We start from the raw sequence: 57,282 nt of genomic DNA on the forward strand, positions 1-57,282 counted from the left end.
CCCCCGCCTTCTTCCACAACTCCTGCGCCGACGCCAACCCCGGCGGAAGCCGCAACCCCTCCGTCCCACCGTTAAGCGAGGACAGCGACGACACCTGCTGGATGAAGTTCTGCGTGGACTTCGTGCCCAACATGATCCGCAACAACTCCATACCGCCCCGCGGGTTCTTCGCGTTCTTCGGCACGATGAACGGCTCACCACCCGAAGCCCAGATCGTCCCGTACGGCAGCTTGTCACCCGAATCCAACGACGACGGCGCACCCACACCCATGTCGAAGTTCTTCGGCGTGGTCTTCTTCGTCTCGTTCTCCACCCACGAACCGTTCGGGATGAACAACGCCTTCCCCTCGTTCCACGCCACCTGCGACTGAATATGATCCAGCCCCGGCGTGCCCTTGAGGACGTACCCCTTGGCCTGCAACTCGTGATACGCCTCGAACGCGGCCTTCACCGCGTCGTGCTTCCACGCGTTCGGCTCCAGGTTGTCGATGGCATCCAACGTCTCGCGGCCACCGATCTTCGCGATGAACGGATACAGACTGAACGGCAGGTAGTACGGGTACTTCCCCGGATACGTCCACCCCGCGATCCCCTGCTTCTTCGCCTCCTTACACAACGCCAACATCTCGTCCCAGGTCTGCGGATACTCCCAGCCGTGCTTGGCCAGCAACGACTTCGAATACCACACCCCGTAGATGGTGTAGGCGTAGTACAGGACCCAGACCTCATCCCCCTCGAACTGGCCCATCTCCAACACGCCAGGCCGCAGCGTGTCCCGCACCTTCTTGTTCGGATCATCCAACGACGGCGCGTCCAACAACTCCCGCAGATCCGTGAGCTGGTCCTTCGACACCAACGTGCCGAAATCCATCTGCTCCGCACCCGAGTTGTCGATCAGATCCGGCGGCGTACCACCGTTGAACCGCGGCGCCAACTTCGCCTGGATCTTCTGCGTCGCCGAATGCTTGATCTTCCCGTCCGTCTTCGGATACGCCCTCACGTACTCCGCCTGCGCGGCCTTCGCGTATTCGTCACCGAAGCCGCCGTCGAAGATGACGACGTCCAGCCCCGCGCTCTCGTTGACGGCCAGCGGATTCTTCGCCGACTTCTTGCCCTTTTCCACCTGCTTGGTGTCGTCGCCGCCACCGGTCGCGCACGCGCTCAACGCCGTCATGGTGGGAACGGAGATCAGCCCGATCGCCGCCGTCCGTTTGACCAGATCACGACGGCCGAATTCAGAGGTGAATCCCATCTCAAGTCCTCGCCTTCTACAGGACTCAGGCGGTGTCAGATCTCCCGTACCGCGTCCGCCTATGGCGAACGACCCGACACCGCGGGTCAGTTGGAGCTGATATGTGCTGCATATGCGCCGGGGCGTCGATGACGACAGCACGCCAGGTAGACGCGCCGCTTCACCATCGGGCCCACTGCCGTGAACTACGGCGACTCAGACGCGACAGGTATAGTCCACTCAACGCGCAGGGGGCAAGATCGAAAGCAGAAATTGTCAGCAGTCTTTCCCGAGTTGAGACCTCGCGACATACGGGCGCGAGCCATGGTCCAGGTGGGGCGCCAGCGCGCCCGAACGGCTTTTTGCGCGCTCGACACCCAGGCCCCAGAGGCATCCCGACGGGACCCGCTTTTCGCCTGGCCACACGGCGTATGAGCGCTGCCCGTTCGGGCAGCCCGCCGGCCTCACAGGCCGGCGGACAGGCCCGCGAACGGGTCCGGCCGACAGACACGGAAGCGGGCCGCATTCCCGGGGGAATGCGGCCCGCTTCTGCTTACCCGGGCCGGGCGGAACCGGCTCGCGCCCACGCGCGAACCGGTTCGACCCGGGCCCGAAAGTCAAAGCGGAAGGCCGGTTTCCACCGACCTTCCGCAGACTTAGTCCAGACCAATAGGCGCGCCGGAGCCGGAATTTCCGCTCCGGCGCGCCCGGCCGATTACTTACTTGCGGATCAGCGACCGCAGGACGTACTGCATGATGCCGCCGTTGCGGTAGTAGTCCGCCTCGCCGGGGGTGTCGATGCGCACGACCGCGTCGAACTCCACGCCGGTGTCGGTGGTGACCTTGACCGTGCGCGGCGTGCTGCCGTCGTTCAGCGCGGTCACGCCGGTGATGGAGAAGGTCTCCTCGCCGGTCAGGCCGAGGGTCTCGGCCGTCGCGCCCTCGGGGAACTGGAGCGGCAGGACGCCCATGCCGATCAGGTTCGAGCGGTGGATGCGCTCGTAGGACTCGGCGATGACGGCCTTGACGCCCAGCAGCGCGGTGCCCTTGGCGGCCCAGTCGCGGGAGGAGCCGGAACCGTACTCCTTGCCCGCGAGGACGACCAGCGGGATGCCCGCGGCCTGGTAGTTCTGCGACGCGTCGTAGATGAAGGAGACCGGGCCGTCCGCGACGGTGAAGTCGCGGGTGAAGCCGCCCTCGGTGCCGGGCGCGATCTGGTTGCGCAGCCGGATGTTGGCGAACGTGCCGCGGATCATGACCTCGTGGTTGCCACGGCGCGAGCCGTAGGAGTTGAAGTCGCGCCGCTCGACACCGTGCTCGGTCAGGTACTTGCCCGCCGGGGTGTCGGCCTTGATGGCGCCGGCCGGGGAGATGTGGTCGGTGGTGACCGAGTCGCCCAGCTTGGCCAGGACGCGCGCGCCGGCGATGTCCTGAACCGGCGACGGGTCCATCGCCATGCCCTCGAAGTAGGGGGGCTTGCGGACGTAGGTGGACTCCGGGTCCCACTCGAAGGTGTTGCCGGTGGGGATCGGCAGCGCCTGCCACTGGGCGTCGCCCGCGAAGACGTCGCTGTAGGACTTGGAGAACATGTCCTCGCCGATGGCGTTCGCCACCACGTCGTTGACCTCGGCCTCGGTGGGCCAGATGTCCGCGAGGTAGACCGGCTTGCCCTCGGTGTCGACGCCCAGGGCCTCCTTGGTGATGTCCACCTTCATGGAGCCGGCGATGGCGTACGCGACGACCAGCGGCGGGGAGGCCAGGTAGTTCATCTTGACGTCGGGGTTGATCCGGCCCTCGAAGTTGCGGTTGCCGGAGAGGACCGAGGTGACGGCGAGGTCGTTCTCGTTGACGGCCTTGGAGACCTCGTCCGGCAGCGGGCCCGAGTTGCCGATGCAGGTGGTGCAGCCGTAACCGACCAGGTTGAAGCCGACCTTGTCGAGGTAGGGGGTCAGGCCCGCCTTGTCGAAGTAGTCGGTGACGACCTTGGAGCCCGGGGCCAGGGTGGTCTTGACCCACGGCTTGCGGGTCAGGCCCTTCTCGACCGCCTTCTTGGCCACCAGGGCGGCGGCGACCATGACGTACGGGTTGGAGGTGTTGGTGCAGGAGGTGATGGCGGCGACGGTGACGGCGCCGTGGTCGATCTCGTACGTCGAGCCGTCGGGGGCGGTGACGGTGACGGGGTTCGACGGCACGCGCTCGCCGGTGCCGTCCGCGTGCTGCGGGGCGCCGGCGCCGTTGTCGTCGCTGCCGTAGGCCGGGGCGTCGCTAGCCGGGAACGACTCGGCGCTCGCCTCGTCCACCGGGGAGGCCACGCCGTGCGGCGCGGTCTGCTGCGGCACGCCCGGCTTGCGGTCGTCGCCGCCGGTGACGCCCGCCTCGACGTAGTTGAGGACGTCCTTGGCGAACTGCTGGGCGGCGCCCGCCAGGACGATGCGGTCCTGCGGGCGCTTGGGGCCGGCGATCGACGGGACGACCGAGGCCAGGTCCAGTTCGAGCTTCTCGGAGAAGTCCGGCTCGGCGGCCGGGTCCAGCCACAGGCCCTGCTCCTTGGCGTACGCCTCGACGAGCGCGAGCTGCTGCTCGGAGCGGCCGGTGAGCTTCAGGTACTTGATGGTCTCGGCGTCGATCGGGAAGATCGCGGCGGTGGAGCCGAACTCCGGCGACATGTTGCCGATGGTGGCGCGGTTGGCGAGCGAGGTGGCGGCCACGCCCTCGCCGTAGAACTCCACGAACTTGCCGACCACGCCGTGCTTGCGGAGCATCTCGGTGATGGTCAGCACCAGGTCGGTGGCGGTGGTGCCGGGCTTGAGCTCACCGGTCAGCTTGAAGCCGACGACGCGCGGGATGAGCATGGAGACCGGCTGGCCGAGCATCGCGGCCTCGGCCTCGATGCCGCCGACACCCCAGCCGAGCACGCCGAGGCCGTTGACCATCGTGGTGTGCGAGTCGGTGCCGACGAGGGTGTCGGGGTACGCCTGTCCGTTACGCACCATCACGGTGCGGGCCAGGTGCTCGATGTTGACCTGGTGCACGATGCCGGTGCCGGGCGGGACGACCTTGAACTCATCGAAGGCGGTCTGGCCCCAGCGCAGGAACTGGTAGCGCTCCCGGTTGCGGCCGTACTCCAGCTCGACGTTCTGCGCGAACGCCTCGTGGGTGCCGAACTTGTCGGCGATGACGGAGTGGTCGATGACCAGCTCGGCCGGCGCCAGCGGGTTGATCTTCGCGGGGTCGCCGCCCAGTTCCTTGACGGCCTCACGCATGGTGGCGAGGTCCACGACGCAGGGCACGCCGGTGAAGTCCTGCATGATCACGCGAGCCGGGGTGAACTGGATCTCCTGGTTCGGCTGCGCCTGCGAGTCCCAGCCGCCCACGGCACGGATGTGGTCGGCGGTGATGTTCGCGCCGTCCTCGGTACGGAGCAGGTTCTCCAGCAGCACCTTCAGGCTGTAGGGCAGGCGGGCGGAGCCCTCGACCTTGTCCAGCTTGAAGATCTCGTACGACTCGTCGCCCACGCGCAGCGTGCTGCGGGCGTCGAAGCTGTTCGCCGACACGACAGTCTCCTTCATGCATGAATTCGCGCGTACCACCGCATCCTGCCGCCCCGGGACCTTGCCGATCCGCTAAGGTACGCCTAACTTAGGCACGCCTAACTAGCGCGACAGCGGTACGCCTTCTCGGCAGATATCTCGATGTCGAGATAACTCTAGTACATCGCTGGCGCACGGTCATGCGCTGGTTGCCCGTGTCCCCCACGGCCCGCCGGGGATTCCGCCGCGTTCGCCACCCCTGTCACTACGAGGAACCGGCGCGCGCCGGTTCCTCTTGCCGTGGCCGGAACGCAACGCTCGTACGCCATGTGACGCATTGACCCCACAGCGCCATCACGGTTGCATGCCTGTGGTCCTCTGGCGAGGGATCAGGGGGGATTCTGCGCCTTGTACGTGGGGGGAATATGAGGAGAAACGCGAACCGAGGTACCACGCGACGTGTCAGAGCCGCCCTGGGCACGGTGGTCGCGCTCTGCGCGGTCACGGCGGTGTTACCCGGGGCCGCCTCGGCCGAGCCCACGGCCGGGGCGCGCGGCGCGGACGACCGCGAGACGAGCGTCCAGAGGATCAGCCTCGCGGCCGACGGGACCCCGGCGGACGGCGGCTCCGGCGACGCGTCGATCACGCCCGACGGCCGTCATGTCGTCTTCGCGTCGGCGGCGGACAACCTCACGCCCGACCGCCCGCAGGAGGGCGACGAGGTCTACCTCCGCGACCAGCGGACAGACGAGATCAGGCGGATCGGGTACTACGACCCGATCGAGCCGCCGGTCATCAGCGGTGACGGGGCCTACCTCGGCTATCCGGTGCCGTGGATGCGGGACGTGAAGATCTACCTGTGGCAGGTGCGGACGGGGGCCATCGGCGGCCTCGACTGCTGGCCCCACTGCGGCCAACTCGCGCTGAACGGGGACGGCCACCACGCCGTCTACGTCGTCGCTCCCAGACCGCCGGCGTCCCACCAGCGCGTCGAGTTCCAGGACGTGTTCACCGGCGCCAGGGAGACCATCGCCGAGTTCGACCACCGGCGCCCGCCCCGGCCGTCCCTCAGCGGCGACAGCCGCCGTGTCGCCTACCAGGACGGCGAGGCGGGCGACGTCTTCGTACGGGACCGGACCGACGGCGTCACCCACGGCCCGATCGAGGGCCCGTCCAAGGAGGCGACGCTCGTCCAGCTCAGCGAGGACAGCGGCAAGGTCGTCTACCGCTCGGGCCCCGACACCCACGTCCACGACGTGCGCTCGGGCACCGCCCAACGGGTGCCGAACGCCCGGGGCGTGGCCATCGACCCCACCGGCCGCTATCTGCTGTACGCCCCGAACGACCCGGCGGACCCCGACCAGCCGTCGCTGACGCTGCGCGACCTGAGCACGGGCACCGACGAGATCGTCTCCCGGCAGCCCGCCTCCGCCGGCGTCGACGCGGTCAGCGCCCACGGCCGGGGCGTGGTCTTCACGTCGGCGGCCGACGACATCGTGCCCGACGACACCAACGGCACCCCAGACGTCTTCGTCCGCCACTTCCACTGACCGCCCCGGCCACCGTGTCTCGGCTCCCCACCGCTCGCGCGCCCGCGCACGAGCGGTGGGGAGCCGTGACGGGGAAGCCACGGAGAGGCCGTCGCGGCATGCCCCGGTCCCCGCGACCGCGCGGGGGACCGGCCGTCACGAGCGCCAGACCTGGCCCTGCACGGCGCTCTCCACCGCCGTCACGTACGCCTCGGCCACCCGGGCGACGGGCGTGCCGCCCGCTCCGTCCCGTCCCAGGCCCTCCAGGGTCTCCCTGATCCAGCCCGGGCTGATGAGGTTGATCCGCAGTCCCCGGGGCAACTCCGCGGCCGTGTTGCGGACGAAGCCCTCCAGGCCCGTGTTGACCAGGGCCCCCAGCGACCCGCCGGCCAGCGGCGTGGCGAAGGTGCCCCCGGTCAGCGTGATGGAGCCGCCGTCCCGCAGGTGGCGCACCGCTCGCCGGGCCAGCGCCACCTGTCCCAGCAGCTTGCCCCGCACGCCGTCGGCGACGGCCTCGTCGGTCACGGTCCCCAGGTCCACCAGCGGACCGCTGGCGGCGCAGCACACCACCGCGTCGAGCCCGGAGACCTCGGCGAACAACGGGTCCAGCGACGCCGGGTCCTCCAGGTCCACCTTCACCGGCCCCCCGCGTGAGGCCCTGACCACCTCGTGGGAGGGCTCCAACGCCTCGACGACCGCGCTGCCGATCGTCCCTGTCGCACCGACCACGAGTACCTTCATACGCCGCAGGCTAGAAGCGATCACCACCGGTGGCGACCGAATTCCGCCGGCCGGCCAACCGGTGTGGTCACCGGGTGCCGCTGTCGGCCAGCACCTGGGTCAGGGCGTTCGTGGCCTGGCGGATCATGCCGGGGTTGGTGTCCCAGTAGTAGGGCAGCGCCGACACCGCCTGGTAGAGCGCCCAGCCGCGACCGCGCAGCCAGGCGGCGTCGTCGACGGCGAGTTCGGCCCGGAACCGCTCCCGGCTGGCCCCGGCGAAGACGTTCCACGCGGGCTGGAGGTCGCAGGCGGGGTCGCCGACGTTCAGGCAGCCGAAGTCGATGACGGCCGACAGCCGCCCGTCGGTCACCAGCAGGTTGCCCGGCAGCAGGTCGCCGTGGAGCCAGAGCTCGGGGCCGGACCACGCGGGGGCGTGCAGCGACTCCTCCCAGGAGGCGAGGGCGGCGGCGCCGTCGACACGGTCGCCGAGTTGGGCGATCGAGCGACGCACCTGCTCGTCCAACTCGGCCAACGGCGCGCCCCGGCTGCCGGTCGAACGCCGGTGGGCGCCGGTCGGGTCCGCGCGGCGCAGCGCGGTGATGAACGCGGCGAGGTCCACGGCCGCCCGTTCCAGGTCCGTCAGCGTGCCGTTGGCGTTCTCGCCGGGCAGCCACTCGTAGACCGACCAGTCGTACGGGTAACCCTCGGCGGGACGGCCCGTCGCCACCTGGACCGGGATCGCGAGCGGCAGCAGCGGCGCGAGCCTGGGCAGCCACCGCGCTTCGCGCACCGCCTGTCGGGTGGCCCCGCTGATGCGCGGCAGGCGGACGGACAGGTGGTCGCCGAGGCGGTAGACGGCGTGGTCGGTGCCGTAGGAGTCGACCGGGGTGACCGGCAGTTCGGCCCACTGCGGGAACTGCCCGCGCACCAGGCGGCGCACCAGGGCGGAGTCGGTCAGCACCTCGTCGGCGTGCATCCTGGTCGCTGGCATGGCCGCATCCTCGCAAAGCGCGCGGCCGACGGCAGGTCATTTTCGGCCCGCCGGGCGCCGCTCGACGCCGGCCCGGGTCGCCGGGCGTCCGGTTCGTTGGCGCGTCCGGTTCGTCGGCGCGTCCGGTGCGCCGGCGTGTCAGCGCCCACGTCGCGAAGGGCCCGCGCCGGCCTGGGTGGTCTTGCCGCGGCGCGGCGTGGCCGGCGAGGATCGGGCGATGACCCGGGTCCATGACGACACGCGCCTGGCCGACGCCTACCACAGCGGGAACGCGATGCCGGAGGCGTCGCTGAGGGCGTGGGCGGAGTTCGTCGGGTCGTTCGCGCCCCGCCCCGCGCCGGCCTGGCTCGACGTCGGCGCGGGCACGGGCATGTTCTGCGCGGCGCTCGACCGGTACCAGCGGGCGTCGCGCGTGGTGGGCGTCGAGCCCTCGCCGGCCATGCTCCGCGCGGCCCGCGAGGCGACGGCGGGTGGTCGGGCCCGCCTCGTCGCCGGCACCGCCGAACGGCTGCCGCTGGCCGACGGGGCGTTCGACATCGCGCTCCTCTCCCGCGTCGTCCACCACCTGCCCGACCGGCCGGCGGCGGCGCGCGAGTTGGCGCGCGTGCTGCGGCCGGCCGGCGTCGTGGTGCTCCGGACGACCTTCCGGGAGCGGCTGGACGCGCTGGTCTACGACTACTGGCCACGGCTGCGCGCCACCGACGGCGCGCGGTTCCCCGGCCAGGCGGAGGTGCTGGCCGACTTCGCGGAGGCGGGCTTCACCGCCCGTACGGTCACGTCCTTCGCGCAGCCCGTGGCCGCGAGCCTGGGTGAGTACGCGGCGCGGCTGCGCGACCGGCCGCAGTCGAAGTTCGGCCACCTGTCGCCGGCGGAGTTCGCGGCGGGCCTTGAGCGCATGCGGGCGGACGCCGTGGCGCGCGCGGACGAGCCGGCGCGCGCCGTGTGCGAGCGCTATGACGTCGCCGTGCTGGCGCGCGGCTGACCTCCGGCCGCTGTTCCGCTGTTCCGCGCGGGCGCGTTTCCGGGCGGGCGGGGTGGAGCGAGCGCGTCCGGGAGCGTGCCGGCGGGCCTCGTACGGGGCGTGGCGGGCTGGTGTTCGTCGCGCGCGCCGGGTCGTGCGGGCGGGCACGGTGGGACGTAGCGGCTACGGCTCCGGTACGGGGGCCGGCCGTGTCGGGTGCTGACGGTGTCGGCTTCCGGACCTGCCGAGTTCTGACCGTGCCGGGTTGCGACAGTGTCGGGTTCCGGCGCGGGCGGACGCGAGGGGGCTCGCGAGCGGGTGTCCGTCCGCGCCGGGCTTGGGCCGCGTGGGGGACGCGGGGCGGTGTCGCGGGGTGCGCCGCGTGGGTGGGGCGGCGCACGGGTCTCGGGGTTACTTGACGCCGAAGCCGCCCGAGAAGGAGCCGGCGTTCCACATGGACGAGCCGATCTGGTGGTAGGCGTCGAAGAACGCCACCGAGCCGGAGGGAAGGTTCTTGGGCACCTTGGCGGTGAAGACGACCTTCGAGTGGCCCTTGGGTGTCGGACACTTGAAGCCGGTGCCTATGCCGATCTTCTCCGGGTCGGTGAAGAACACGCACTTCTTGTTGGGCTTGGCGGTCAGGCCCGGGTGCGGGCCGTTGGCCCACTGCTTGCCCATGTCACCGACGTGCACGCGGTCCAGGTAGACCCAGATGTGGCCCGCCTCCGGCGAGTCCACCGTGACGGTGACCTTCGTCTTGCTGCCGGGCTTGACCGGCACCTCGTTCCGGGTCACCCGCACCTTGGAGATCTCGTCCGAGGCCGGGGCCGCGTGCCCGGCGCGCGGGCTGGCCGGGAACCGCACCGAAGACGAGGTCTCGGGCGAGCTCTTCTCATCGGCGGCGCCGGCGCTCGGCACCGCGAGCACGCCGAACAGCACGGCACCCGCGCCGATCGCCGCGCCGAGCGTCCGCCGCGGGCGGCGGGTGACGACGGATCGCGCACGATGGGCAAGGGAATTGCGCATGGTGAGACCTCTTTCAGGAAGTGCGGGCGACTTACGGGAGGTACGGCGACTCACGGAAGTGCGGACAGCGACTCGCCTGTGCGTGGCGTAGGCGTTCCAGCCACCAGCACCGTAAGAGGCACTCGACCGGCGCAACAATGACAGTGTTTTGGCAATTCATTGCGCGAAGTGCCGTCCGCGCGGCAACTCTGGACAGGGACGCACCGGCCGCGCCCCCGGCCCGCGCGGTGCTCGCCACGGCCGGAGGGGACCGGTCTCGGCAGCGCGGGCGCGGGCCGCAGGGCCGTGTCACAGTCGCCTCGGGGCTCTCGCCGCGCCGCCCGCTCATCGCGGGTCCCGCGCGGCACGCCGTGCACCACCGCAACATGAGCACATCTCATATCTGAGATAATATTGATCTCATGACAGACGCCTACCTCGCCCGCATCGGGAAGCTCATCCGCGACGCCCGCCAGCACCGTGGCTGGACGCAGACGGAGCTAGCGGAGGCACTCGGCACCAGCCAGAGCGCCGTCAACCGCATCGAACGCGGAAATCAGAACATCAGCCTTGAGATGATCGCCCGCATCGGCGAGGCCCTGGACAGCGAGATCGTGTCCCTCGGCTACGCGGGCCCGATGCACCTGCGGGTCGTCGGAGGCCGGCAGCTCTCCGGCGCGATCGACGTCAAGACCAGCAAGAACGCGTGCGTGGCGCTGCTGTGCGCCTCGCTGCTCAACGCGGGCCGCACCACGCTGCGTCGGGTCGCCCGGATCGAGGAGGTCTACCGCATCCTGGAGGTGCTCGGCAGCATCGGCGTACGCGCCCGCTGGATCAACGACGGCAACGACCTGGAGATCGTGCCGCCGGCCGAGCTGAACCTCGCCGCCATGGACACCGACGCCGCCCGGCGGACCCGCAGCGTCATCATGTTCCTCGGCCCGCTGCTGCACCGCCTCGACCGGTTCCGCATCCCGTACGCGGGCGGTTGCGACCTGGGCACCCGCACCGTCCAGCCGCACATGACGGCGCTGCGCCACTTCGGCCTCGAGGTCACCGCGACCGAGGGTACGTACCACGCCGAGGTCAACCGCGAGGTCTCCCCCGTCCGGCCCATCGTGCTGACCGAGCGCGGCGACACCGTGACCGAGAACGCCCTGCTGGCCGCCGCCCGGCACGACGGCGTCACCGTCATCCGCAACGCCAGCTCCAACTACATGGTCCAGGACCTGTGCTTCTTCCTTGAGCAGTTGGGCGTGCGGGTGGAGGGCGTGGGCACCACGACCCTGACCGTGCACGGCGTCGCGCACATCGACCGCGACGTGGACTACGCGCCGTCCGAGGACCCGGTCGAGGCGATGAGCCTGCTCGCGGCGGCCGTGGTGACCCAGTCGGAGCTGACGATCCGACGCGTCCCGGTGGAGTTCCTGGAGATCGAGCTCGCGGTCCTCGAGGAGATGGGCCTCGACCACGAGCGCAGCGCGGAGTACCCGGCGGACAACGGCCGCACCCGGCTGATCGACCTGACGGTCCGCCCGTCCAAGCTGAGCGCGCCGCTCGACAAGATCCACCCGATGCCGTTCCCCGGCATCAACATCGACAACGTGCCCTTCTTCGCGGCGATCGCGGCCAGCGCGCAGGGCTCGACGCTGATCCACGACTGGGTCTACGACAACCGCGCCATCTACCTCACCGACCTGACCCGGCTCGGTGCCAGCGTCAAGCTGCTCGACCCGCACCGGGTGCTGGTCGAGGGCCCCACCCGGTGGCGCTCCGCGGAGATGATGTGCCCGCCCGCGCTGCGGCCCGCCGTGGTGGTGCTGCTCGCGATGATGGCGGCCGAGGGCACCTCGGTACTGCGCAACGTCTACGTGATCAACCGCGGCTACGAGGACCTGGCCGAGCGGCTGAACTCGATCGGCGCCCAGATCGAGATCTTCCGGGACATCTAGCGGCCGGGCGTGCCGGCGGGACGACGCCGCCCCCCGCACCGTGCGTCGGCCCGCGGTCGCGAGGAGTGGGGGCGGTGTGCCGCGTCGGTGGCCTCTCCCCCACGCCCGCCGTCGCTCCTAGATCACTTCGCTTCTGGCCGCAACGCCCTTATCGGCCAAAGGAATTCTTGGTCGAGTCGGCCTTTTGGCGCCCTTCGGGCTCGCCGCGCGCCCGGGCCGCCCACTGCGGGGCAGGTAGGGGGCGATGTTCGTCGCGGTCTACGTAGGTTAGGCTCACCTAAAATCTTCGTCGGCTGCCTGCCGTCGCGCTCCCGCCCCAGGCCGAAACCTGACCCTGGGGCGGGCCGGCGGGAGGTGGTTCCGACGCCTGGTGCCTGAGAACGAGGATCTTCCGCGATGCCCATTCTGCTGACCTCCCTGCGCCGCCGGGCCGCCGTGGCCGCGGCCGGAGCCGTTTCGCTGACCCTGCTGGTCACGGGCTGTGGCTCGGACGACAAGGACGACGACGGCAAGAAGGACGCGGCGAACGCGGGCGCCCCGGCCGAGGCCGGGGCCTTCCCGGTCACCATCAAGAGCGCGCTCGGCAAGGCCGAGATCAAGGAGAAGCCCCAGCGCGTCGTGACCCTGGGCCAGGGCTCCGCGGAGACGGCCATCGCGCTCGGCAACGTACCGGTGGGCATCGAGAAGTACGAGTGGGGCAGCGACAAGACCGGCTACCTGCCGTGGATCCACGAGGCGGTCACCAAGTCAGGGAAGAAGCTGCCCAAGCAGTTCACCGGCGGTGAGGAACTCGACATCGAGGCCATCACGGAGCTGGAGCCCGACGTCATCCTCGCCCCGTGGTCCGGGATCACGCAGAAGCAGTACGACATCCTCAAGGACATCGCTCCCACCGTCGCCTACCCGGACAAGGCGTGGAGCACCGACTGGGACCAGCAGATCGACCTCATCGCCAAGGCGCTCGGCCAGCCGAAGAAGGCCAAGGAGCTGACGGCGAAGATCGACAAGCAGCTCGCCGACGCCGCCGCGAAGAAGCCGAACTACAAGAACGTCACGTTCTCCTACATCTACACCTCGGGCCCCGGCACCCTCGGCGTCTTCAAGCCGCAGGAGCAGCGCGTGGAGATGGTCTCCAAGCTGGGTCTGAAGGTCGACCCGGTCGTCAACACCTTCAAGGAGACCGAGGGCACCGACTCGGCGCTGATCGGCCTGGAGAACGCCGACAAGCTCAAGAAGAGCGACGTGGCCTTCACCTTCTACACCGACGACAAGACCCGCAAGGAGATCGAGGCGCAGCCGCTGTACGCCGCGATCCCCGCGGTGAAGAAGGGCGCGCTCGTCTCCAGCAAGGACCAGTCCTTCGTCACCGCCTCCTCGATGCTCAACCCGCTGACGGTGCCGTACAGCATCGAGCGGTACCTGCCCCTGATCGACGCGGCCGTCGCCAAGTCCGGCAAGTAGCCGCGGAGCTGCGAGCGTGACCACAGCCTCTGCTGCCCGGCAGGGCCCCGGCGCACAGCGTCGGGGCCCTGCCGGGCTCTCCCTCGCCCTGATCGGGTGCCTGCTCCTGCTGGCGGTCGCCCTGTTCGCCAGCGTCATGTACGGCAGCAAGCCGACCGCCGCCTCCGACGTGCTCGATGTGCTCACCGGGGGCGGCGACAGCTATGTGCGCACCGTCGTGGAGAGCCGCTACCCGCGCACCGCGATCGGCGTGCTCGCCGGTGTCTGCCTGGCCGTCGCGGGCACGCTCATGCAGGGCGTCACCCGCAACCCGCTGGCCGAACCCGGGTTGCTCGGCATCAACGCGGGTGCCTCGGCGAGCATCGTCGCGGCCACCGCCTACCTCGGCGCCACCGGGCAGCGGGAGACGATGTGGTGGGCGCTGCCCGGCGCGCTCCTCGCGGGCGTCGCCGTACACGTGATCGGCACGGCGGGCGGCCGTACCAACCCGGTGCGCCTGGTGCTGGCCGGCGCGGTGCTCAGTGCCGTGCTCGCCGCGTTCATCCAGGCCGTCACCCTCTCCCGGCCCAAGGTCTTCGACACCTACCGCTACTGGGTGGTGGGCGCGCTCGGTGGTCGCGGCTGGGAGGTGTTCTGGTCGGTCCTGCCCTTCGCCGGTACCGGCCTCGCGGTCGCGCTCCTCCTCGGGCCGAGCCTGAACGCCATGGCCATGGGCGACGACAAGGCCACCTCGCTGGGTATCAGCCCCGCCCGCGTCAAGGGCGCCGGCCTGCTCGCCGCGACGCTGCTGAGCGCGTCGGCGACGGCGGCGGTGGGCCCCATCGCGTTCGTCGGGCTCGCCGTGCCCCACCTCGTACGCGCCCTGGTGGGCGCGGACTTCCGGCTCCAGTTGCTGTTCTCGGCCCTGGCCGGCCCCTCGCTGCTGTTGCTCGCCGACGTGATCGGCAGGGTGGTGCTACGCCCGCAGGAGCTGATGGTGGGCGTCGTCACCGCCTGTGTCGGGGCGCCCGCGCTGCTGTTGGCCGTACGTCGGATGAGGGGGGCCTGATGACGACCACCCAGCCGCTGACCCGGCGCTCCGGGCCGCGTCGCGGGACGCTGCGGATCGGAACCCGGGTCGCCGTGCCCTTCCACGTCTCGGCCGTGGTGGTCGGCCTGGCGACGCTGGTCCTGCTGGGCGTCGCGGCGGCGGCGACGCTGACCATGGGCCGGCTCGGCATCGAACTGGCCGACATTCCGAGCGTGCTGCTCGGCGAGGCCACCGGCAAGGACGCCTTCGTCTTCGACCGGCTGCGCGGCCCGCGCCTCGCCGTCGCGATCGCCACCGGCGCGGCCTTCGGCCTCTCCGGCGCGCTCTTCCAGTCCGTCACCCGCAACCCGCTGGGCAGCCCGGACGTCATCGGGCTCGGCGCCGGTGCCGGCGCGGGCGCGGCGACCGTCGCGCTGTTCCTGCCCGACGTCGTGCCGGCGTCCGTGGGCGCGCTGCTCGGCGCGCTGCTCGCGATGGGGCTGGTCTACGTCTCGACCGGCACCGGCTTCCGCAGCCCGGGCCGACTGGTCGTCGCGGGCATCGGCGTGGCGGCCATGGCGACGGCCGTCACGCAGTACGTCGTCTACGCCGTGGAGCGGGACAAGGCCAGCTCCCTGGCCGCGTACGTCAACGGCAGCCTCGCCGCCCGCTCGTGGGACGACGCCACGGTCATCTGGATCGTCCTGCTCGGCTGCCTCCCGCTGGCCGCGCTGCTGGCCCGGCCGCTGACCATCGGGGAGATGGGCGACGACCTCTCCACCGGACTCGGCGCCAACCCGGGCCGTACGAAGACCGCGGCCGTGCTGCTGTCCATCGCGCTCTCCGCGGGCGCGGTCAGCGTCGCGGGTCCCATCGCGTTCATCTCCCTCACGGCTCCGCAGATCGCCAAGCGGCTCACGCGCAGCACCGGGCCGCAACTCGCGGTGTCCACGCTGCTCGGTGCCCTGCTGCTGGTCGCGGCCGACCTGGCCGCGCAGCAACTGCCGCTCTTCGACGACCTGCCGGTGGGGATCTACACCATGGCCGTCGGGGGCGCCTACCTCGGCTACCTGTTGGTACGGGAGTGGCGGCGGCAGCCGGCGTGACGGGGGCGGCAGCGCCTCGCCCCTCCTCCCCTCCCTCGGCTCGCTCGCGTACGGCTCTTCCATGGGGTGTTCGTTCCTTCCGGACTCTCGTGCGCCGGGCGCGGGCCACGCGTGGCGGGGCGGCGCTGGTCGCGCGCCGCCACGCCACGCACCCCCGTGCGGGCGGCCGGTGCCTGTGTCCCTCCCCCGCACCGGCCGTGCTACGTCTCAGACGCTATGCCGCCGGGCGGCGGTGGCACATCCAACGGTGGTGCTACGTCCGCACACACCCAGGGGTGGACTCGCGCCGGGGCGGTACGCCCCGAGCCGTATGCCGGGCTGCTCCGCTCGGCGCACCGCACGGCGCTGGCCTGCGGCGCGGCGCCGGCGTCGGCGATCGCGGCCCGTCAGCGACGACACCCGGCCCGCGAAGCCGCGGACCCGTCACGGCAGGAGCGCGATGCCGTCCAGTTCCACGCGTGCCTGCTCGTCCCACAGGCGGACCACGCCCACGACGGCCATCGCCGGGTAGTCGCGGCCCGCCAGGCGGCGCCAGACGAGGCCGAGTTCGGGCGCGTGGGCGCGGTAGTCGGCCACGTCGGTGGCGTACACCGTGACCCGCGCGAGGTGTTCGGGCCGGCCGCCGGCGGCGCGGAGCGCGGTGAGGAGGTTGCTCAGGGCGCGCTCGAACTGGTCGGGGAGCGGCCCGTCCACCAGTCGACCCGCGCCGTCCAGTGCCGTCTGTCCGGCGAGGAAGACCAGTTGGGCGCCGGTGGCGGTGACGGCGTGCGAGAAGCCGGTGGGCGGGGCGAGTTCGGCCGGGTTGACGCGGCGCAGCGGCGGGGCGGTGGGGTGGTCGGGTGGGCTCGCGCGGTGGGGGTCGGGCTCCGGCGCGGGGGGCTGTGGCTGGTCGGCGGGGGGCGAGGGGGTCATCGGTAGAGCTCCTTGGCGATGATGGTGCGCTGGACCTCTGTCGCGCCCTCGTAGATCCTGGGCGCGCGCACCTCGCGGTACAGGTGCTCCAGCGGGTGGCCGCGCTCCAGCGCGCGGGCGCCGTGGATCTGGACGGCGGCGTCGACGACGTACTGCGCGGTCTCGGTGGCCAGCAGCTTGGCCATGGCCGAGCGGCGGGCGACGTCGGGTTGGCCACTGTCGTAGGCCGACGCCGCCGCGTAGACGAGGAGGCGGGCGGCCTCGGTGCGGGTGGCCATCTCCGCGAGTTGGTGGGAGACGGCCTGGAGGTCGCGCAGCGGCCCACCGAACGCCGTGCGCTCTCGCGCGTGGACCAGGGCCAGGTCGAGGGCGCGCTGGGCCATGCCGACGGCGAAGGCGCCGACGCTGGGGCGCAGCAGGTTCAGGGTCCGCATGGCGACCTTGAACCCGGCGTCCACCTCACCGAGCACGTCGGCGCGGGTGACCGGCACGGCGTCGAAGGTCAGCCGGCCGATGGGGTGGGGGCTGAGCATCTCCAGTGGTTCGCCGCCGAGTCCGGGGCGGTCGGCGGGTACCAGGAAGGCCGTGATGCCCCGACTGCCGGCGCCGGGTGTGGTGCGGGCGAAGACGGTGTAGAAGTCGGCCTCGGGGGCGTTGGAGATCCAGCACTTCTCGCCGGTCAGCTCCCAGCTCTCGACGCCGGTCGCGGTCGCGGTTCCGGTCGCGGCCTCGGGAGCGGTCGCGTGCGTCGGGTGGGCCGGGCCCACCGGGCGCGCCGCGAGGGTGAGGGCCGCGGCGTCGGAGCCGGCCGCTGGCTCGCTGAGCGCGTACGCGGCCACCGCGCGCCCGGCGATGACCTCGGGCAGCCAGCGGGCGCGCTGCTCGGCGGTGCCGGACTGGACCACCGGGTAGCAGCCGAGGGCCTGGAGGGCGAGGGCGGTCTCGGCCTCCGCGCACTGGGTGGCCAACGATTCGCGCAGGAGGCACAGGTCGAGGGCGCGCGCCGCGCTCGGCCCACCGCCGGCACCCTCGCCGGCACGAACGCCGGGTCCGGGCTCGGCTTCCACGCCGGCATCGCCTTTCGGTTCCGTACCCGGGTCGGCAGCCGCGCCCGGTTCCGCACCCGGGTCGGCTGTGGCCGTGGGGAAGAGTCGGCGCAGCAGGCCCAGCTCGCCGAGGGCCGTCACCAGCGGCCGGTTCACCCGTCCGGGGGCGCCGCGCTCGGCCAGTGGGCGCAACTGGTCGGCGGCGACGGCGCGCAGCGTGGCGCACCACTGGCGCTGTTGCGGATCGAGGGCGAAGGCGCTCATCGACACCCCTCCTTTATCGCGACATGTTGACTGCCGTCACCAACACGTTACGCTGACGAAGCATCTTCGGGACAGGACTGCCGCACTTCCCCATCGGTCCAAGGGGGCGCATCCGCCATGGAGCTCACGCCGTCGGCGCACACCGACACCTTCACCCGGGACCACCTGCCACCCCCGGACGCGTGGCCCGCCCTGCTGCGCGATCCGCCCGCGCCCAGCTACCCGGACCGGCTCAACTGCGCCGTCGAACTGCTCGCCGAGTCCGACGGCAGACGTGGGGCCGACCGGGTCGCGCTGCGCGGCGCCGGCGGGCAGCGTTGGACGTACGGTGAACTGCGGGCGCGGGTCGATCGGCTCGCGCACGCGCTCACCGACGACCTCGGGATACGGCCGGGGAACCGGGTGTTGTTGCGCGGCCCCACCTCGCCGTGGCTGGCCGCCTGCTGGCTCGCGGTGCTCAAGGCGGGCGCCGTCGCGGTGACCGTGCTGGCCAACCAGCGCCCCCAGGAGTTGGCCACCATCTGCGCGTTGGCCCGGGTGCGGCACGCGGTGTGCGCCGCCGACTGCCTCGACCACCTGGAGCAGGCCGGCGTGCCGGGGCTGCGGATCGCCGCGTACGGCTCGTCCGCCCCCGACGACCTGCTGCGCCTGGCCGTCGCCCGGCCCGCCGCGTACGAGGCGGTGCCGACGGCCGCCGACGACGTGGCGCTGATCGCCTTCACCTCGGGCACCACCGGGCGGCCCAAGGGGTGCCTGCACTTCCACCGGGACGTGCTGGCCGTCGCGGACACGTTCTCGGCGCGGGTGCTGCGGCCCCGTCCGGACGACGTCTTCGCGGGCAGCCCACCGCTGGGCTTCACCTTCGGCCTCGGCGGCCTGGTGATCTTCCCGCTGCGGGCCGGCGCGTCGGCGCTCCTGGACCCGTGGGCCGGCCCGGCCAAGCTGTTGCGTGACATCGCCGAGCACCGGGTCTCGGTGTTGTTCACCGCGCCCACCGCGTACCGGGCGATGCTGGGGCAGTTGGCGGGGCACGACGTCTCCTCGCTGCGGCGCTGCGTGTCGGCGGGCGAGAACCTGCCCGCCGCGCTGTGGCACGCCTGGCACGCGGCGACCGGGCTGCGGCTGATCAACGGCATCGGCGCCACCGAGTTGCTGCACATCTTCATCGCCGCGGCCGACGACGCGATCCGCCCCGGCACCACCGGCGTCCCGGTGCCCGGCTTCGAGGCGCGCGTGGTGGGCGGCGACGGGACGCCGGTGCCGGACGGCGAACCCGGCCTGCTCGCGGTGCGCGGCCCCACCGGCTGCCGCTACCTCGCGGACGAGCGGCAGCGGGAGTACGTGCGCGACGGCTGGAACCTCACCGGCGACACCTACGTCCGCGAGCCCGACGGCTACTTCCGCTTCGTGGCCCGCACGGACGACATGATCATCTCCGCCGGGTACAACATCGCGGGCCCGGAGGTGGAGGAGACATTGCTGCGCCACCCCGACGTGGTCGAGGCCGCGGTCACCGGGCGGCCCGACGAGGTGCGCGGCGCCGTGGTCGTCGCGCACGTGGTGTTGCGCCCGGGCGCGCCGCCGGGGCCCGACGCGGCGGCGGCGCTCAGGGAGTTCGCCCGGGCCGAACTGGCCCCGTACAAGTGCCCCCGCGAGTTCCGGTTCCTGCCCGCGCTGCCGCGCACCCCCACCGGCAAGCTCCAGCGGTACCGGCTGCGCGAGGACGGGTCCGGGACGGCTCTACAGTGACCGCGTGACCGATCCGCTCGCCCAGCAGCACACCCCGCGCTCCCTGATCGTGACGTACTACGGCGCCTACGGCCGCGGCGCCGGCGGTGAACCCGAGACGGTGCCGGTGGCGGCGCTGATCCGGCTGCTCGGCGCGGTGGGCGTGGACCCGCCGTCGGTGCGCTCCGCGGTCTCCCGGCTCAAGCGGCGCGGGCTGCTGGTCGCCGCGAAGACGGCGCGGGGCGCGGCCGGTTACGCGCCGTCGCCGGACGCCGTTCAACTCCTCGACGACGGCGACCGGCGCATCTACGGCCGCCTGGGCGCCTACCGACTGACCACGCGCCCCGCCGGCGCCCCCGATGCCTCCGATGCTCCCGATGCCGCTGACGCTGCCGACGCGCCCGGCGCCGCCGGCGTGCCGGGCGGCGGGGCAGCCGCGCCCGGCGACTGGTTGCTGGCGGTCTTCTCGGTGCCGGAACACGAGCGCAACAAGCGGCACCTGCTGCGCTCCCGGCTGGCCCGGCTCGGCTTCGGCACCGCCGCCCCTGGCGTGTGGATCGCCCCCGCCCACCTGTACGAGGAGACCCGACACACTCTGCGCCGACTCGGCCTTGACGGGTACGTGGACCTGTTCCGGGGGGCGCACGCGGGGTTCGAGGCGACGGCGGACGCGGTGCGCCGGTGGTGGGACCTGGAGGCGCTGGCCGCCCGGCACCACGCGTTCCTCGCCACCCACGAGCCGGTGCTCCGGCGCTGGTCGCGGCGGACCACCGTGCCGCCGGCCGACGCCTACCGGGACTACCTGCTGGCCCTCGACTCCTGGCGCGCGCTCCCCTACGCCGACCCGGGGTTGCCGCCCGCGCTGCTGCCGAAGGACTGGCCGGGCGAGCGCTCGGCCCGCGTCTTCGCCGGACTGCACGAGCGACTGCGGGACGCGGGCGCCGCGTTCGCGCGGGACGGGGCGGCGGGCTGAGGCCCGCGCGGGTCACTCCCGTACCACGGTCCCCGCCGCCGGGTCCGGCGCCCGGCCCGCCGCCGGATCCGGCAGGCAGCGGCTGGCGGCGGCGTAGCGGCGGGCCAGGGTGGCGCAGGCGGTGGCCAGTTCGCGCGGGCCGACCACCTCGATGTCGCTGCCGAAGGTGCCGAACAGGGCCGCGAGTCCGGTCCACGACCAGGCGCCGAGGGTGAGCCGGCAACGGTTCGGGCCGACCTTCTCGACCAGCGCGCCGCCCGGCGCCCAGCGGGCGATCACGGCGGCCGGCGCGTCGAGGAGCACCTGGCCGCGGCAGGGCCAGTGGTCGGGGGTGTCGCCCCGGTCGAGTTCGCCGGTGATGAACGCCGTGGGGTCCGTACTCGGCAGTGGGCGCGGCGTGAAGCGGGCGGCGGTGGCCGGGCCGAGGGCGATCCGGTCCACCCGGAAGGCGGCCCACGCGCCACGGCCGATGTCCCACGCGAGGAGGTACCAACGCCCGGACCACACGGCGAGTTGGTGCGGTTCCACGCGCCGCGCCACGGCCGTCGGGTGGCTCGGCGGCGGATCGCTCGGGGGTGGAGCGGTGGCGGCCGGACCGGTCGAGGCCGCTTCGGATGGGGGCGGAGCGGTGACGGGTGGAGCAGTGGGGGTCGGGTCGGGCGGGGGCGTCGCGCTCGCGTAGGCGAAGGTCAGCACGGAGTGGTGGCGTATGGCGGTGCCCAAAGCGAGCAGCAGGTCGGGGGCGACCGGGGGTGCGGCGAAGTCCCAGGCGTTGTCGATCGCGGTGACGCGCACCGCGTCGATCCGGTGGCGCAGCGAGGTCGGCAGCACCTGGCGGATGGTGGCCAGGGCGCGGTCGGCGGCCTCCGCGATGCCGGCGACCGTCACCGGGGCGGTCTGGAGCGCGACGGCGATGGCCAGCGCCTGGTCGTCGTCGAAGAGCAACGGCGGCAGTCGCGCCCCCGCGCCCAACCGGTAGGCGCCGCCCGGGCCCTTGGTGACGTGCACCGGGTAGCCGAGCGCGCGCAGCCGCTCCACGTCCCGACGTACGGTGCGCGGGCTCACCGCGAGCCGCTGGGCCAGCGCCGCACCGGGCCACTCGCGACGCGACTGGAACAGGGACAGCAGGAGCAGCAGGCGTGCCGCCGTGGTCTCGACCATGGCGGCCACCCTGGCACGAGAAGCGGCCAGTAGCTGGCCACTTCTGCTGCCACGGTGATCGCATGAGTAGTCAACTCCCCCTTCCGGACGGCCAGTCCGCCGGCGCGTCCAGCCCGCTCCCACCACCATCGCCCCCGCCCGTCGACCGCGACGGGGCGGGCGCCGCCGGCGGGTCGGCGGTGGTCGCGCTGGTCGTGGTGTTGGTCGCGGCGTTCATGGAACTGCTGGACGCCACGATCGTCAGCGTCGCGGCCCCCGCCATCGCGCGCGACCTGGGAGCGAGCGAGGCCGCGGTGCAGTGGATGGTGGCCGGGTACACGCTCGCGCTGGGCGCCGGGCTGATCACCGGCGGCCGACTGGGTGACCAGTTCGGGCGGCGGCGGGCCTTCCTCCTCGGGCTGGCCGCGTTCGTCGCGGCCTCCGCCGCCTGCGCCTTCGCGCCCAACTCCGCCGCGCTCATCACCACCCGCGTCGCGCAGGGCCTGGCCGGCGGGCTGATGGTGCCCCAGGTGTTCGGCATCATCCGCTCGACCTTCGCGCCGGCCGCGCGGGCCCGGGCGTTCGGCGCCTACGGGGCGGTGCTCGGGCTCGCCTCCGTCGCGGGGCCGCTGCTCGGCGGCCTGCTCGTGGAGGCGGACCTGTTCGGCCTGGGCTGGCGCGCGATCTTCTGGGTCAACGTGCCGGTCGGAGTCGGCGGGCTGGTGCTCGGCGCCCGGGTGTTGCCCGAGTCGAGCGCGCGCCAGCGGGCACGGCTCGACCTGCCCGGCGCGGCCCTGGCCGCGGCCCTGGCGGTCCTGGTGCTGCTGCCCCTGGTGCAGGGCCGCGACTGGGGCTGGCCGTGGTGGGGGTTCGCGGTGCTGGCCGCGGCCGTGCCCGTCGCCGCCCTGCTGTGGTCGCGGGAGCGGGCGGTGGCCGCGCGGGGCGGTCAGCCGCTGCTCGATCCGGCGCTGTTGCGGGTACGGGCGGTGGCCGCGGGCTTGGCCGTCGCCACGTTGTTCTTCGGGGCGATCGGCTCGTTCTTCCTCATGCTGTCCCTGTACCTCCAGTGGGGCACCGGGCGCTCGGCCTGGCAGACGGGGCTGGTCATCCTCCCGTACGCGATCGGCTCGATCCTCACCTCCGGCGTCGGCGTGCGGTGCGCGGCGCGCGCCGGGCGGGCGCTGCTCGTGTCCGGCGCGCTCGTGCTGGCCGTTTCCCAGGCACACCTGCTGCTGGTCGTACGGGACGGCGCGGCGCCCTCGTACGCGGAGTTGGCGGCGCCGCTGTTCGTCGGCGGGCTCGGGCTCGGGCTGACGGCGCCCTCGCTGGTGAACGTGGTCCTCGCCGGGGTGCCCGAGCGGGACGCCGGCGCCGCGGGGGGCGTGCTCACCACCGTCGGCCAACTGGGGAACGCCCTGGGCGTGGCCGCGCTGGGGGCGGTGTTCTTCGCCGCGTTGGAGACGGGGTTCGACCGGGGCGCGGGGCCGCTGGCCGCGTACGGCGACGCCCTGGTCGCGGTGTTGCCCTGGCAGGCCGCGTGCTACTGCGCGGCGGCGGCGCTGATGATGCTGCTGCCCAGGGCGGCCCGGCCGGAGTGACGACCGCGCGGGAGCCGCCGCCGGGGCGCCGGCTCAGGCGCCGGCTCGGGCGGCCGGCTCGGCGGCTCGGTGGCGGCTTGGGCGGGGCGGCCGGGTAGCGAGTCGGGCCCGCCGCGCGGCCCCGTGGCGAAGTGAACCCCCACCACCTGCGCGAACGGCGTCGGGGACCACCTAGGCTACTGATCATGCCTATGTCACACAGCCCCCAGCAGCACCGTCAGCACCAGCGACCTGGCTCCGCGCTGCCGCGTCGGAACAAGGGCGTGCTCGCCGCGGCCGGCCTCGGCCTGGTCCTCGCGCTGAGCGGGTGTAACGACAACGCCGACGGGGGCACGGACGACGGCGCCAAGGCCAGTCAGTCGGCGCCCGCGACCGGTTCGCCCGCGCCCGCCTCCTCCGGCGCCTCGGACCCGGGCACCACGGCGACCCCCTCCGGCGACCAGCCGGTCGTCGCGGGGTGGCAGACGCAGAGCCGCGCGGAGCACCACTTCCGCTACGACGTCCCCGGCACGGCGGACCGGTGGAAGGTGATCGACGAGGACACCGCGCTGTCCTACCTCGACAAGGACGGCCAGCCGATCGTCGTGATGACCGGCGCCGCCAACTACCGCGAGGGCGGCTGCGCGTCGAGCCCCAACCCCAAGGCGCTGGGTGAGGCGGGCAAGGGCCAGCTCGCCACCGTCGGCACCACCGGTGGCGGCAAGGACGGCACGTTGCGGGAGAACGCCCGCAACTGGGCCGGCAACTGGGGCTTCGCCGCGTACGGCGGCCCCGACCACAAGCCGAAGATCGAGGTCAGCCAGGCCAAGCCGTGGAAGCGGGGCGGCATCGACGGGTACACCGCGACCGCCAAGGTCACCGTCACCCACCGGCCGAGCGCCTGCGTGCCCGCGACCGCCGTCGTGCACAGCATCGCGCAGAAGCTGCCGGACGGCACCATGCACGGCTGGGTGATCTACGCGGACCAGGGCGTCCCCCACGCGCTCACCGACGCCGAGATCAAGAAGGTCATGAACACCGTGCGGTCCACGGACGGCTGACCCTGCCGCCCGCCCGTCGCGCTATCGCGGCCGGCCCCCGGGCACGGCCTACCGGGGCCGGCCGCCCGGCGCGCCGGGCGCGGCGGTGTGCAGGGTCAGCCGTGGCCTGGGCTCGTCGGCGCGCCCGGCGGGCGGCTTGCGGCTGCCGGCCCGGTAGGGCGCGGGCCACGGGGCGCCCGGGCCTTCGTAGCCCTGCTCCGCCGCCGCGTGCAGCGTCCAGTGCGGGTCGTACAGGTGTGGCCTGGCCAGGGCGCACAGGTCGGCGCGGCCGGCGAGCAGCAGCGAGTTGACGTCGTCCCAGGAGGAGATGGCGCCGACCGCGATGACCGGGACGCCCAGCTCGTTGCGGATGCGGTCGGCGAACGGCGTCTGGTACGAGCGGCCCGCCTCGGGCTCCTCGTGGGCGACGACCTGTCCGGTGGAGACGTCGACGGCGTCGGCGCCGTGCGCGGCGAACGCCGCGGCGATGGCGACCGCGTCGTCGGCCGTGGTGCCGCCGGCGGCCCAGTCCGTCGCGGAGATGCGCACGGTCATGGGCGCGTCGGCGGGCCAGACGGCGCGCACCGCGTCGAAGACCTCCAGCGGGTAGCGCAGCCGGCCGGCCAGGTCGCCGCCGTAGCCGTCGGCGCGCCGGTTGGTGAGCGGGGAGAGGAAGCCGGAGAGCAGGTAGCCGTGCGCGCAGTGCAGTTCGAGCAGGTCGAAGCCGGCGCGGGCGGCGCTCAGCGCGGCGGAGACGAACTGTTCGCGGATCTCGGCCAGGCCAGCGGCGTCCAACTCCCGGGGGACCTGGCTCACGCCGGGCCGGTACGGCAGCGGCGAGGCCGCCACCAGCGGCCAGTTGCCGCTCGGCAGCGGGTCGTCGATGCCCTCCCACATCGGCCGGGTCGAGCCCTTGCGGCCACTGTGCCCGAGTTGCACGCCGACGGCGACGCCGGGCGACGCGGCGTGCGCGAACCCGGTGATCCGCCGCCAGGCCGCCTCGTGCTCGGCCGCGTACAGGCCCGGGCAGCCGGGGGTGATCCGTCCGGTGGGGCTGACGCACACCATCTCGGTCATCACCAGGCCCGCACCGCCCAGGGCCCGGGCGCCGAGGTGGGCGACGTGGAAGTCGCCGGGGGTGCCGGCGTCGGCGGAGTACATGTCCATCGGGGAGACCACGACCCGGTTGCGCAGGGTCAGGCCGCGCAGCCTGAGCGGGGCGAACATGGGCGGGGTGTGCGGCGGCAGCCCCGCCTCGCGCTCGACGGCGGCCACGAACCCCGCGTCGCGCAGCCGCAGGTTCTCGTGGGTGACCCGGCGGCTGCGGGTGAGCAGGTTGAAGGCGAACTGGCGGGGCGGCTGGCGCAGGTAGTGGGCGAGGTCCTCGAACCAGCCCAGGCTGGCGCGGGCGGCGCGCTGCGTGGAGGCCACCACGGGCCGCCGCTCGGCCTCGTACGCGGCCAGTGCCCGCGCGACCGTGGGGTGCTCCTCCAGGCAGGCGGCGAGCGCGAGGGCGTCCTCGACGGCGAGCTTGGTGCCGGAGCCGATGGAGAAGTGTGCGGTGTGCGCGGCGTCGCCGAGCAGCACGATGGGCCCGTGTGACCAGCGCTTGTTGGTGACGGTGCGGAAGGCCGTCCAGCGCGAGGCGTTGCCGCGCAGCGGCCGGCCGCCGAGCGCGTCGGCGAACAGCCCGGCGCACGCCCGCGCGGATTCGGCCTCGTCGCACCGGTCGAGGCCGGCCGCGCGCCACACCTCCTCGCGGGCCTCGACGATGATCGTGCTGGCCCCGGCCGCGGGCCCGCCGTCGCCGCCGCGCGCCGCCCCGGTCCGGGGGCGCGCGTAGGGGTAGCCGTGCAGTTGCAGCACTCCGTGCTCGGTTTCGGCGATCTCGAAGCGGAACGCGTCCAGCGCGAAGTCGGCGGCCAGCCAGATGTAGCGGCAGCGGTGCGGGGTGATGTGGGGCGCGAAGACGTCGGCGTGCGCGGCGCGGGTGGTGCTGTGCACCCCGTCGGCGGCGATGACCAGGTCGTGGTCGCGGGCGAGCGCGGCGGCGGGCGGGGCGGGCGTGCGCGGGTGGAGTCGTACGCCCAGGGCGCGGCAGCGCCGGTGGAGGATCTCCAGGAGCCGCTGTCGGCCAAGGGCGGCGAAGCCGTGCCCGCCGGAGGTCAGCACCCGGCCGCCACGCACCACGTCGATGGTGTCCCAGCGGACGAACTCCGCGCTCAACTCCCGGTAGACCACGGGGTCGGCGTGCTCGATGCCGCCCAGCGTCTCGTCCGAGAACACCACGCCGAAGCCGAACGTGGTCCGCGGCTCGCCCCGCTCCCACACGCTCACCTCGCGCTCCGGGCGCAGCCGCTTGAGCAGCGCGGCGGCGTACAGGCCCCCGGGCCCGCCGCCGATGACCGCGACCCGCGCGGCGACGGTGCGGCCCGACCGCCCCGGCGTCGTCGGCGGCGCCGGCATCGTCACCGCCCCTGCCAGGCGGGCGGGCGCTTGCCGGTGAAGGCCGCGTGGAACTCGGCGTAGTCGGCGCTGTTCATCAGCAGCGCCTGGGTGGCGGCGTCGAGTTCGATGGCGGCGGCGAGCGGCATGTCGAGTTCGGCGGTCAGCAGCGCCTTGGTCTGCGCGTAACCGAGTGCGGGGCCCGCGGCCAGGCGGTGGGCGAGCCGGGTGGCCTCGGCGTCCGCCTGGCCCTCCTCGGTGAGCTGGCTCAGCAGGCCGATCCGCTCGGCCTCGGGCGCGCGCACCGGCTCGCCGAGCATCAGCAGCCGGGTGGCGTGCCCGAGGCCGACGACGCGCGGCAGCAGGTAGGCGGCGCCCATGTCGCCGCCGGAGAGGCCGACCTTGGTGAACAGGAACGCGAACCGGGCGCTGGGGTCGGCGACGCGGAAGTCGGCGGCCAGCGCGAGCACCGCGCCGGCCCCCGCGGCCACCCCGTGCACCGCCGCGATCACGGGGAACGGGCACTCCCGCACCGCCCGCACCACCTGTCCGGTCATCCGGTTGAAGTCGAGCAGCGCGTCGGTCGCCATGCCGAGCGTCGCCCCGATGATCTCGTCCACGTCGCCGCCGGAGCAGAACCCGCGTCCCGCGCCGGCCAGCACCAGGGCGCGCACGGAGCGGGTCCGGGACAGCTCGGCCAGCAGGTCCCGCAGGTCGGCGTAGGCGCCGAAGGTCAGCGCGTTGAGCTTGTCGGGACGGGCGAGGGTGACGGTGGCCACGGCGCCGTCGAGGGTGAGCCGCAGGTGCTCCCACTCCCGCGTGCGCGGCGCCGACCCGGTGAACGGACTCATACGCATGGCCTCCTCGAGCCGTACGGCAGGTGCCCGCAGCCCTTCGAAGTTATCACCCGTTCGTGACTTCCGTCACGGGTACGCGATACGAGGCGAGGTGAGCCCGTGACCGACCCCGCGCCGGCGCCGCGCCGGAGGCGTACGGGCGCGCGATCCGTCGTCAGCGCCCGCGGGGGGCGGCCGGCGCGCGCTCCCCCGCCGGTTCGGTGGTCCCGTCCGCCTCGGCCGCCTCGCCCGCCGTGGCCCCTCCGTCGGCTTCGGCGCCGGCGCGCGCGCCGCGCAGCCGGGAGTGGCGTCGCCCGTACGCCACGTACAGCACCGCCCCCACCAGCAGGAACACGCCGAACTGGAGCCAGGTCGCGGTGCCCGTCCCGTAGATCAGGTAGCCGCAGCAGGCGATGCCGAGGAGCGGGGGCAGCGGGAAGAGGGGGGTGCGGAAGGGGCGGGCGAGGCCCGGGCGGGAGCGGCGCAGGACGATCACGCTGACGTTGACGATCACCATGGCGGACAGCGTGCCGATCGTGGTCAGGTCGAGCACCACCTTGAGCGGCACCACCGCGGCGGGCACCGCGAACACCGCGGCCACGATCCAGGTGCCGGCCACCGGCGTCGCCGTCTTCGGCGAGATCCGCTGGAAGACCCCCGGGATGAGGCCGTCCCGGGACATCGACATCAGGATGCGGGTCTGCCCGTAGGTCACCGTGAGCACCACCGAGGCGATGGCGACGATCGCGCCGAAGGCGATCACGCCGCCGCCCACCGTGGAGCCGGTGACGTGGTTGACGATCAACGACAGGGCGGCCGGCTTGCCCGCCACCTCGTCCGCGGACAGCGCGCCGATGGCGGCCAGCGCGACCAGGCAGTACAGCAGCGTGACCACGCCGATGCAGACCATGATGGCCAGCGGCACGGTGCGGCGCGGGTTCTTCACCTCCTCGCCCGCGGTGGTGATCGCGTCGAAGCCGATGTACGAGAAGAAGGCGACCGACGCGCCGGAGGTCACCCCGGCGAGCCCGTGCGCCGCGAACGGCGTGAGGTTGCCCCCCTCGAAGGCCGCGAAGGCGATGGCGCAGAACAGCGCGAGGACCCCGATCTTGAGCACCGCCATCGCCGCGGTCGCGCGGGCGCTCTCCCGCACGCCGCGCACCAGCAGCGAGGCGGCCAGCGCGATGACCACCACGGCCGGGACGTTGACGACGCCGCCCTCGCCGGGCGGGTTGGACAGCGCGGCGGGCAACTGCCAGCCGAAGACGCTGTGCAGCAGCTCGTTCAGGTACTGCCCCCAGCCCACCGCGACGGCGGAGACGGACACCCCGTACTCCAGGAGCAGGCACCAGCCGGTGATGAACGCCGCGCCCTCGCCGAGGGTGGCGTACGCGTACGAGTAGGAGCTGCCGGAGACGGGGATGGCGCCGCCCAGCTCGGCGAAGGAGAACGCGGTCAGCACGCAGGTCACGGCCGCCAGCACGAAGGTGAGCACGGTGGCCGGGCCGGCCTCGGCGACCGTGTCGGAGAGCCCCACGAAGATGCCGGTGCCCACGATCGCGCCGACGCCGAAGCACACGAGCTGGAACAGGCCCATGGTGCGCCGCAGGCCGTGTCCCGCGCGGTCCGCGCCGGACTCGGCTATCAGCACGTCGGGGGACTTGATGCGGAGCTTGGGCGCGTGCATGGGGTGGTTCTCTTCTCTGGGTCTGGCTGGCGGTGCGGTGGGGGGCGGTCGCCCACGGTCGGGGCGCGGCGGAGCCCGGCGCACAGCCGGGAGCCACGGCGCGGGCAGGACGGGACCCGGCGCGCGCGAGCTACGCCGACCGGGCCGGCGCAGCGAAGTGGGGCCCGAGCCGGTGCGCCCGAACCCCACTCCCTACGCACTCATCGCGTACGCAATACGACCATTCTAGTCGCCGACACTGCATGATCGCTCATTGCAGCGTATGACTATTCACTCATCGGCGAGGCTGCCGGCTCAGCGCGCGAGCGTGGCGACCATGATCGCCTTGATCGTGTGCATCCGGTTCTCCGCCTCGTCGAAGACCACCGAGTGCGCGGACTCGAAGACCTCGTCGGTCACCTCGAGCGAGGTCAGCCCGTACCGGGCGTGGATGTCCCGGCCGACGCCCGTGCCGAGGTCGTGGAAGGCGGGCAGGCAGTGCAGGAACCGGACCTCGGGCTTGCCGGTGGCGCGCAGCACGTCCATGGTCACGGCGTACGGGCGCAGCAGCGCGATCCGCTCGTCCCACACCTCCCGTGGCTCCCCCATCGAGACCCAGACGTCGGTGGCGACGAAGTCCGCGCCGCGTACACCCTCGTCGATGTCCTCGGTGAGCGTGATCCGGGCCCCCGAAGCGGCGGCGAGCCGTCGGGCGTGCGCCGTGATGTCGTCGGCGGGCCACAGGGCGCGCGGGGCGACGACGCGCACGTCCATGCCGAGCAGCGCGCCGGTGACCAGGTAGGAGTGCCCCATGTTCGACCGGGCGTCACCGAGGTAGGCGTACGCCATCTCGGTGAGCGGCCGCGCCGCGTGCTCGGTCATGGTCAGCACGTCGGCCAGCATCTGGGTGGGGTGCCACTCGTCGGTCAGGCCGTTGTAGACCGGCACCCCGGCGTGGGCGGCCAGCTCCTCGACGACGGCCTGGCCGGCGCCCCGGTACTGGATCGCGTCGTACATCCGGCCCAGCACCCGCGCGGTGTCCTTGACCGACTCCTTGTGGCCGAGCTGCGAGCCGGTCGGGTCGAGGTAGGTGGTCGATGCGCCCTGGTCGGCCGCGGCGACCTCGAAGGCGCAGCGGGTACGGGTCGAGGTCTTCTCGAATATCAGCGCCACGTTCTTGCCGGCCAGTCGCCGCACCTCGGCGCCGGCTCGCTTGGCGGCCTTCAGCTCGGCGGCCAGCTCCACCAGGCGCACGAACTCATCCGCGGTGAAGTCCAGCTCCTTGAGGAAGTGACGGCCGAAGAGGTCGCTCGCCATGGCAGGCTCCTAGGTCACAGCGTTCGGGAACTTCGGAAGCATATACGAGCAGCAACATTTATATGCAACCGCAACCCCGTCCCGGGCACACCGCGCCCGCTGCCCCATCCCGGCCGCGCCGCGCCCGCCGCGAGCCCCGGCATCTCCGCGCCCACGCTCAGGATGCCCGGCCGGCCGCGCCACGTCATATCCCCACCTCCGGCTCCGGCCGCGTTCCCTTCCCTCGCACCCCGCCCCGTCGCGTCCCGGGCCCGCGTCCCCCGCCCCTCGTCGCCCCCTCGCCTCCCCCGCGCTCGGCTCGGGCCCAGGCGGGCGCCCACGAGCCGGGGCCCGTGGCCGCCCGCCCGACCGGGTGCCGGCCCGACTGGACCGACCGGGTGCCGGCCCGACCAGGCGGGTGTGCGCCGCCCGACCATGCGGAGCCCCGACCGGGCTCACGCCGTGCCCCGCTCATGTCCCGTCGCGCTCACACCGCGTCGCGCTCCACCGGGCAGCTCATGCAGCGCGGCCCGCCCCGGCCACGGCCCAGCTCGCTGCCCGGGATGGTGATCACCTCGATGCCGCGCTTGCGCAGGTACGTGTTGGTGGTGGCGTTGCGCTCGTACGCCACCACCACGCCCGGCTCGACGGCCAGCACGTTGCACCCGTCGTCCCACTGCTCCCGCTCCGCCGCGTGCACGTCCTGGGTCGCGGTCAGCACCCGGATCGAGTCGAGGCCCAGCGCGGCGGCTATGGCCCGGTGCATGTGCTCGGGCGGGTGGTCGGTGACCTTGAGGTCGTTCTCCTCCGCGCCCGGCTCGATCGTGTACGAGCGCAGCATCCCCAGTCCCGCGTACTGCGTGAAGGTGTCGCCGTCCACCATGGTCATCACCGTGTCCAGGTGCATGAACGCGCGCCCCTTCGGCATGTCCAGGGCCACGATCGTGCGCGCCGAGCCCGCCGCGAACAGGCCGCGCGCCAGCATCTCCACCGCCTGCGGCGTGGTCCGCTCGCTCATCCCGATCAGCACCGCGCCGTTGCCGATCACCAGCACGTCGCCGCCCTCGATGGTGGAGGGGTACGCCGCCTGCCCCTCCGACCACACGTGGAAGTCCTGGTCGGCGAAGAGCGGGTGGTGCCGGTAGACGGCCTCGTAGTGCACGGTCTCGTGCCAACGCGCCGGCCAGCGCATCGCGTTGATGGACACCCCGTCGTACACCCAGGCCGAAGCGTCGCGCGTGAACAGGTGGTTGGGCAGCGGATGGACGACGAAGTCGTCCGGCTCCATCGCGTGGAAGCGCACCGAGACCGGCTCCGGGCGCCGCTCCAGGAACTCCCGCTTGGTCTCCCCGCCGACCAGGGCCTGGGCCAGCTCGGGCGCGGACAACTCGTCGAAGGCGGCCCGCAGGTGATCGGTGGCCAGCGGGCCGTACTCCTTCTCGTCGAAGACCCGGTCGAGGACCAGGGCGCGGGCCTCGGGCAGCGCGAGGCTCTCGGCCAACAGGTCGCCGAAGAGGTGCACCTCCACACCCCGGTCGCGCAACACGTCCGCGAACCCGTCGTGCTCCTGCCGGGCCCGTCGCACCCACAGCACGTCATCGAAGAGGAGCGCGTCCTTGTTGGTCGGTGTGAGTCGCTTCAGCTCCAGGTCGGGGCGGTGCAAGATGACGCGACGGAGCCGCCCGGCCTCGGAGTCGACATGGAATCCCATGCACCTATCCTCACCCCAAGCCGGCCCCGTGCACATCGGTCGCGACGCCGTCCGCGCGCGCCGCGCGCCGCCGGCGCGCACCCGTCAGCGGGCCGGAAACCGCCGCGCGCCACCCCGCGGAGCGGTGCGGCACCGCTAGGGAGCCGCCCCGGCCCCACACCGCCGGCCCGTCGCCCCCGCCAGCCCGGACAGCCGGCGACACCGGGCGCGCCGCACTTGCCGACAGGTGTCGGAAACCCGTACGCCACGCCCCGCACGCCACCCGGCGCCCCGCCCGACCGCCCCCAGCCGGCCGGCGGCCACCAGCGGGTGGCACCAGCGACCGGTGGCAGCCGGCCGGCACCGGCCGCCCGTCGCCGCGACCCGGTGCCACGGTCGGGGCCTGGCCCGCAGCCACGGCCGTGGCGCACGGGCCTGAGAGGCGGGGGCCAGGCGACACGGTCGGAGGTCACACCCGGAGCGGAGCCGCGACCGGGCGCTCGACCGGGGTCACAGCCTGGGGTCGACGGGCTCCGACTCCAGGGCCAGGACCGCGAACACGGCCTCGTGCACCCGCCACAGCGGCTCCGCGCCCGCCAGCCGCTCCAGGCCCTCAAGGCCGAGCGCGTACTCGCGCAGCGCCAGCGAACGCTTGTGCGACAGGTGCCGCTCGCGCAGCCGCTCCAGGTTCTCCGGGCGCGCGTACTCCGGGCCGTACACCAGGCGCAGGTACTCCGGCCCCCGGCACTTGAGGCCGGGCTGTACGAGCTTGCCGCCCGCGGTCCGCGCGCCCGCCCGCACCGGCTTGACCACCATGCCCTCACCACCGGCGGCCGTCAGATCCAGCCACCACTGGATGCCGGCCGCCACCGACGCCTCGTCCTCGGTGTCGACGTAGAGCCGGCGCGTGGACGCGAGCAGCCCGTGACCTCGGCCGGGGGCGGCGACGCCGCGCGCGTCCCCGACCTCGGCCCCGGCCGCCGCCCCGCCTGCGTGCATGTCCCCGGCCGCCGCCAGGAGATCGGCCTCGGCCGTGACGAGCCGGTCGATCAGGGCCAGTTGGTCGTCGTGCGGGAGCAGGGCGAGATTGCGACCCTGCCCGGCCAGCAACTGGAACGGTGCCAACCGGATGCCGCCCAGGCCCTCGCGCCCGTCAACGCCAGGCGCGGGCGCGTCCAGCGCGCCACCCGCCGGCCCACCGGCCGGCCGACCGGCGAGGTGGCCCGCCGTCGACTGGCCCGCGCGGTCTTCCGGCGGGTCGCCCACGCGCCAGCAGTAGCGCCGGTACGCCTCGGTGAACGCCTCGGCGTCGGCCGCGCGCTCCCGCTGCCGTGCCAGCAGTTCGGTCACCTCAAGGCCGCGTCCGGCCGCCGCCTCCAGGGCGTCGAGCACGCCGGGGAACACGGCACGCGAGGCCGCCCCGACGGCCGCGTACTGGCCGCGCAGCAGCCCCTCGGCCTTCAGCGACCACGGCATCAGCTCGGCGTCGACCAGCAGCCAGTCCGTGTCCAACTCCGCCCACAGGCCCGCGCCGTCGACGGCCTCGGCCAGCCGGCCCAGCACCCGGTCGGTCAGCGCCGGATCGGCGAAGAACGGCCGCCCGGTGCGCGTGTGCAGCACGCCCCTGACCTCGGCGGTCGTCGCCCCGAAGCGCTCGCGGGCCACCCCCGCGTCCCGGCACACCAGGGCCACCGCCCGCGAGCCCATGTGCTTCTCCTGGCACACCACCTGCCGCACGCCGTCGGCCCGGTAGGCGGCGAACGCCTCGGCCGGATGCTCCAGGTAGCCGTCCCGCGACGACGTCGGACACGGGGCCATCGTCGGCGGCAGGTACGCCAACAGGCTCGGGTCCACGGCGAACCGGCTCATCACCTCGAGCGCCGCCGCCGCGTTCTCCTCCTTCACCGCGACCCGGCCCAGCTCCCGCGTCTCCACCACCCGCCGGCCAACGACGTCGTTCAGGTCCAGCGGCCTGCCGTCCACGCCCCCCGGGGCCTCGCTGACCAGCGGCTTGACCGGCTCGTACCAGACCTTCTCGGCCGGCGTGCTCACCAGCTCCCGCTCCGGCCAGCGCAGCGCGGTCAGCGCGCCGCCGAAGACGCACCCCGTGTCGAGGCAGATGGTGTTGTTCAACCAGGTCGCCCGTGGCACGGGAGTGTGCCCGTAGACCACCGCGGCCCGGCCCCGGTAGTCCTCTGCCCACGGATAGCGCACCGGCAGCCCGAACGCGTCGGTCTCGCCCGTCGTCTCCCCGTACAACGCGAAAGAGCGGACCCGACCCGACTGGCGGCCGTGGTACTTCTCCAGCAGCCCGGCGTGCGCGACCACCAGCGCGCCGCCGTCCAACACGTAGTGGCTGACCAGCGAACGGATGAACGCCGCGACCCGGGCCCGGAAGTCGGGATCGCGGGCGTCCTCGCGCTCCAACTGCTCGATCGTCTCCGGCAGGCCGTGCGCGAGCTTGACGGTGGTGCCCGCGAGGTAGCGGCCCAGCTTGTTCTCGTGGTTGCCGGGCACGCACAGGGCCGATCCGTCCGCCACCATGCCCATGACCAGGCGCAGCACCCCCGGACTGTCCGGGCCACGGTCGACGAGGTCGCCGACGAAGACGGCCGTACGCCCCTCCGGGTGCGCCGCCCCCACCGCGCGCCCCTCCTCGTCCCGGCGCAGCTCGTACCCGAGGTCGCCGAGCAGGCTCTCCAACTCGCCGCGACAGCCGTGCACGTCGCCGATGATGTCGAACGGGCCGCTCAGGTGCCGCAGGTCGTTGTAGCGCCGCTCCCGCGTGACGGTGGCGGCCTCCACCTCCGCCACGCCGCGCAGCACGTGCACCGTGCGGAACCCCTCGCGCTCCAGGTGACGCAGCGAGCGCTGCAACTCACGCCGGTGGCGCTGGATCACGTGCCGGGGCAGCGCGGCGCGGTCGGGCCGCGCCGCGTTGCGCTCGGCGCACACCCCCTCCGGCACGTCGAGCACGATCGCGACCGGCAGCACGTCGTACTGGCGCGCCAGCGCGATCAGTTGCTTCCTGCTGTCCGACTGCACGTTGGTGGCGTCCACCACGGTCAGCCGCCCGGCCGCGAGCCGCTTGCCCGCGATGAAGTGCAGCAACTCGAACGCGTCGGCGCTGGCCCCCTGGTCGTTCTCGTCGTCGCTGACCAGCCCGCGACACACGTCCGACGAGATCACCTCGGTCGGCTTGAAGTGCCGCGCGGCAAAGGTCGACTTGCCCGAACCAGTGGCCCCGACCAGCACCACGAGGGCGAGGTCGGGCACGGCGAGAACCCGCTCGTCGGTCGTCTCGTCGGTCATCTCGTCGGTCATGCGGTCACCTCGTCGCGCTGCACGGTCGCAGTGACAATTTCCCGGTCGGTGTCGGTGTCGGTGGTGGTGCCGGCGCCGGCGCCGGTGCCGGTGCCGGTGCCGGTCGTGGTGCCGGTGCCGGCGCCGGTCGTGGTGCCGGTGCCGGCGCCGGTCGTGGTGCCGGTGCCGGTCGTGGTGTCGGACACGGTCCCGGCCTCGGCCCGGACACCGGCCGGGGTCGGGGCCGTGGCGGGCGGGTTCAGCGTGAACAGCGCGAGCTGGGTCGGCGGGCCCACCTCGGGGTCGTCCGGACCGACGGGCCGGAACTCCACGCCGTAGCCGTACCGGCGCGCCACCCCCTCGGCCCAGGCGCCGAACTCCTGGCGGGTCCACTCGAAGCGGTGGTCGGCGTGGCGCATCTGCCCCGCCGCCAACCCGCTCCACCGCACGTTGTACTCCGCGTTCGGCGTCGTGATCACCACCGTACGGGGACGCGCCGCCCCGAACACAGCGTGCGCCAGCGCCGGCAACCGCGGCGGATCCACGTGCTCCACCACCTCGCTGAGCACCGCCGCGTCATACCCGCGCAACCTGCCGTCGGTGTACGCCAGCGAGCCCTGCATCAGCCTGACACGAGCCGCCTGGCGCTCCGAAAGCTGGTCGAGGCGCAGCCGCCGCGCCGCCGAACCCAGCGCGCGCTGCGAGACGTCGACGCCCACCAGTTCCGTGAAGCGCGCGTCGCCCATGAGCTCGGCCAGGAGTTGCCCCTGACCGCAGCCGAGGTCGAGTACCCGCGCGGCCCCCACCTCGCGCAGTACGGCCACGATCGCCTCCCGGCGCCGCACGGCCAACGGGCTCGGCGCCTGCGTGGTGTCGGCGCGCTCGTCCACGGCGTTGTCCACGCTCTCGGGCGGGGTGTCGTCCGCGGCGGCGAGCCGGGCCAGTTCGAGCCGCTCCAACGCGTCCCGGGTCAGCGCGCGGCTCCGGGCCAGATACCGGTGGGCGATCAACTCCTGCTCCGGGTGGCCCGCCAGCCACCCCTCCCCAGACCGCAGCAGCTTCTCCACCTCGTCGGGCGCGACCCAGTAGTGCTTGGCGTCGTCGAGCACCGGCAACAACACGTAGAGCTGCCGCAACGCGTCCGCGAGCCGCGCCTCGCCCGTCAACACCAGCCGCACGTAGCGCGCCGCGCCCCACTCGGGGAACCGCTCGTCCAACGCCACCGGCGTCGCCCGCACCCGCCAACCCAGCGGCGCGAACATGCGCTCCACCAGATCGGCCCCGCCCTCCGACGGCAACGCCGGTACCTCGACCCGCAACGGCAACGGCCGCTCCACCAACTCGGGCCGCGCCGCGCAACGCGCCTGGAGCGCGCTGGAGAACACCGCGCGCAACGCCACGGCGAGCAACGAGGAGGCCGCGTACGGGCGGTCGTTGACGTACTGGCCGAGCGGCACCGCGGTCGCGGCGTCGGCTCCCCTACCGGGGCGCTTCCCCCGTCCGCCGCGCACCAGTGCCACCGTGTCCACCTCCAACAACAGCGCGGCCGTGCACCGCTCGGGCGACGCCTCCGGGTAGAAGACGTGCGCCACCCCGTGCGAAGTGGTGAAGCGTTGCACCTTCTCGGGATGCTTGTGCAACAGGAACCCGAGGTCGGTCGCGGGCTGCTCGGTATCACCGGTCATGGTGAGGCTTAAGAACACACGCCCGAGTATCGCCCGCCCACCCACCACGCTCCCACCGATTTCCCGAGGCCGGGGGCCGGGGAGGGCCGGGGGGCCGGGGGTCCCGGGGGCCGGGGCCGGGGGCTGGGGGCCGGGGGGCCGGGGGCTGGGAGGCCGGGCGACGGCGCAACGGTGTGACGGCCTAGCTGCGTGGCGGAGCTCGCGTGCCGGCTGTGGTGTCCTGCGCGGGGTGTGGGGGGTTGAGGGCGTTTGGGCTTTGGGTGTGTTTGGGCTTGGGGGTGTTTGGGCTTGGGGGCCGGGCCTCGGGGGCGCGGGAGGGCGGGGCTGGGAGCCTCGGGGGCCGGGGCCTCGGTGGCGCGGGGGATGAGGGGTGGGGGCCACGGGCCGTACGGGCTTCGGGGGCGCGGGCGTTCGCGGCTGTCGCGGCCTGCGGTGGTGCGCGGGGAGGGCGGGGGCTCTGGCCGCTGTCGCGGGTGTGTTGCCGGGTACGCTCGCGCGGGCCGCCGGGTGGGGGGCTCCCCCCACCCCCCCCTCCCCTCCCCCTCCCCCCTCACCCCCGAATTTCCGCCGCCAGGTCGGCGATCTGGTCCGGTCCCACTCGGCAGCAGCCGCCGACGAGTCGGGCTCCCTCGGACCGCCATGCCGCGACCCGCGCCGGGTCGAAGGTGCTGCGGCCTCGCCAGTCCCTCGCCGTCGCGTCCCAGTCCTCGCCGCTGTTCGGGTAGACCACCACCGGCTTGCCGGTGACCAGCCCCGCCAGTCGCACCGCACCGTCCGCGTCGGCCGGCGTGCAGCAGTTCACCCCGACCGCGATGACCTGCTCGTTGTCCGCCGCGAGCGCGAACGCCCGCTCCAGTGGCTGGCCAGCCCGGGTGAGGTGGCCCCGGATGCTGTACGAGAGCCACACCGGAACCCCGCAGTCCTCGGCTGCCCAGAGCATCGCCTCCGCCTCGTCGATGTCCGGCACCGTCTCCAGTGCCAGCACGTCCGGTCGCGCCGCGGCCAGCGCCGCGACGCGCGGCCGGTGGTAGCCCATGAGTTCTCGCACGCTCAGCCCGTACCCGCCCCGGTACTCGCTGCCGTCGGCGAGCATCGCCCCGTACGGGCCGACGGAGCCCGCCACCCACACCGTGCCCTCCCGTGCGGCGGCGGACTCTCCGGGCGCTGCCTGATGCTCGCCCGGCCGCTCGGGTTCGCGGCCCACCAGGGCGTGCGCCGCACCTATGCCGCCGTCCCCGTCCCCGTCCTCGCCGGACACCTCCCCCGCTGTCAGGCCCGCCCGTCCCGCCGCCTCGCTCTGGGCCGCCGCCCGGCGGGCCAGGTGGACGCTGCGCCGCAGCAGCTCGTCCACCTGGCGCCGGCCCAGGTCCCGGCGGGCGAACCCCTCGTAGCTGGCCTGGTAGCTGGAGGTGATCAGGACCTGGGCGCCCGCCCTGACGTACGCCGCGTGCGCGGCCTCGATCTGCGCCGGGTCGTCCGCGAGGAGTCGCGCCGACCACAGGTCGTCCGACAGGTCGCAGCCCTGGGCCTCCAACTGGTTGGAGAGGCCGCCGTCGAGCACGACCGTCCCGCGTGCCAGCGCCTCGGCCAGCGGGAGGCCGGGGCCCTCGGGCGGGGGCGGGGACTTGGGTGGCGTCCCTTCGGGGGGCGGCTCGGCGGCGGATGTCATGGCGCGTTCCTCAGCCGAGTTGCGACTGCACCTGGGAGGAGATCAGCTCCAGGTGGTCGAGGTCGTCGAGGTCGAGGATCTGGAAGTAGATCCGGGACGCGCCGATCGCCGCGTACTGGCCGAGCTTGTCCACCACCTCGGCCGGCGAGCCGGCCAGGCCGTTCACCTTGAGTTCGGTCACGTCCCGGCCGATGGCCGCGGCGCGCCGGGCCACCTCGCTGTCGTCCTTGCCGACGCAGGCCACCAGGGCGTTGGAGTACACCAGGTCGTCGGCCTTGCGGCCGGCCGCCTCGGCCGCCGCCCGCACGCGGCCGAACTGCCGGTCGCTGTCCTCGACGGAGGCGAAGGGGATGTTGAACTCGTCGGCGTACCGCGCGGCCAGGCGCGGGGTGCGCACCGCGCCGTGGCCGCCGATGAGGACCGGCACCTTCGACTGGGTGGGCTTGGGGAGGGCGGGCGAGTCGGTGAGCTGGTAGTGCGTTCCGTTGTGGGTGTACGTCTGGCCGAGGGGCGTGTTCCACAGGCCGGTGACGATCTCCAGTTGCTCCTCGAGGCGCGCGAACTTCTCCTTGGGGAAGGGAATGCCGTAGGCGCGGTGTTCTTCTTCGAACCATCCGGAGCCGAGGCCGAGCTCGACCCGTCCGCCGGACATCTGGTCCACCTGGGCGACCTGGATGGCCAGCACGCCGGGGAGTCGGAAGGTGCCCGCGGTCATCAGGGTGCCGAGACGGATGCGGCTGGTCTCACGGGCGAGACCGGCCAGGGTGATCCAGGCGTCGGTGGGACCCGGCAGCCCGTCGACGCTGCCCATGCGCAGGTAGTGGTCGGAGCGGAAGAAGGCGTCGAAGCCCAGGTCTTCGGTGGCCTTGGCAACGGTGAGAAGGGTGTCGTAGCTGGCCCCCTGCTGGGGCTCGGTGAAGATGCGTAGGTCCATGGGCTCCATCCTGCCTGCTTCGGGGCATGGCGCCGACGTGCCCCAGCCCGTGTCAGCCCCCGCGTCCCCCGGGATCGTGGTCGGGCGGGGCGGTGTCGCGCGCGGTCGCGGCGGCGAGTCCGCGGGTCCGCGGGTTCGCGGGTTCGCGGGTGGTGGGCACCGGGTGTGTAGTCGGCGGCGGCTGTGTCGGGGGGCGGCGGTCGCTCGTCGGGGTGGGTGATGGTCTGGGCCGGTGGTGGGTCTGGGCCGGTGGTGGGTCTGCTGCCGGTGGCCCGAGCCGCGGGCGAGCGGCGACGTACGGCTCACTGGCTCCGTGGGCGCGGCTGGTGGAAGGGATTGAGGGGAAGGTAACGAGGTGGAGGCGACGGGCGGCGCGGGCGGGGTGGGGTGGCGGTCGCCGGTCAGGCGGCGCCGCCTTCCCGGTAGGCCGTGAGTTCCCGGAGCATGCCGAAGACGCGGTCCCTGGACTCGTCCGCAGCGTCCACGGCCTCCACGCACTGCCAGTACAGGCCCTCTTCCGCCACGCAGGCCACCTCCACCAGGGCTATGCCGACGTCGCCGAGCAACACCCCCAGCGCGAGGAGCACGCGCCGGGGATCGCGCACTTCCGTCAACTGCACGGCGCGTATCGCCCCGGTGCGCAGCGTGGGGTGATTGAGAGCGGGGCGCCCCAGTGCGCCGCATGCTCGGCCGCCCGCCTCGCTGAGGCCCTGTGCTTCCCAGCGCGCCGTGGGTGAGGCGCTGCCCGCGAAGTAGCTTCCGATGACCTCAGCGAGTGCCTGTGCCTGCCATGCTTCGACGACGACGTCCTGCACGGCGTCAGCCCGCGTCAAAGCCAGTCGGGTGGCCTCGATGAGCCGCATCGCCTCCATGTCCCACGCCCCTCTTCGCCCGTGCCGTGTGGGTTATCTGTCCGCTACCCAGAGTGATAAATAACAGGCGGGAAAGCTAGGGGAATTCAGGAATCTGTGGACAACAGTTACGCTGTGGATAACCTTCTCACTACAGAGAGTGATGATCTTTGTTGGTGGGAGGCGCCGCTCGCCGGGCCGGGAAGCGTAGTTCGTTGCGGTCGATCTTGGCGGAGAGGGCCCGCAGCGGGTCGATGTCCAGCGCCAGGCAGAACTGCAGCAGGTAGGCGAGCACGTCGGCCACCTCGTCCTCGACGCGCGCCGACGTCGTGGGGTCGGCCATCACGGCGGCTGACTGTTCCGGCGTCAGCCACTGGAAGATCTCCACGAGTTCGGCCGCTTCGACGCTCAGCGCCGAGGCCAGGTTCTTGGGTGTGTGGAAGCGCTGCCAGTCGCGCGCCGCCGCGAAGTCGGCGAGCCGCCGTTGGAGGGCGGGCAGGTCAGGGGCGGGTTCGGGAGCCTTGGTCACGCCCCAGGTCTACCACCGCCAGCCCGGGGACCCCGAAGTCGCCCTCCTGAGCGACGGGCCACCCCACGGCGCCGACCGCCCCTGTCCTGTCGTCGGCCGGCGCGCCGGCGCGGAACGTCGCGCGCGGGGCGCCGAGGCCGGCGCGGCGGGGGCCCTCGCCCGGGCCCGCGTGGTGGCCGTCGCCCTCGCGCGTCGGAGGCGCGAGGGGCACCTCGCGCACGGTGCCCACCAGCCGGATGTGGCCCCGTTCGCACATGCGGCCGGCCAGTTCGAGCAGCAGGCGGGCCTGGCGTCGGTCCAGGCACCGGTCGAAGCCGTCGGCGAGCACCGTCAGCGTCTGCAGGGCGGGCAGCACGTCGGCCACCGGGTCCACGTCCAGCACGCCGGGGCCGGTGAGCAGTACGAGCGCGAGGCCCAGGTAGCGCAGTTCGCCGTCGCCGAGCCGGTCCACCGGCATCTGCCCGAACTCGCCGAGGCCGAGCACGGCGCGCACCCCGGCGCCGGAGCGCCCGCGTGGCGCGCTGCCCGCGCCCATCGGGCCGCGTGGGGCCGGTGTCGTGGCGCGCCGCTCCGCCGCCTGGGCCTGCTCGTCGGCGGGGGCGCGGACGGCGGTGCCGCCGCGTCGGTTGCCGCCGGCGGCCACGGGGGCGGGGGTGTCCGGGGCGTGGTCGCGCCCGGCCGCGCCCTCGACGGTCAGCTCCGTGACGGTGGGCCCGGCGCAGCCGTCGCGTACGGCGGCGACCAGGGCCGCGTGCCGGGTGCCGCACTCCTTGTGGGTGCGGTAGAGGACGGCGGCGAGGTTGTCGCAGGCGCTGCGGAGGTGGCCGTCGGAGCGCATGGCGGGGCCGCGCATGGCCTCGGGTCGTGGGTCGCAGGGGAAGACGGAGCGCAGCGCGACGACGACCTGTTCGGCCGCGGCGAGGGCGAGCCGCTGCCCCGCGGTCTTGCCAGCGATGCGAAGCGGCAGCAGCGCGGTGGCCAGTCGGTCGTCGGGGAGCGGGGCGCGGGTGACGGGCACGGCTCCGGCGGTGTACCAGGCCGCCTGCACGGTACGGCGGCCCGGGTCGCGCAGCGCCGTCTCTAGGAGGACCTCGCCGGCGCCGGTCATGCGTTCGCCGACGATCCGCAGTTCGGGCTCGGCCTGGACGGCGATGTCGAGGTGGACGGGGCCGACCGGGCCGTCGACGGTGCAGCCGATGCGGAAGCCGCGTCGTCCCTGGCTGTCGGGGCGGGCCTGGTGGGGTACGCAGCCGGCGGGGTCGGGGAAGACGTCGGCCAGAGGTTCGCCGGCCGCGAGTCGGGCCAGGGCCGCGTACGCCTCCAGGGCGCTGGTCTTGCCGCTGCCGCTGGGCCCGGTGAACAGCGTCACCGGACCCAGCGGGAAGACCGCGCGCCGGTGCGTCTTGTAGGCCGAGAGCCTCAGTTCGGATACGGCGGGCCGCTGGCCTGATGCGTTCATGGCGCGGAAGGTATCGCCGCCGCGTTTCGCCGAACCGTTTGCTCGTCGTCGTGTTCCTACGATCGGGGGACGGAAGCGCCCGTCACGGTCGTGAAAGCGGGGCGCAGTTCGGGTTCGTCCACCTCGGTGCCGAGGGGGGCGAGCAGGAACACGTTGGTGTCGACCCGGTGCATGCCGCTGCCGAGGCCGAAGACGACTCCGCTGGAGAAGTCGAGGATGCGCTTGGCCACGTCGGCCTCGGCGCTGGTGAGGTCGAGGAGGACGGGGATCTGGGCCATCAGGTACTCGGCGACCTCGCGCGCGTCGGCGAAGGTCTGTACGCGGATGACGACGAACTGGCGCTGGTCCTGTTCGGCCTCGTCCTCGGGCAGGGCCCGGTGGTGTGGCCAGGACGGCCAGGCGTTGTTGCTTCGCAGCGGGACGACTTCGGCGAGCCCCTCCCACTGTTCGTCGGTGACGTCGTGGCTGTTCACCGGTCCACCCCGCAGGCGTGCTCGCTGGATATGTGCATCGGGCGATTCTAGGGACAAGCTCAGCTTCGATCGGCGCACCGACACAGGTATCGGCGCAGGTAGTGATGTAGGCAACGGGGAGGGGACGGGACCGGGGAGCCGGGGCACGAGCCCCGCGCGGCACCGGAGTGGCCGCCGCGCTCGCGTCCCCCGACGCCGCGCGCGACCGGCTCCGCGGTCCCGTCGTCCGAACCCGACGCCATGTGGCCGGAGCGTGAAGGGCCGACCCCCGTCGGCGCCTCCCCCGTACCGCTCCAGCCACCAGCGCGGCCAACTCGCACCGACGTTCCGGCGCGTCGTCTCGGCGATGGGCGTCTGGTGATTCAACGGCCGTGCCGACGCGGGAGAATCCCCCGCCGACCCCCCGTTCGCCAAAGTCACCGACGCGTCGCGTCGACTCCACGCGGGGCGCCTCCCCGAGACCAAACGGTCTCAGGGCAGCGCGAGTTGGAAGAGGCGGCGGCGAGCCCCCCGTTTGCGTGCTTCCCCCGACACCACCGCCTCTGCCTACGAGCATCACATGCCAGCGGGGCAAAACTCAACGCCGTGTTGAGTTTTGTCGAAACTGCGTTACGCGGCATTCGAACAGCTACGGTGAGCCGCATGGACGACAACGGGGACGAAGCAGCGCACAGAACGCTGCCTCCCTCGGCCGGGGTCCGGGGGCGCAGGCGCCCCCGCCTGAGCCGGGGGGACCGCAGGGAGGCAGCCATCCTCGACAGCGTCGTCCGCCTCTTGCGCGACCGACCGGCGAGGAAGATCACCATCGAGGAGATCGCCAAGGGCGCGGGCCTGTCCCGCCCCTCGGTGTACTTCTACTTCGACAGCAAGCAGGCCATCATCGACGCCGCCGTGCAGCGCGTGATGGGCAGCATGCTGTCGACCGCGGCGGCCGCCGCGGGCAACGAGGACATCACGTTGGAGGCCTCGCTCGAGGGGCTGATCAACAACGTTCTCGACACCTGGGTGGAGCACGGCTCCCTGTTCTGTGCCGCGATCGACTACGTGGGCCGGGACCTGGAGGCGCGCATAGCGTGGCGGGACGTGCTGGAGGCGGGCGCTGACGAGCTGGCCGCCATGCTCGAACGCGACCGCGCCCGCGGGCTGGTCAAACCGGGCGGGGACGCGCGGGCGCTGGCCGTGGCTGCGCACTGGATGGTCGAGCGCAACTGCTACATGCTCTTCAGCCGCGAGCACACGAAGCCGGAGGAACTCGCGCTGCGCACCACGATGGTGCTCAGCGCCCGACGCATCCTCGGACTCCCCGAAGCGCCTACCGAGCCCGGGGCCGCCGCATCGCAGGACGGCGCATCACGGGACGCCGCATCACGGGACAGCGCGTCGCGGGACGCCGCAGCGCGGAACGCCGAGCCGCAGGCCGCCGAGTCGTAACCCGCCGGCCCGCGCGAGGGTGGCCGGCGTTCCGGCCGGCGGGTGCCCGTACCCGCCGGGCCGGGAGCCTCTCGTACGACGCGAGAGCGGCCGGTGCCACTCCCCCGCGCCGCCGCCGGCCTCCCCCGCGCCCCGTCCGCGCGCGGGCGCTCATGCCAGCGCGCGGGGCGCTGGCGTGCCCTCAACTCGCCGTCCAGCCCCCGTCGAGCGAGAGCGAGGTGCCGGTGATCATCGAGGACTGCGGGGCGCACAGGTACGCCACGGCCTCGGCGACCTCGGCGGGCTCCACCATGCGCTTGATGGCGGGGCGCGTGAGCAGCACGTCGGTCACCACGCGGTCGGCCGGGATGCCGTGGGTCGCGGCCTGGTCGGCGACCTGCCGCTCCACCAGCGGGGTGCGCACGTAGCCGGGGTTGACGCAGTTGGAGGTGACGCCGTGCGGCGCGCCTTCGAGGGCGGTGACCTTCGACAGGCCCTCCAGGCCGTGTTTGGCCGCCACGTAGGCGGACTTGTAGGCGGAGGCCCGCAGGCCGTGGACGGACGAGATGTTGACCACGCGGCCCCAGCCCTGGGCGTACATGTGCGGCAGGGCGCCCCTGATCAGCCGGAAGGGGGCGGTCAGCATGACCGTCAGCATGGTCTCGAAGTCCTCGGGCGGGAACTCGTGGAGCGGGCGAACGAGTTGCAGGCCGGCGTTGTTGACCAGTACGTCGACGCCGTCGGCCGCCCGCTCGGCCGCGTCGAGGTCGGTGAGGTCGAGCGGATGGGGCTGAAGCTCCCCGGCCAGCGGCCCGGCCCCGGCCGCCTCCTCAGCCCCGGCCCCGGACTCGGCCCCGGTCCGCGTGGCGGCGGCGTGCAGGGCGGCGAGGCCGTCGGCGTCCCGGTCCACCGCGCGGACCTGTGCGCCGGCCGCGACCAGCCGCAGCGCGCAGGCGCGGCCGATGCCGCTGGCCGCGCCGGTGACCAGTGCGGTGCGTCCGCTGAGGTCGAGAGGGATAGCCGCGGGGGCGGCGGGGTGTGCTGCCGCGGGGGTGGCGAGGTGTACTGCCGCGGGGGCGGCGGGGTGTGTCGCTGGCGGGTTGGCTGGCAGGCTCATATCGAACAGCGTAGGCGGCCGGTCGGAGCGCGCCGGGGTTCAGGGCGCTCCCGAGTGCTCCCGTGCGCCCCCGGTGGGGTGGGGAGCGGGCGCGGGCGGCACCCGGTCGGCGCGAATGACCACCAACTCCTCCTCCCGCTGGCCGCGCTCGATCAGCCCGCGCTCGGTGAGCCACCCGGCGCGGGCGCGTAGGACGGGGCCGAAGGGCTGGTGGCGGCGGGCCACGATGGACGCCTTGAGGCCGGCCTGACCCAGTAGGCCGAGGGTCTGCTCGGGGCCGCACAGCGCGGAGTGGACGATGAGCAGCATGCCCTCCGCGGTCAAAAGGTGCGGTGCCATGGCGCAGAGTTGGTCCAGGTACCGCCGGCCGTCCAGACCCGCGTTCCAGGCCCGGGCCCGCCCCCGCTCGTGGTCGGCGTCCACGGGGCAGGGGACGTACGGCGGGTTGGCCGTGATCACGTCGTAGCGCTGGCGGTGCGTCAGGCAGGAGCGGAAGTCGCCGTGCTCGACGTGGACGGGCAGCCTGTTCAGCCACGCGTTGCAGCGGGCCGTCAGCACGGCGCGGTAGCAGGTGTCCACGGCGCGCACGCGCACCGCGCCCAGTCTGGCCGCCGTCAGCGCGATCAGCCCGGTGCCGGTGCACACGTCCAACGCGTGCGCGCCGCTGGGCACGGACGCGCGGTGCAACGCCTCTTGCAGGAGCAGCGAGTCCCCCTGCGGTCCGTACACGCCCCATGCCTTCACCAACACCGTGCCCACCTGCCGTTCCTTACGTCGTGCACCGCCCGCGCGGCTGGTGCTGTCAATGGTCGGGGTGCGCCGTGGGCTCACAGCCGTGGCGCGTAGGGGGCCAGGCCGATGATGAGGATGCGGCGATCGCCGTGGCCCGGATCGGCGCCGAGCCGGACGGGGGCGACGTAGTGGCTGACCCGGTGGTCGTGCACGGCGTAGCCGTCCAACGGTTCGCGCAGCGTGAAACGTTCGTGCAGAGCCTCGGGCGGCACCTCTTCGGGGCGGTTGCCGGCGCACTCGGGGCGGGCGATGACGTTCTCGCCGCCGGCCACGTTGGCGCAACTGACCAGGTGGGCGAAGGTGAACGTGGCCCGGGAGCCGCCGTCCTGGTGCAGGCAGTCCGGGGACGAGACGGCGACCTGGCTCCCGTCCGTGACCGCCAGCTTGATCAGGTGCACGCCGACGTACACCGGCACCCGGCGCAGGTCCGCCACCCACTCTACCTGCGCGAGGTCGGCGTGGATGAGGTGCAGCAGCAGCGCGTTGGCCCGCAGGGCGGTGGGGATGTCGGGCAGCCGGCGCCGCAGGTCCGGGTACTCCGGGTTGTGGCCGTCCTGCCAGTACTCGGTGACGGTGCCGTACGTGGCGTCCGGGGCGCCGGGCGCGAACGAGAGCTGCCGCGTCCAGGGCAGGTAGACGGCGTGCGAGTAGCGGCGGTAGCGGTGCGTCGTCGGGGCGTACGGGTCGGCCGGCAGGTCCGCGTAGGCCGCGGTGAGCTGGGCCAGGTCCCCGGCGTGCGCGGCCAGTGACAGACCCAGGTCCTCCGGGCGGTAGCGGGCGTAGCCGTCGCGTCGCAGGTCGGCCGGGCCGCCGGCCGCCGCGGGGGCGGTGGGAGCGGGGCTCCGCACGGTCGGTGTGTTCTCCATCGACTCCTCCAGTGCCGCCAAGTGGGTCGCTGTCGCCCCGCCCGTTCCGCGGTGGCACCGCCCCTAGCAGGCTCACACGAGTACCCAGGAGGCGCCCGATCAGTACGACCGTCTCGGTGAACCTCGCATCGACCCCGGCGCCCCGATCAACGCCCGTCCTCGGGGGCCGCGCCCACCAGGTCGTCCACCACGGCGGTCAGGCCGCCCGGCCGGCGGGCCGCGGCCCGCTGTCGGTGGGCCCCGGAGCCGTGGCGCTCCAGACGGCCCAGGAAGTCCGCGACCACCTGTCGGTCGCCGTGCGCGTCCAGGGCCGGGCCGACGTGCGCGAGCAGTCGCCGACCGCGTTCGGGGGCGGGCAGCACGTCGCCGGTGACGGCGTCCGTGCCGAGCCCGGGCCAGCCGTCGCGGGTCGCGTACCAGTACGTCGAGCGCAGCAGCTCTCCGCCCGCGCGCGGGCCCGGGTCGCCGGCGCGCACCCGCGCCGCCGCCGTGACCACCAGGGCCCGCACGATCGCGGCCAGGGCCGCGGAGTCGGCGGCGTCGGCCGGCACGTCCATGCAGCGCACCTCCAGGGTGGGCAGCGTCGGGTGCGGTCGCACGTCCCAGAACGGCAGCTCGCCGAAGGGCATGGCGCCGGCCGTGGCCATGGCCCGCGCGGTCCGCTCGTAGTCGGCGAAGGAATCGACGTACGGCGGCGGCCCGAGGCAGGGGAAGCGGACCCGGATCACCGAGCGCCAGCTCGCGTAACCGCTGTCCCGGCCGCCGTGGAAGGGGGAGTTCGCGCTCATCTCGACCAGCAGCGGCAGCCAGGGCCGCAGGTGGTTGCCGACCAGCGCGGCCAGTTCGCGGTCGGGCAGGTGGACGTGGACGTGCAGCGCGTTGATGGCGTAGTCGTCCATCATCGATCGGAACAGGTCCACGCTGGTCTGGTAACGCGGGTGGTCGCCGACGACGACCGGGCCCGCGCCGCCGAGCACCGGCGTACCCGACGGGCACACCCGCAGCCCCTCGGCCGCCGCTGCGCGCGCCACGGCGGCCCGCAGCCGCGTCAGCTCCCGGTGCACCTCGGTCGACGTCACGCACGGCGCGGTCTTCACCTCGATCTGGTACTCGGTGAACTCACCCGAGACCGCGTCGCCGAGTTCCGCCGCGGCCCGGGCGAGCACACGCGGCCCGGCCGGCTCGACGGCCCGGGTCTCCGGATGCACCAGGAAGTACTCCTCCTCCACGCCCACCGTCAGCACGTCCGCCTCCACCCGTCTCCCGCGTCCGGCCTCGCTGCCGCTCACCGCCCCAGCATTGCCCGCCGCCCCCACACTGTCGCGGCACGCGCGGCGATCGGGGACAGGTTCGTCCCGAGCACGTGGGCCGCGCGCCGACACGCGGTCCCCGCCGGGCCCGCCGGGCCCCGTACGGGTGACCCGTAAGCGTGGACCGGGCGCACCGGGGCACTCGGAACGAACCTGCCCAGCCCTGGAGGACGCCCATGATCCCCGTCAAACCCGCCGCTTCCCCCCTCACCCCGGCGCCGCGGGCGGCCCCGCTGCCGGCGGCCTGCGGCGCCCTGTCCGAGCTGGTGACGACCGTGCTGCGCGGTCCCGTGGCCGAGGGGTGCTCGGGACAGGTGGCGGCGGCGCTCGGCGTGGCCTCCCGCGCCGACCCGCTCGGCGACGACCTCCAGCTCGCGCTGCACACCTGTTACGAGCTCCACTACCAGGGCTTCGCCGACGTGGACCCGGACTGGGAGTGGCAGGTGGACCTGTTGCGGTTGCGCGCGGCGCTGGAACGCGCCTTCCTGGACCGGGTACGGGACGGGGTGGCGGGCGGCACGGACCTCGACGCGGAGTTGGAGGCGCTGCTCGTCGAGCCGGTCGACGGCTCGGGCCTGTCCCACCAACTGCGCCGCGAGGGCACCTGGGAGCAGGTGCGGGAGCTGTTCGCGCACCGCTCCATCTACCAGCTCAAGGAGTCCGACCCGCAGGCGTGGGTGATTCCCCGGCTGACGGGGCGGGCCAAGGCGGCGCTGGTGGCGGTCGAGTACGACGAGTTCGGCGCGGGCCGGGCCGAGCGCGTGCACTCCCGGCTCTTCGCCGACCTGATGGCGGCGGCCGGCCTCGACGCCCGGTACGGCGGATACGTGGAGGCCGTGCCCGGCAGCACGCTCGCCGTGGTCAACCTGATGTCCTACCTGGGCCTGCACCGCACCCACCGGGCCGCGCTGGTCGGGCACTTCGCGGCGGGCGAGATCGCCTCGTCGCCCGGCGCGCGCCGGATGCTCCAGGTACTGGAACGGCTCGACGCCCCGCAGGCGTGCCGCACCTTCTACAGCGAGCACGTCGAGGCCGACGCCGTGCACGAGCAGCTCATGCGCCGCGAGGTGATCGGCGGGCTGCTCGACGAGCAGCCCGAGCTGCGCGGCGAGGTCGTCTTCGGCATCCAGGCGGCGAACTTCGTGGACGGCCGGTTCACGGCGTGGATTCGCGACCGCTGGCAGGCCGGCGCCTCGTCGCTCCGCTGGCCCCTCCCGCCCGCCGGGGCTCGCGACCAGAACAGCTAAAGCCACCGGCCAGTCGCCCGCACCCGCCGCCGCGCGGCCCTCGGCCCGCGAGGGAACGCGCGGCGGCGGCGCGCCGTGCGGCGGACTCCGGCGCGGTCCGTGCCCGGTGGTCGAGGCGGGCGCGGCGGTCCGTCCGTGCCCGGCGGACGAGCGCGGGCGCGGCGGTCAGTCCGTGTCCGTGGGCGTGTCCCGCCGGTGCGGGCCGCGTCGGCGGTGGCTGGTGTCGCACCAGGGGTAGGACCGGCTGCGCCGGCAGACACACAGCGCCACCTGCGGGCGGTCCGAGTACGCGGTACGGCCGTCGCCCAGCTCCACCTCGACCGGCCCGTCCAAGAGCAGCGGCCCCTCCGGGACGACCACGACGCGCGTCGGCCGCGCCTCCCGCACGAACGAGGAAGCCTCCCACACGGGTGAGGACGGGGCGACGGGGGCGGCGTCCGCCGCGTCGGGCGTGCTCTCGCCGAGCGGGTCGGGCCGGCCGGCCGTCGTGGCGGCGGGCCCCGCGTGCGGTGCCTCCGGCGCTCCGTCGCGCGTGGCACGGCCCTCGCCGTCGCCCCCGGGCCCGCCCGTCATCGCGGCCCACCACCCGACAGGCGAGGGGCCGCGCCCGCGAGGGCGGGCGCGGCGGGCGGCCGGGGTCGGGGGCCGGGGCGCGGGCGGCGTACGGGCGAGTGGCGCGGAGAGGAGATCACGGGCGGCGAGTACCGCGGCCGGGCCCCGGCCAAACGCCCGGCCGGGCCCGCCGCCCGGCGTCCACCTGGCGCTTGGAGGTGCCCGTGGACACGGTGGGCCGGGTCCTGCCCGTCCTCGCGCGGCTGGGAGCCACCCCACGGCCCCCGGTGGTGGACGGCACGTCCGGCAACCCTGGAGAGAGAGATCCCGGCCGCCTCCGTGCACGCGCTGAGGCGACGGCCGACCGCGCTGACCCGTGGTGAGGCCGCGCTGGAGTGCGCCTTCGCCGGCTACCGGCCGGTCCACGGACCGGCCCCGACCCGCGAGCGCACCGACCACGACCCGTTGGACCGCGAGGCGTATCTGCTGCGCGTCGGACGCCACGTCGCCGGCCACCCACCGGCGAGCTGGGACGAGTGAGACGGGTGGGACACAGCGGCCGAAGAGGGCATGTCGGCGTGGGTAAACCAGTCGTATCGGGTGCTAAATGGGCGTGACTTCGTCATGCCATCGGCCGTTGGGCCGAACATGAAGATGCTCGACCTGTTCACCGTGGCATCTGTGGTCGCAGGTGCCGTTACGGCTGTGGGCGCTCCGCTGGTCCACAGCGACCTGCCAGGCATCGATTGGGGCAAGGCGCTGAGCCACTCCGAGGCACTCGGCGATCTCAGCGACCGCGCCACCGAGGACTCCTCCTCCAGCGAGTCCGTCTCCTCGTCCACCGCCTCGCGCCACGCCTGAGAAGCGCGCAGGGGCCCAATCCCCCCGCCGGGGCACGCGACCGCACACGCGGTCCGTGCCCCGGCTTTCGTTACGCCCCATCTCCCGTCGTCCGCCGGTTCTCCTCGTGCCCCGGCGCTCGTCGTCCGCCGGTCGGGGCACCCCGCGTGGCGGTGGCAGCGCGCGTCGCCGAGGGGCGGCCACCGGCGGCGTACTGGGGATTCGGGCCCGGCCGCGCGCGTCGCGGAGGCCGGCGGGACGTATAGGCATCCCTGATGGCGACATGGGATTACCCCACGCGGCCCACGGTCGCGCACAGTGGCTGACCGGCCCCGCGTCGGCAACGGGCCGGGGACCGGCAGACGGGTCGCGGTCGCACGGGAGGTTCGCGTGGAACTGGAAGTCCGGCACTTACGCGCCATCGCCGCCATCAGCGACACCGGCAGCCTCACCCTGGCCGCGCGGCAGCTCGGCATGTCCCAACCGGCGCTGTCCAAGCTGCTCCAGCGCATCGAACGGTGCGTGGGCGACACGCTGTTCGTACGGAGCAAGCACGGGTCGGTGCCCACCCCGTTCGGCGCGGACGTGCTCGCCGAGGCACACAGCGTGCTGCGGGGCATGAGCGGCATCCGCGAGCGGGCTCAGGCGTGGGGCGCGCGGCGCGGGGCACGGGAGCCGCTCACCATCGGCGGCCACTGCGGCTACCCCCACGTCGCGCTCGCCCGCCGGCTGCGCGGCCTGCCGTGGTGCCCCGAGGTCCAACTCCGCGAGGACATGAACGCCCAGACCGCCGTGGACGGGCTGGCGGTCGGGGCGTGCGACCTGGCCCTGGTCTACGTACCGCCGACCGGGGAACTCACCGTGCCCGAGCCCGTGGACGGCGTGACGGTGCACGCCAGCGAGCCCGTCTTCGTCGCCCTCGCCCACGACCACCCGCTCGCCGCGGGCCCCGGCCCGGTGCCGCTGGAGCGGCTCGCCGACCACCCCTGGGTCGACGAACCGCCCGGCCACACGCTGTGGACCAGCTACCTGCGGCAGGTCTGCCACGAGGCGGCCGTCACGCTCGACCAACGACACAGCACGGTCAGCCTGTTCACCGTCCTGGAGCTGATCACCGACCAGCGGGCCATCGCGCCGGCGTTCAGCACCAGCACCGACCGCCCCGGCACCATCGCCGTCCGCGCGCTCGCCGGTGACCCGCTCCACCTGGAGCTGCGCCTGCTCTACCGGCGGCACAGCATCGCGCACCAGCACATCGACGAGGTCCTGCACCACCTCGTCGCCGCCTACGACGACCGACTCGGGTGCAGCCGGGCCTACGACGCGTGGTGGCTGGCGCACCGGGCCTGAGCGGCGCGGTAGTCCCACGGAGCCAGCCGTGCGTGGACCGTCAGCCCGCGAGTTCCCCGAGGGCCGCCCAGGTGCGGCGGCGGCTGGCCGGGCCCGCGAGTTCCGTACCGGAGAACACCACCTCCGTCGCGCCCGCGTCCCGGTAGCGCCGCACCTCGGCGGCGAGCGCCGACTCGTCGCCGATCACCGACACGTCGACGGCGCGCCGCGCGCCCGACAGCTCGATCACCCGCGCGTAGGACGGGATGCGCTCGTAGAAGGCGAGTTGCTCGGCGACCGTCTCGCGCACGCCGTCGACGTCGTCGGTGACCACGCCGTGCGCGATCGCCACGATCCGTGGCGCCGGGCGGCCGGCCTCCTCCGCCGCCCTGGTGACGGCCGGAACGATGTGCTCGGCCAGCGCGCGCGGGCCGGCCAGGAACGGCAGGATGCCGTCCGCCAGTTCGCCGCTGACCCGCAGCGCCTGCGGGCCCATGGCCGCGACCAGCAGCGGCACGCCGTTCTCGGCGCCCGCGACCCGCGACGGGAGCGGGCTGCTGACGGACAGCAACTCGCCGCGGAACTCGGTGCTGCCGGTCTCCAACAGGGGGCGGATGGCGGTCAGGAACTCCCGCAGCCGGGCTATCGGCCGCTCGAAGGGGATGCCGAAACCCCCTTCCGCCAACAGCTTGCTGCCGAGCGCGAGTCCGAGGTGGTAGCGGCCGTGGGTGGCGGCCTGGGCCGTGAGGGCCTGGCTGGCGACCGGCAGCGGGTGCCGCCCGAAGACGGGGATCGCCGAGGTGCCCACCCTCAGCTCCGGGACCTCGCGCCCGACGATGGCGGCCAGTTGGGGCGAGTCGGCGCCGAAGGTCTGGCCGAACCAGGCCGACCGCAGCCCCGCGGCGGCGGCCTCCCTGGCGAGGTCCACGGTGGCGTCGATCTGGTTGGCGGCATCAGCCGCGTTGAGCGCGAGTCCCACGGTCATGTCTGGTCAACCCACCACGGCAGGTCGCGCATTCCCCCCGCCAGTCATCGGTGAAGCTTGACCCCGCAAGGTGTGAGTGGTTTATTACTCTTACCGTTGCGGCCGGCCCGCCACGCCCTTCGTAGCGGCCGTCCGGGACGACGGGGATCGCCCAACCGCCGCACGCGCCCACACCACCTCTCCCGCCCCCACTCCCGCAAGGCCCCACGCCCGCACCCGAACACTGCGGACAACTGCCCCGACCGGGAGGCATTTCACCACCGTCCCACCGCATCCTGCGCTCACGAGCAGAGCAGCCGACCCAGCCCAGCCGGCCCCCGCGCCATCTCCAGCCACCGCCAGCACCCGACCCCGCCCCGCCCCGCCCCGAGTAGTGACTCACTAACCACACACCTACAGCGAAGGAAAGCCGCCATGCTCACCCCCACCACCCCCACGCCGCCCAAGCCGTACGTCAGCGGGCACTACACGCCGCTGGTCGACGAGGTCACCGCGCACAGCCTCACGGTGCACGGCACCCTGCCGCCCGAGCTGAACGGGCGGTACTTCCGCAACGGGCACAACCCCCGGCCCGGCCACACGCCCACGCACTGGTTCCGGGGCAGTGGCATGCTGCACGGGCTGCGGCTGCGCGACGGGCGCGCGGAGTGGTACCGCAACCGCTGGGTGCGCACCCCCGCCCTCGAAGGCGCCCCCGAGAAGGGCCCGGACGGTGTTCCCGACCCGCGGGTCAGCAGCGCCGCCACGCATGTGGTCGAGCACGCCGGCCGCATCCTCGCGCTCCAGGAGGCAAACCTTCCGTACGAGGTGACGCCCCAGCTCGACACGGTCGGGGCCTTCGACTTCGGCGGCGCGCTGACCACGGCCATGACCGCGCACCCCAAGACCGACCCGGCCACCGGTGAACTGCACTTCTTCGGCTACAGCCCGGTGCCGCCGTACCTCGTCTACCACGTCGCCGACGCGCGGGGGCGGATCGTGCGCAGCGAGGTCGTCCCCGGCGCCGGCCCGACCCTGATGCACGACTTCGGGCTCACCGCGCGGCACGTCGTCTGGCTCGACCTCCCCGTGGTCTTCGACCCCGCCGAGCCGTCGGGCATCCCGTACCGCTGGAGCGACGACCACCCGCCGCGCATCGGCGTGATGCCCCGCTCGGGACCGGCGGTTGTGCGGTGGTACGAGGTGGCGCCCGGGGCGCTGCTGCACGTGGCCAACGCGTACGAGGACGAGCGGGGGCGCGTCGTCCTCACGGGGCCGCGTTACGACCGCGCCGGGTGGGAGCAGTCCTGGAAGTGGTGGACCGGGGCGCCCGGCCACGCGCCCGATCCGGTCGTCGGCGCCACCGCCCACCGCTGGGTCCTCGATCCGGTCACCGGGCGCGCCACGGAGCAGCCGTTGGACGGGCTGGTCAGCGAGTTCCCGACGATCAACGAGGAGTTCACCGGGAGCGCGAACCGGTTCGTGTACGGGGTGGCCTTTCCCGGGCCGGAGCTGACCGAGTACGCCGTCGTCAAGTACGACCACGACGCCGGCGGCCGGGAGTTGTGGCGCCTGGGGCCGGGACAGATGCCGGGCGAGGCGGTGTTCGTGCCGGCCGACGGGGGCGTCCGGGAGGACGACGGGTATCTGCTGACCCTGGTCAGCGACCTCGCCGACGACACCTCGCGCCTCCTGGTCCTCAACGCCGCCGACCTGGGGTCGGGCCCGCTGGCGACCGTCAAGCTCCCGCACCGCGTGCCGGGCGGCATCCACGGCTCGTGGATCGACGACAGCGACCTGCCCGGTCCGCACGGCGCGGCCTGAGCGGCGGGGCAGCCGGGCGTTCGTACGGTGCGCCGGACGCGCGGCGTGGGGCGGTGTTCAGGACCGCGGCGTGGGGGCGTCCCGCGCCGCCGGCCCGTCCGGCGTCGGTGCGAGGGGGCCGGCCGGCCCGTCCGGTGCCGTGAGCAGGGCCAGGCCGTCGCGCGCGGCCGGGGACAGGGTCGCGGGGGTCAGGCCGGAGCGCGGCAGCCACCGCACCGCGCCGGTCGACCCGTCCTGCTCCGTGATCCGCAACGGGCCCGGCGCCAGCGTCGCGACGTAGAAGAGGCCCACCAGGTGCCAGTGCACGCCGAGTCGGTGGGCCGCGTAGCTCCGCGCGCCCACCAGGTGCGCGTCCAGCAGTTCCAGGCCGGTCTCCTCGTACACCTCGCGCGCCAGCGCCTGCCGCGGCTGCTCCCCCGGGTCGATGCCGCCGCCCGGCAGGTGCCACAGCCCGGGGGCGAAGACGGGTGAGGCGTCGGAGAGTCGCGTCAACAGCAGTTGGTCGGCCGTGGTGGCGATGGCGTAGGCCGACACGCGCGTGCGGGCGGGCGTTTCCATGGGTGGGCCTCCGAAGGGAGAGGGTGGCGGGCGGTCGCGGGGTACGCGGCTCCGCGCCACTATCGATCATGGACGGCGCCGCGCCAAGGGGGCGGCGCCGGGCGGCGCGGGCCCGCCCGCGGGGTCGGCGCCGGCTCCCGCGAGAGCGAAGCCACCACGGGATCGGGGCATCGCGAGAGCGAAGCCGCCACGGGTTCGCGGGCATCGCGAGAGCGAGGGGCGCTCGGCCGAGTGCCCGCACGGGCACAGCAGCCGCTTCCTTTCGGTCACGGCTCAATCGACCCGCTTGACCCGTAGGGCCCGAGCGCCCCAGGGCGCCCACGGGCACGGCGCGACGCCGCAGTTGACGGGCGCTCGCGGTGTCGCCCACCAGGCACCAGGAGGCGGGGCCCGCCCCCGGCGCGTACGGTCGGCGGCCCGCACGCGCCCGGTCGGACGCGGCTGACCGGCCACGACGCGGTCGCCGACGCCCCAGGCACCGGCGGGCCCAGCCCCTCGCGCACCTCGTACACCGTTCGCATCAGGACACCCAGCCACATCAGGACAAGGCTGGAACACGCCCTGTCGCAAGTGGCGCGAGCGCCCCTACGCTGATACGCGCAGTCGGTTCGCGCCACGTCCAGTGGCGCGGCGCAAGAGGGAACCCGGTGTGAGTCCGGGACTGTCCCGCAACGGTGAGTGTGAGCGAACGCCGTCGACGCGCCCGGCCCCAGGGTCTCGGTGCGCGGCGGTCAGTAGGTGCCCGTCGGAAGTCCGGCAGGTGTTCCACGAGTCCGAAGACCTGCCAACTGCGCACGCGCCCTGTCGCGCGTGCTGTGCACGGTGACCTCGAGGACTGGGTCGGCGGTACAGGCGGTTGACCGGGCGTCGCGCCCGCCGAACCGCCCCCTCCCTTCCGGTCGGCGCTCGGGGCGCGGGACGACGAGGGAGGACGCGTGCATGGTCACGGAAGTCCGCGCCCGGGCCAGCCACCGGCCGATCCACACCCGGCCGCGCCCAGACCCGCGCCGCCGGCGCCCCCAGCCGCCCGGGGCGGCCCGCCGGCCGCCGGCTCCGGCTCCGTTGCCGGCACCGTTCCCGGTTCCCGCACCGCCGCCGGCGTCTGTCACGGCACGCTGGGCGAGCTGTACCAGGGGCCGCTGCGCGCCGGCGGCGCCCCGGACATCGCCCTCGTCTCGTTCCCCGTGGACCGCCACTCCTGGGCGTACTTCACGCCGGGCGCCGGCCGCCCCGGGGCCCTGCCGCCGGGTGAGAAGGCGGCGCGCGCGGTCCGCCTCTTCCTGGACCACTTCGGCCTGCGGCTGCCGCCCGGCCACTGGAGCACCCACTCCGAACTGCGCGTCGGCGTGGGGATGGCCAGCTCCACCGCCGACATCGTGGCGACGCTGCGCTGCCTGTTCCACCTCTTCGGACTGCCCTACGACCAGGGGGTGGTGACCGGCGTGCTGGCGGCCATCGAGCG

At 73.8% G+C, this 57,282-nt stretch carries 45 protein-coding genes and 1 riboswitch (2 of these 46 running past the window's edge); of the genes, 17 read left to right on the forward strand and 28 right to left on the reverse strand.

The window, feature by feature from the left end:
* On the reverse strand, positions 1-1,252 hold the 5' portion of the coding sequence (gene ngcE, locus H7H31_RS06555) for an N-acetylglucosamine/diacetylchitobiose ABC transporter substrate-binding protein (protein ID WP_187063170.1). 185 nt of this gene lie to the left of the window's left edge; only the first 1,252 of its 1,437 coding nucleotides appear in the window; it begins with the start codon at positions 1,250-1,252; its stop codon lies beyond the left edge, outside the window.
* Positions 1,253-1,950: 698 nt separating this feature from the next.
* Positions 1,951-4,785 carry an aconitate hydratase gene (locus tag H7H31_RS06560; protein ID WP_269475441.1) on the reverse strand — a complete coding sequence of 945 codons (2,835 nt, stop codon included), beginning with the start codon at positions 4,783-4,785 and terminating at the stop codon, positions 1,951-1,953.
* A gap of 458 nt (positions 4,786-5,243) precedes the next feature.
* On the opposite strand from H7H31_RS06560, the gene H7H31_RS06565 reads away from it, so the two are divergent.
* On the forward strand, positions 5,244-6,311 hold the full coding sequence (locus H7H31_RS06565; protein ID WP_232109718.1) for a TolB-like translocation protein: 1,068 nt from the start codon (positions 5,244-5,246) through the stop codon (positions 6,309-6,311).
* A 135-nt stretch (positions 6,312-6,446) separates the two neighbouring features.
* On the opposite strand, the gene H7H31_RS06570 is transcribed toward H7H31_RS06565, so the two are convergent.
* Positions 6,447-7,031: a short chain dehydrogenase gene (locus H7H31_RS06570; RefSeq protein WP_187063173.1), complete on the reverse strand. Its 585-nt coding sequence runs from the start codon at positions 7,029-7,031 to the stop codon at positions 6,447-6,449.
* 67 nt (positions 7,032-7,098) lie between these two features.
* Positions 7,099-8,001 carry an aminoglycoside phosphotransferase family protein gene (locus tag H7H31_RS06575; RefSeq protein ID WP_187063174.1) on the reverse strand — a complete coding sequence of 301 codons (903 nt, stop codon included), beginning with the start codon at positions 7,999-8,001 and terminating at the stop codon, positions 7,099-7,101.
* 217 nt (positions 8,002-8,218) lie between these two features.
* Here H7H31_RS06575 and H7H31_RS06580 point away from each other — a divergent pair, with 217 nt between their 5' ends.
* A complete protein-coding gene (locus H7H31_RS06580; RefSeq protein WP_187063175.1) occupies positions 8,219-8,983 on the forward strand; it encodes a class I SAM-dependent methyltransferase in 765 nt (254 codons plus the stop codon).
* Between the two features lie 390 nt (positions 8,984-9,373).
* Here H7H31_RS06580 and H7H31_RS06585 read toward each other — a convergent pair whose 3' ends face one another.
* Positions 9,374-9,988, reverse strand: a complete 615-nt coding sequence (locus tag H7H31_RS06585) for an ML domain-containing protein (RefSeq protein ID WP_187063176.1) — start codon at positions 9,986-9,988, stop codon at positions 9,374-9,376.
* Positions 9,989-10,389: 401 nt separating this feature from the next.
* Between H7H31_RS06585 and H7H31_RS06590 the strand changes: the two genes are divergently transcribed.
* The 4 genes from H7H31_RS06590 (at position 10,390) to H7H31_RS06605 (ending at position 15,495) form a co-directional block, all read left to right on the forward strand.
* The gene (locus H7H31_RS06590) at positions 10,390-11,919 is read left to right on the forward strand and encodes a helix-turn-helix domain-containing protein (protein WP_176164589.1); all 1,530 of its coding nucleotides are present in this window, start codon (positions 10,390-10,392) and stop codon (positions 11,917-11,919) included.
* A 396-nt stretch (positions 11,920-12,315) separates the two neighbouring features.
* Positions 12,316-13,380 carry an iron-siderophore ABC transporter substrate-binding protein gene (locus H7H31_RS06595; RefSeq protein ID WP_176164588.1) on the forward strand — a complete coding sequence of 355 codons (1,065 nt, stop codon included), beginning with the start codon at positions 12,316-12,318 and terminating at the stop codon, positions 13,378-13,380.
* A 16-nt stretch (positions 13,381-13,396) separates the two neighbouring features.
* The gene (locus H7H31_RS06600) at positions 13,397-14,428 is read left to right on the forward strand and encodes a FecCD family ABC transporter permease (RefSeq protein ID WP_187063177.1); all 1,032 of its coding nucleotides are present in this window, start codon (positions 13,397-13,399) and stop codon (positions 14,426-14,428) included.
* Positions 14,428-15,495: a FecCD family ABC transporter permease gene (locus H7H31_RS06605; protein WP_187063178.1), complete on the forward strand. Its 1,068-nt coding sequence runs from the start codon at positions 14,428-14,430 to the stop codon at positions 15,493-15,495. The genes H7H31_RS06600 and H7H31_RS06605 overlap by 1 nt, the downstream gene beginning before the upstream one ends.
* A 423-nt stretch (positions 15,496-15,918) precedes the next feature.
* Here the strand turns inward: H7H31_RS06605 and H7H31_RS06610 are convergent, their stop codons facing one another.
* On the reverse strand, positions 15,919-16,407 hold the full coding sequence (locus H7H31_RS06610; protein WP_187117834.1) for a RidA family protein: 489 nt from the start codon (positions 16,405-16,407) through the stop codon (positions 15,919-15,921).
* Positions 16,404-17,717: an acyl-CoA dehydrogenase family protein gene (locus tag H7H31_RS06615; protein WP_187060251.1), complete on the reverse strand. Its 1,314-nt coding sequence runs from the start codon at positions 17,715-17,717 to the stop codon at positions 16,404-16,406. The genes H7H31_RS06610 and H7H31_RS06615 overlap by 4 nt, the downstream gene beginning before the upstream one ends.
* A gap of 117 nt (positions 17,718-17,834) precedes the next feature.
* Between H7H31_RS06615 and H7H31_RS06620 the strand changes: the two genes are divergently transcribed.
* Both H7H31_RS06620 and H7H31_RS06625 read left to right on the forward strand, forming a co-directional pair.
* Positions 17,835-19,466 carry an AMP-binding protein gene (locus H7H31_RS06620; protein ID WP_187060252.1) on the forward strand — a complete coding sequence of 544 codons (1,632 nt, stop codon included), beginning with the start codon at positions 17,835-17,837 and terminating at the stop codon, positions 19,464-19,466.
* Positions 19,467-19,470: 4 nt separating this feature from the next.
* Positions 19,471-20,418 carry a PaaX family transcriptional regulator gene (locus H7H31_RS06625; protein WP_187060253.1) on the forward strand — a complete coding sequence of 316 codons (948 nt, stop codon included), beginning with the start codon at positions 19,471-19,473 and terminating at the stop codon, positions 20,416-20,418.
* A 12-nt stretch (positions 20,419-20,430) separates the two neighbouring features.
* Here H7H31_RS06625 and H7H31_RS06630 read toward each other — a convergent pair whose 3' ends face one another.
* A complete protein-coding gene (locus tag H7H31_RS06630; protein WP_187117835.1) occupies positions 20,431-21,579 on the reverse strand; it encodes a helix-turn-helix transcriptional regulator in 1,149 nt (382 codons plus the stop codon).
* A gap of 62 nt (positions 21,580-21,641) precedes the next feature.
* Between H7H31_RS06630 and H7H31_RS06635 the strand changes: the two genes are divergently transcribed.
* Both H7H31_RS06635 and H7H31_RS06640 read left to right on the forward strand, forming a co-directional pair.
* Entirely contained in the window at positions 21,642-23,156 is a 1,515-nt protein-coding gene (locus H7H31_RS06635) for an MFS transporter (RefSeq protein ID WP_187061382.1), read from the forward strand.
* 185 nt (positions 23,157-23,341) lie between these two features.
* Positions 23,342-24,196, forward strand: coding sequence for a hypothetical protein (locus H7H31_RS06640; protein WP_187061383.1), 855 nt, complete (start codon positions 23,342-23,344; stop codon positions 24,194-24,196).
* A 48-nt stretch (positions 24,197-24,244) separates the two neighbouring features.
* Here the strand turns inward: H7H31_RS06640 and H7H31_RS06645 are convergent, their stop codons facing one another.
* From H7H31_RS06645 to H7H31_RS06710, 13 genes are all read right to left on the reverse strand, one after another.
* Complete coding sequence (locus H7H31_RS06645) at positions 24,245-26,641, reverse strand: bifunctional salicylyl-CoA 5-hydroxylase/oxidoreductase (RefSeq protein WP_187061384.1); 2,397 nt, start codon at positions 26,639-26,641, stop codon at positions 24,245-24,247.
* 2 nt (positions 26,642-26,643) lie between these two features.
* Positions 26,644-27,471 carry an enoyl-CoA hydratase family protein gene (locus H7H31_RS06650; protein WP_176164578.1) on the reverse strand — a complete coding sequence of 276 codons (828 nt, stop codon included), beginning with the start codon at positions 27,469-27,471 and terminating at the stop codon, positions 26,644-26,646.
* Positions 27,472-27,631: 160 nt separating this feature from the next.
* Positions 27,632-29,143 carry an amino acid permease gene (locus H7H31_RS06655; RefSeq protein ID WP_187061385.1) on the reverse strand — a complete coding sequence of 504 codons (1,512 nt, stop codon included), beginning with the start codon at positions 29,141-29,143 and terminating at the stop codon, positions 27,632-27,634.
* A gap of 294 nt (positions 29,144-29,437) precedes the next feature.
* Positions 29,438-30,439 (reverse strand): ornithine carbamoyltransferase, encoded by a 1,002-nt coding sequence (gene argF, locus H7H31_RS06660; RefSeq protein ID WP_187061386.1) that lies wholly within the window; start codon positions 30,437-30,439, stop codon positions 29,438-29,440.
* A gap of 466 nt (positions 30,440-30,905) precedes the next feature.
* Positions 30,906-32,129 (reverse strand): arginine deiminase, encoded by a 1,224-nt coding sequence (locus tag H7H31_RS06665; RefSeq protein WP_176164575.1) that lies wholly within the window; start codon positions 32,127-32,129, stop codon positions 30,906-30,908.
* Positions 32,130-32,618: 489 nt separating this feature from the next.
* On the reverse strand, positions 32,619-35,432 hold the full coding sequence (locus tag H7H31_RS06670) for a polynucleotide kinase-phosphatase (RefSeq protein ID WP_187060625.1): 2,814 nt from the start codon (positions 35,430-35,432) through the stop codon (positions 32,619-32,621).
* On the reverse strand, positions 35,429-37,114 hold the full coding sequence (locus tag H7H31_RS06675) for a 3' terminal RNA ribose 2'-O-methyltransferase Hen1 (RefSeq protein WP_187060626.1): 1,686 nt from the start codon (positions 37,112-37,114) through the stop codon (positions 35,429-35,431). The genes H7H31_RS06670 and H7H31_RS06675 overlap by 4 nt, the downstream gene beginning before the upstream one ends.
* Positions 37,115-37,646: 532 nt before the next feature.
* Positions 37,647-38,765, reverse strand: a complete 1,119-nt coding sequence (mmuM, locus tag H7H31_RS06680) for a homocysteine S-methyltransferase (protein WP_187117836.1) — start codon at positions 38,763-38,765, stop codon at positions 37,647-37,649.
* 10 nt (positions 38,766-38,775) lie between these two features.
* Complete coding sequence (locus H7H31_RS06685) at positions 38,776-39,699, reverse strand: LLM class F420-dependent oxidoreductase (RefSeq protein ID WP_187059593.1); 924 nt, start codon at positions 39,697-39,699, stop codon at positions 38,776-38,778.
* Positions 39,700-40,100: 401 nt separating this feature from the next.
* Complete coding sequence (locus H7H31_RS06690) at positions 40,101-40,571, reverse strand: DUF6099 family protein (RefSeq protein WP_176164570.1); 471 nt, start codon at positions 40,569-40,571, stop codon at positions 40,101-40,103.
* A gap of 130 nt (positions 40,572-40,701) precedes the next feature.
* A complete protein-coding gene (locus tag H7H31_RS06695) occupies positions 40,702-41,079 on the reverse strand; it encodes a nucleotide pyrophosphohydrolase (protein ID WP_187060395.1) in 378 nt (125 codons plus the stop codon).
* On the reverse strand, positions 41,051-42,538 hold the full coding sequence (locus H7H31_RS33735) for an AAA family ATPase (RefSeq protein ID WP_232109719.1): 1,488 nt from the start codon (positions 42,536-42,538) through the stop codon (positions 41,051-41,053). The genes H7H31_RS06695 and H7H31_RS33735 overlap by 29 nt, the downstream gene beginning before the upstream one ends.
* Positions 42,539-42,594: 56 nt before the next feature.
* On the reverse strand, positions 42,595-43,011 hold the full coding sequence (locus tag H7H31_RS06710) for a cell division protein SepF (RefSeq protein ID WP_176164568.1): 417 nt from the start codon (positions 43,009-43,011) through the stop codon (positions 42,595-42,597).
* Positions 43,012-43,653: 642 nt separating this feature from the next.
* On the opposite strand from H7H31_RS06710, the gene H7H31_RS06715 reads away from it, so the two are divergent.
* On the forward strand, positions 43,654-44,442 hold the full coding sequence (locus tag H7H31_RS06715; protein ID WP_187060396.1) for a TetR/AcrR family transcriptional regulator: 789 nt from the start codon (positions 43,654-43,656) through the stop codon (positions 44,440-44,442).
* A 181-nt stretch (positions 44,443-44,623) separates the two neighbouring features.
* Here H7H31_RS06715 and H7H31_RS06720 read toward each other — a convergent pair whose 3' ends face one another.
* From H7H31_RS06720 to H7H31_RS06735, 4 genes are all read right to left on the reverse strand, one after another.
* Positions 44,624-45,538 (reverse strand): 3-hydroxybutyrate dehydrogenase, encoded by a 915-nt coding sequence (locus tag H7H31_RS06720; protein ID WP_187117837.1) that lies wholly within the window; start codon positions 45,536-45,538, stop codon positions 44,624-44,626.
* 39 nt (positions 45,539-45,577) lie between these two features.
* On the reverse strand, positions 45,578-46,297 hold the full coding sequence (locus H7H31_RS06725) for a HemK2/MTQ2 family protein methyltransferase (RefSeq protein ID WP_232109720.1): 720 nt from the start codon (positions 46,295-46,297) through the stop codon (positions 45,578-45,580).
* 68 nt (positions 46,298-46,365) lie between these two features.
* A complete protein-coding gene (locus H7H31_RS06730) occupies positions 46,366-47,196 on the reverse strand; it encodes a 2OG-Fe dioxygenase family protein (protein WP_187062597.1) in 831 nt (276 codons plus the stop codon).
* A 146-nt stretch (positions 47,197-47,342) separates the two neighbouring features.
* Positions 47,343-48,485, reverse strand: a complete 1,143-nt coding sequence (locus H7H31_RS06735) for a carboxylate-amine ligase (protein WP_197995951.1) — start codon at positions 48,483-48,485, stop codon at positions 47,343-47,345.
* A 197-nt stretch (positions 48,486-48,682) separates the two neighbouring features.
* On the opposite strand from H7H31_RS06735, the gene H7H31_RS06740 reads away from it, so the two are divergent.
* Positions 48,683-49,753, forward strand: a complete 1,071-nt coding sequence (locus H7H31_RS06740; protein WP_187062598.1) for an iron-containing redox enzyme family protein — start codon at positions 48,683-48,685, stop codon at positions 49,751-49,753.
* 165 nt (positions 49,754-49,918) lie between these two features.
* Here H7H31_RS06740 and H7H31_RS33740 read toward each other — a convergent pair whose 3' ends face one another.
* Positions 49,919-50,140 (reverse strand): CDGSH iron-sulfur domain-containing protein, encoded by a 222-nt coding sequence (locus H7H31_RS33740; protein ID WP_232110253.1) that lies wholly within the window; start codon positions 50,138-50,140, stop codon positions 49,919-49,921.
* 504 nt (positions 50,141-50,644) lie between these two features.
* Here H7H31_RS33740 and H7H31_RS06750 point away from each other — a divergent pair.
* From H7H31_RS06750 to H7H31_RS06760, 3 genes are all read left to right on the forward strand, one after another.
* On the forward strand, positions 50,645-50,845 hold the full coding sequence (locus H7H31_RS06750; RefSeq protein ID WP_187062599.1) for a hypothetical protein: 201 nt from the start codon (positions 50,645-50,647) through the stop codon (positions 50,843-50,845).
* A gap of 84 nt (positions 50,846-50,929) precedes the next feature.
* Complete coding sequence (locus H7H31_RS06755) at positions 50,930-51,166, forward strand: hypothetical protein (protein WP_187062600.1); 237 nt, start codon at positions 50,930-50,932, stop codon at positions 51,164-51,166.
* Between the two features lie 369 nt (positions 51,167-51,535).
* Positions 51,536-52,495, forward strand: a complete 960-nt coding sequence (locus H7H31_RS06760; protein WP_187062601.1) for a LysR family transcriptional regulator — start codon at positions 51,536-51,538, stop codon at positions 52,493-52,495.
* Between the two features lie 40 nt (positions 52,496-52,535).
* Here the strand turns inward: H7H31_RS06760 and H7H31_RS06765 are convergent, their stop codons facing one another.
* Entirely contained in the window at positions 52,536-53,459 is a 924-nt protein-coding gene (locus tag H7H31_RS06765; RefSeq protein WP_187062602.1) for an LLM class F420-dependent oxidoreductase, read from the reverse strand.
* Positions 53,460-53,873: 414 nt separating this feature from the next.
* On the opposite strand from H7H31_RS06765, the gene H7H31_RS06770 reads away from it, so the two are divergent.
* Entirely contained in the window at positions 53,874-55,262 is a 1,389-nt protein-coding gene (locus tag H7H31_RS06770) for a carotenoid oxygenase family protein (RefSeq protein WP_187062603.1), read from the forward strand.
* Between the two features lie 57 nt (positions 55,263-55,319).
* On the opposite strand, the gene H7H31_RS06775 is transcribed toward H7H31_RS06770, so the two are convergent.
* The gene (locus tag H7H31_RS06775) at positions 55,320-55,820 is read right to left on the reverse strand and encodes an NUDIX hydrolase (protein ID WP_187062604.1); all 501 of its coding nucleotides are present in this window, start codon (positions 55,818-55,820) and stop codon (positions 55,320-55,322) included.
* 587 nt (positions 55,821-56,407) lie between these two features.
* A riboswitch (cobalamin riboswitch) is annotated at positions 56,408-56,623 on the forward strand.
* A 132-nt stretch (positions 56,624-56,755) separates the two neighbouring features.
* On the opposite strand from H7H31_RS06775, the gene H7H31_RS06780 reads away from it, so the two are divergent.
* Positions 56,756-57,282: the 5' portion of a GHMP family kinase ATP-binding protein gene (locus H7H31_RS06780; protein WP_232109721.1), read on the forward strand. The gene runs 478 nt beyond the window's last position; the window shows 527 of its 1,005 coding nt (coding positions 1-527); the start codon lies at positions 56,756-56,758; its stop codon lies off the right edge, out of view.

It is taken from the genome of Streptomyces buecherae, from assembly GCF_014295035.1.
Taxonomy (GTDB): domain Bacteria; phylum Actinomycetota; class Actinomycetes; order Streptomycetales; family Streptomycetaceae; genus Streptomyces; species Streptomyces youssoufiensis.

What these genes read in the sequence shown, in the direction of transcription:
- H7H31_RS06630 (WP_187117835.1), bottom strand. Translation starts at nt 21,579, where the DNA reads ATGGTCGAGACCACGGCGGCACGCCTGCTGCTCCTGCTGTCCCTGTTC.
- H7H31_RS06770 (WP_187062603.1), top strand. Translation starts at nt 53,874, where the DNA reads ATGCTCACCCCCACCACCCCCACGCCGCCCAAGCCGTACGTCAGCGGG.
- H7H31_RS06585 (WP_187063176.1), bottom strand. Translation starts at nt 9,988, where the DNA reads ATGCGCAATTCCCTTGCCCATCGTGCGCGATCCGTCGTCACCCGCCGC.
- H7H31_RS06685 (WP_187059593.1), bottom strand. Translation starts at nt 39,699, where the DNA reads ATGGACCTACGCATCTTCACCGAGCCCCAGCAGGGGGCCAGCTACGAC.
- argF (WP_187061386.1), bottom strand. Translation starts at nt 30,439, where the DNA reads ATGGCGAGCGACCTCTTCGGCCGTCACTTCCTCAAGGAGCTGGACTTC.
- H7H31_RS06665 (WP_176164575.1), bottom strand. Translation starts at nt 32,129, where the DNA reads ATGGGATTCCATGTCGACTCCGAGGCCGGGCGGCTCCGTCGCGTCATC.
- H7H31_RS06655 (WP_187061385.1), bottom strand. Translation starts at nt 29,143, where the DNA reads ATGCACGCGCCCAAGCTCCGCATCAAGTCCCCCGACGTGCTGATAGCC.
- H7H31_RS06730 (WP_187062597.1), bottom strand. Translation starts at nt 47,196, where the DNA reads ATGGAGAACACACCGACCGTGCGGAGCCCCGCTCCCACCGCCCCCGCG.
- H7H31_RS06605 (WP_187063178.1), top strand. Translation starts at nt 14,428, where the DNA reads ATGACGACCACCCAGCCGCTGACCCGGCGCTCCGGGCCGCGTCGCGGG.
- H7H31_RS06590 (WP_176164589.1), top strand. Translation starts at nt 10,390, where the DNA reads ATGACAGACGCCTACCTCGCCCGCATCGGGAAGCTCATCCGCGACGCC.
- H7H31_RS06615 (WP_187060251.1), bottom strand. Translation starts at nt 17,717, where the DNA reads ATGAGCGCCTTCGCCCTCGATCCGCAACAGCGCCAGTGGTGCGCCACG.
- H7H31_RS33735 (WP_232109719.1), bottom strand. Translation starts at nt 42,538, where the DNA reads ATGAACGCATCAGGCCAGCGGCCCGCCGTATCCGAACTGAGGCTCTCG.
- H7H31_RS06570 (WP_187063173.1), bottom strand. Translation starts at nt 7,031, where the DNA reads ATGAAGGTACTCGTGGTCGGTGCGACAGGGACGATCGGCAGCGCGGTC.
- H7H31_RS06650 (WP_176164578.1), bottom strand. Translation starts at nt 27,471, where the DNA reads ATGAGTCCGTTCACCGGGTCGGCGCCGCGCACGCGGGAGTGGGAGCAC.
- H7H31_RS06635 (WP_187061382.1), top strand. Translation starts at nt 21,642, where the DNA reads ATGAGTAGTCAACTCCCCCTTCCGGACGGCCAGTCCGCCGGCGCGTCC.
- H7H31_RS06775 (WP_187062604.1), bottom strand. Translation starts at nt 55,820, where the DNA reads ATGGAAACGCCCGCCCGCACGCGCGTGTCGGCCTACGCCATCGCCACC.
- H7H31_RS06620 (WP_187060252.1), top strand. Translation starts at nt 17,835, where the DNA reads ATGGAGCTCACGCCGTCGGCGCACACCGACACCTTCACCCGGGACCAC.
- H7H31_RS06720 (WP_187117837.1), bottom strand. Translation starts at nt 45,538, where the DNA reads ATGAGCCTGCCAGCCAACCCGCCAGCGACACACCCCGCCGCCCCCGCG.
- H7H31_RS06755 (WP_187062600.1), top strand. Translation starts at nt 50,930, where the DNA reads ATGCCATCGGCCGTTGGGCCGAACATGAAGATGCTCGACCTGTTCACC.
- H7H31_RS06595 (WP_176164588.1), top strand. Translation starts at nt 12,316, where the DNA reads ATGCCCATTCTGCTGACCTCCCTGCGCCGCCGGGCCGCCGTGGCCGCG.
- mmuM (WP_187117836.1), bottom strand. Translation starts at nt 38,765, where the DNA reads ATGACATCCGCCGCCGAGCCGCCCCCCGAAGGGACGCCACCCAAGTCC.
- H7H31_RS06645 (WP_187061384.1), bottom strand. Translation starts at nt 26,641, where the DNA reads ATGCCGGCGCCGCCGACGACGCCGGGGCGGTCGGGCCGCACCGTCGCC.
- H7H31_RS06715 (WP_187060396.1), top strand. Translation starts at nt 43,654, where the DNA reads ATGGACGACAACGGGGACGAAGCAGCGCACAGAACGCTGCCTCCCTCG.
- H7H31_RS06640 (WP_187061383.1), top strand. Translation starts at nt 23,342, where the DNA reads ATGCCTATGTCACACAGCCCCCAGCAGCACCGTCAGCACCAGCGACCT.
- H7H31_RS06740 (WP_187062598.1), top strand. Translation starts at nt 48,683, where the DNA reads ATGATCCCCGTCAAACCCGCCGCTTCCCCCCTCACCCCGGCGCCGCGG.
- H7H31_RS06690 (WP_176164570.1), bottom strand. Translation starts at nt 40,571, where the DNA reads ATGGAGGCGATGCGGCTCATCGAGGCCACCCGACTGGCTTTGACGCGG.
- H7H31_RS06670 (WP_187060625.1), bottom strand. Translation starts at nt 35,432, where the DNA reads ATGACCGACGAGATGACCGACGAGACGACCGACGAGCGGGTTCTCGCC.
- H7H31_RS06575 (WP_187063174.1), bottom strand. Translation starts at nt 8,001, where the DNA reads ATGCCAGCGACCAGGATGCACGCCGACGAGGTGCTGACCGACTCCGCC.
- H7H31_RS06610 (WP_187117834.1), bottom strand. Translation starts at nt 16,407, where the DNA reads ATGACCCCCTCGCCCCCCGCCGACCAGCCACAGCCCCCCGCGCCGGAG.
- H7H31_RS06580 (WP_187063175.1), top strand. Translation starts at nt 8,219, where the DNA reads ATGACCCGGGTCCATGACGACACGCGCCTGGCCGACGCCTACCACAGC.
- H7H31_RS06765 (WP_187062602.1), bottom strand. Translation starts at nt 53,459, where the DNA reads ATGACCGTGGGACTCGCGCTCAACGCGGCTGATGCCGCCAACCAGATC.